General features: G+C 58.0%; 58 protein-coding genes (1 of these 58 running past the window's edge). 9 read left to right on the top strand and 49 right to left on the bottom strand.

The features are described 5' to 3' along the window. The 6 genes from H8S59_RS04810 to ccmA form a co-directional block, all read right to left on the bottom strand. Nucleotides 1–1,503: the 5' portion of a heme lyase CcmF/NrfE family subunit gene (locus H8S59_RS04810; protein WP_187520662.1), read on the bottom strand. Its footprint begins 468 nt before the window's first position; 1,503 of the gene's 1,971 nt are visible here — the first part of the coding sequence; its start codon is at nt 1,501–1,503; its stop codon lies beyond the left edge, outside the window. Between the two features lie 2 nt (nt 1,504–1,505). Then, nucleotides 1,506–1,970, bottom strand: coding sequence for a cytochrome c maturation protein CcmE (gene ccmE, locus H8S59_RS04805; RefSeq protein WP_187520661.1), 465 nt, complete (start codon nt 1,968–1,970; stop codon nt 1,506–1,508). After that, the gene (ccmD, locus tag H8S59_RS04800; protein WP_027898026.1) at nt 1,967–2,143 is read right to left on the bottom strand and encodes a heme exporter protein CcmD; all 177 of its coding nucleotides are present in this window, start codon (nt 2,141–2,143) and stop codon (nt 1,967–1,969) included. The genes ccmE and ccmD overlap by 4 nt, the downstream gene beginning before the upstream one ends. Beyond that, nucleotides 2,140–2,937, bottom strand: a complete 798-nt coding sequence (locus H8S59_RS04795; RefSeq protein ID WP_187520668.1) for a heme ABC transporter permease — start codon at nt 2,935–2,937, stop codon at nt 2,140–2,142. Before H8S59_RS04795 ends, ccmD begins: the two co-directional genes overlap by 4 nt. A gap of 84 nt (nt 2,938–3,021) precedes the next feature. Further along, a complete protein-coding gene (gene ccmB, locus H8S59_RS04790; protein ID WP_095099780.1) occupies nt 3,022–3,693 on the bottom strand; it encodes a heme exporter protein CcmB in 672 nt (223 codons plus the stop codon). Continuing rightward, nucleotides 3,690–4,331: a cytochrome c biogenesis heme-transporting ATPase CcmA gene (ccmA, locus tag H8S59_RS04785; RefSeq protein WP_187520660.1), complete on the bottom strand. Its 642-nt coding sequence runs from the start codon at nt 4,329–4,331 to the stop codon at nt 3,690–3,692. The genes ccmB and ccmA overlap by 4 nt, the downstream gene beginning before the upstream one ends. A 192-nt stretch (nt 4,332–4,523) precedes the next feature. On the opposite strand from ccmA, the gene fliK reads away from it, so the two are divergent. Both fliK and H8S59_RS04775 read left to right on the top strand, forming a co-directional pair. Next, nucleotides 4,524–6,173, top strand: coding sequence for a flagellar hook-length control protein FliK (gene fliK / locus H8S59_RS04780; protein WP_187520659.1), 1,650 nt, complete (start codon nt 4,524–4,526; stop codon nt 6,171–6,173). Next, a complete protein-coding gene (locus H8S59_RS04775) occupies nt 6,173–6,496 on the top strand; it encodes an EscU/YscU/HrcU family type III secretion system export apparatus switch protein (protein WP_095099724.1) in 324 nt (107 codons plus the stop codon). The genes fliK and H8S59_RS04775 overlap by 1 nt, the downstream gene beginning before the upstream one ends. Before the next feature lie 791 nt (nt 6,497–7,287). Here H8S59_RS04775 and H8S59_RS04770 read toward each other — a convergent pair. From H8S59_RS04770 to H8S59_RS04560, 43 genes are all read right to left on the bottom strand, one after another. Further along, on the bottom strand, nt 7,288–7,686 hold the full coding sequence (locus H8S59_RS04770) for a DUF2802 domain-containing protein (protein WP_095099726.1): 399 nt from the start codon (nt 7,684–7,686) through the stop codon (nt 7,288–7,290). Then, a complete protein-coding gene (locus tag H8S59_RS04765; RefSeq protein ID WP_087266835.1) occupies nt 7,687–8,166 on the bottom strand; it encodes a chemotaxis protein CheW in 480 nt (159 codons plus the stop codon). 57 nt (nt 8,167–8,223) lie between these two features. After that, nucleotides 8,224–9,120, bottom strand: a complete 897-nt coding sequence (locus H8S59_RS04760; protein ID WP_187520658.1) for a CheW domain-containing protein — start codon at nt 9,118–9,120, stop codon at nt 8,224–8,226. 114 nt (nt 9,121–9,234) lie between these two features. Beyond that, nucleotides 9,235–10,023: a ParA family protein gene (locus H8S59_RS04755; RefSeq protein WP_095099731.1), complete on the bottom strand. Its 789-nt coding sequence runs from the start codon at nt 10,021–10,023 to the stop codon at nt 9,235–9,237. Nucleotides 10,024–10,068: 45 nt separating this feature from the next. Further along, a complete protein-coding gene (motD, locus tag H8S59_RS04750) occupies nt 10,069–10,956 on the bottom strand; it encodes a flagellar motor protein MotD (protein ID WP_187520657.1) in 888 nt (295 codons plus the stop codon). Nucleotides 10,957–10,962: 6 nt separating this feature from the next. Continuing rightward, nucleotides 10,963–11,703, bottom strand: a complete 741-nt coding sequence (locus H8S59_RS04745) for a flagellar motor protein (RefSeq protein ID WP_187520656.1) — start codon at nt 11,701–11,703, stop codon at nt 10,963–10,965. Further along, nucleotides 11,703–12,896 (bottom strand): protein-glutamate methylesterase/protein-glutamine glutaminase, encoded by a 1,194-nt coding sequence (locus H8S59_RS04740; RefSeq protein ID WP_187520655.1) that lies wholly within the window; start codon nt 12,894–12,896, stop codon nt 11,703–11,705. Before H8S59_RS04740 ends, H8S59_RS04745 begins: the two co-directional genes overlap by 1 nt. Before the next feature lie 239 nt (nt 12,897–13,135). Next, on the bottom strand, nt 13,136–15,412 hold the full coding sequence (locus H8S59_RS04735) for a chemotaxis protein CheA (RefSeq protein ID WP_187520654.1): 2,277 nt from the start codon (nt 15,410–15,412) through the stop codon (nt 13,136–13,138). Between the two features lie 38 nt (nt 15,413–15,450). Further along, on the bottom strand, nt 15,451–16,239 hold the full coding sequence (locus H8S59_RS04730; RefSeq protein WP_187520653.1) for a protein phosphatase CheZ: 789 nt from the start codon (nt 16,237–16,239) through the stop codon (nt 15,451–15,453). 19 nt (nt 16,240–16,258) lie between these two features. Beyond that, nucleotides 16,259–16,633, bottom strand: coding sequence for a chemotaxis response regulator CheY (locus H8S59_RS04725; protein ID WP_176469940.1), 375 nt, complete (start codon nt 16,631–16,633; stop codon nt 16,259–16,261). A gap of 289 nt (nt 16,634–16,922) precedes the next feature. Beyond that, nucleotides 16,923–17,663 carry an RNA polymerase sigma factor FliA gene (gene fliA, locus H8S59_RS04720; RefSeq protein WP_095099748.1) on the bottom strand — a complete coding sequence of 247 codons (741 nt, stop codon included), beginning with the start codon at nt 17,661–17,663 and terminating at the stop codon, nt 16,923–16,925. Further along, entirely contained in the window at nt 17,660–18,493 is an 834-nt protein-coding gene (gene fleN, locus H8S59_RS04715) for a flagellar synthesis regulator FleN (RefSeq protein WP_095099750.1), read from the bottom strand. The genes fliA and fleN overlap by 4 nt, the downstream gene beginning before the upstream one ends. A gap of 115 nt (nt 18,494–18,608) precedes the next feature. Next, entirely contained in the window at nt 18,609–19,937 is a 1,329-nt protein-coding gene (gene flhF / locus H8S59_RS04710; protein WP_187520652.1) for a flagellar biosynthesis GTPase FlhF, read from the bottom strand. 11 nt (nt 19,938–19,948) lie between these two features. Then, complete coding sequence (gene flhA / locus H8S59_RS04705) at nt 19,949–22,078, bottom strand: flagellar biosynthesis protein FlhA (RefSeq protein WP_095099756.1); 2,130 nt, start codon at nt 22,076–22,078, stop codon at nt 19,949–19,951. Nucleotides 22,079–23,022: 944 nt separating this feature from the next. Beyond that, a complete protein-coding gene (flhB, locus tag H8S59_RS04700; protein ID WP_187520651.1) occupies nt 23,023–24,159 on the bottom strand; it encodes a flagellar biosynthesis protein FlhB in 1,137 nt (378 codons plus the stop codon). A gap of 1 nt (nt 24,160) precedes the next feature. Further along, a complete protein-coding gene (fliR, locus tag H8S59_RS04695) occupies nt 24,161–24,946 on the bottom strand; it encodes a flagellar biosynthetic protein FliR (protein WP_187520650.1) in 786 nt (261 codons plus the stop codon). Between the two features lie 4 nt (nt 24,947–24,950). Continuing rightward, nucleotides 24,951–25,220: a flagellar biosynthesis protein FliQ gene (fliQ, locus tag H8S59_RS04690; protein WP_095094500.1), complete on the bottom strand. Its 270-nt coding sequence runs from the start codon at nt 25,218–25,220 to the stop codon at nt 24,951–24,953. Nucleotides 25,221–25,245: 25 nt separating this feature from the next. Then, a complete protein-coding gene (fliP, locus tag H8S59_RS04685) occupies nt 25,246–25,992 on the bottom strand; it encodes a flagellar type III secretion system pore protein FliP (protein WP_095094502.1) in 747 nt (248 codons plus the stop codon). After that, nucleotides 25,992–26,438, bottom strand: a complete 447-nt coding sequence (fliO, locus tag H8S59_RS04680) for a flagellar biosynthetic protein FliO (RefSeq protein ID WP_095095124.1) — start codon at nt 26,436–26,438, stop codon at nt 25,992–25,994. Before fliO ends, fliP begins: the two co-directional genes overlap by 1 nt. Before the next feature lie 5 nt (nt 26,439–26,443). Then, entirely contained in the window at nt 26,444–26,911 is a 468-nt protein-coding gene (fliN, locus tag H8S59_RS04675; RefSeq protein ID WP_027897999.1) for a flagellar motor switch protein FliN, read from the bottom strand. Nucleotides 26,912–26,966: 55 nt separating this feature from the next. Further along, on the bottom strand, nt 26,967–27,935 hold the full coding sequence (gene fliM, locus H8S59_RS04670) for a flagellar motor switch protein FliM (protein WP_095094504.1): 969 nt from the start codon (nt 27,933–27,935) through the stop codon (nt 26,967–26,969). A gap of 9 nt (nt 27,936–27,944) precedes the next feature. Next, on the bottom strand, nt 27,945–28,448 hold the full coding sequence (gene fliL, locus H8S59_RS04665; protein WP_187520649.1) for a flagellar basal body-associated protein FliL: 504 nt from the start codon (nt 28,446–28,448) through the stop codon (nt 27,945–27,947). Nucleotides 28,449–28,713: 265 nt separating this feature from the next. Next, nucleotides 28,714–30,096 carry a flagellar hook-length control protein FliK gene (locus tag H8S59_RS04660; protein ID WP_187520648.1) on the bottom strand — a complete coding sequence of 461 codons (1,383 nt, stop codon included), beginning with the start codon at nt 30,094–30,096 and terminating at the stop codon, nt 28,714–28,716. Nucleotides 30,097–30,565: 469 nt separating this feature from the next. Then, entirely contained in the window at nt 30,566–30,880 is a 315-nt protein-coding gene (locus H8S59_RS04655) for an Hpt domain-containing protein (protein WP_095095127.1), read from the bottom strand. A gap of 82 nt (nt 30,881–30,962) precedes the next feature. Beyond that, nucleotides 30,963–32,669, bottom strand: a complete 1,707-nt coding sequence (locus H8S59_RS04650; RefSeq protein ID WP_095094510.1) for an ATP-binding SpoIIE family protein phosphatase — start codon at nt 32,667–32,669, stop codon at nt 30,963–30,965. 4 nt (nt 32,670–32,673) lie between these two features. Then, on the bottom strand, nt 32,674–32,976 hold the full coding sequence (locus H8S59_RS04645; protein ID WP_187520647.1) for an STAS domain-containing protein: 303 nt from the start codon (nt 32,974–32,976) through the stop codon (nt 32,674–32,676). A gap of 296 nt (nt 32,977–33,272) precedes the next feature. Further along, nucleotides 33,273–33,722, bottom strand: a complete 450-nt coding sequence (gene fliJ / locus H8S59_RS04640; protein ID WP_027900997.1) for a flagellar export protein FliJ — start codon at nt 33,720–33,722, stop codon at nt 33,273–33,275. Nucleotides 33,723–33,728: 6 nt separating this feature from the next. After that, a complete protein-coding gene (gene fliI / locus H8S59_RS04635) occupies nt 33,729–35,087 on the bottom strand; it encodes a flagellar protein export ATPase FliI (RefSeq protein ID WP_027900998.1) in 1,359 nt (452 codons plus the stop codon). Beyond that, nucleotides 35,077–35,892 (bottom strand): flagellar assembly protein FliH, encoded by an 816-nt coding sequence (fliH, locus tag H8S59_RS04630; protein WP_187520646.1) that lies wholly within the window; start codon nt 35,890–35,892, stop codon nt 35,077–35,079. Before fliH ends, fliI begins: the two co-directional genes overlap by 11 nt. 125 nt (nt 35,893–36,017) lie before the next feature. Beyond that, entirely contained in the window at nt 36,018–37,034 is a 1,017-nt protein-coding gene (gene fliG, locus H8S59_RS04625) for a flagellar motor switch protein FliG (RefSeq protein ID WP_087273204.1), read from the bottom strand. After that, complete coding sequence (gene fliF, locus H8S59_RS04620; protein WP_095094518.1) at nt 37,027–38,817, bottom strand: flagellar basal-body MS-ring/collar protein FliF; 1,791 nt, start codon at nt 38,815–38,817, stop codon at nt 37,027–37,029. Before fliF ends, fliG begins: the two co-directional genes overlap by 8 nt. Before the next feature lie 14 nt (nt 38,818–38,831). Beyond that, the gene (fliE, locus tag H8S59_RS04615) at nt 38,832–39,158 is read right to left on the bottom strand and encodes a flagellar hook-basal body complex protein FliE (RefSeq protein WP_027901002.1); all 327 of its coding nucleotides are present in this window, start codon (nt 39,156–39,158) and stop codon (nt 38,832–38,834) included. 252 nt (nt 39,159–39,410) lie between these two features. Next, nucleotides 39,411–40,823, bottom strand: a complete 1,413-nt coding sequence (locus H8S59_RS04610; RefSeq protein WP_187520645.1) for a sigma-54-dependent transcriptional regulator — start codon at nt 40,821–40,823, stop codon at nt 39,411–39,413. Next, nucleotides 40,823–42,040: a sensor histidine kinase gene (locus H8S59_RS04605; RefSeq protein ID WP_187520644.1), complete on the bottom strand. Its 1,218-nt coding sequence runs from the start codon at nt 42,038–42,040 to the stop codon at nt 40,823–40,825. Before H8S59_RS04605 ends, H8S59_RS04610 begins: the two co-directional genes overlap by 1 nt. A 125-nt stretch (nt 42,041–42,165) precedes the next feature. Beyond that, nucleotides 42,166–43,644, bottom strand: coding sequence for a transcriptional regulator FleQ (gene fleQ / locus H8S59_RS04600; protein WP_095094523.1), 1,479 nt, complete (start codon nt 43,642–43,644; stop codon nt 42,166–42,168). Nucleotides 43,645–43,806: 162 nt separating this feature from the next. Then, nucleotides 43,807–44,106, bottom strand: a complete 300-nt coding sequence (gene fliT, locus H8S59_RS04595; protein ID WP_027901006.1) for a flagellar protein FliT — start codon at nt 44,104–44,106, stop codon at nt 43,807–43,809. A gap of 34 nt (nt 44,107–44,140) precedes the next feature. Beyond that, nucleotides 44,141–44,524: a flagellar export chaperone FliS gene (gene fliS, locus H8S59_RS04590; RefSeq protein WP_027901007.1), complete on the bottom strand. Its 384-nt coding sequence runs from the start codon at nt 44,522–44,524 to the stop codon at nt 44,141–44,143. Nucleotides 44,525–44,654: 130 nt separating this feature from the next. Further along, nucleotides 44,655–46,073, bottom strand: a complete 1,419-nt coding sequence (fliD, locus tag H8S59_RS04585) for a flagellar filament capping protein FliD (RefSeq protein WP_187520643.1) — start codon at nt 46,071–46,073, stop codon at nt 44,655–44,657. A gap of 78 nt (nt 46,074–46,151) precedes the next feature. Beyond that, nucleotides 46,152–46,541: a flagellar protein FlaG gene (locus H8S59_RS04580; protein ID WP_187520642.1), complete on the bottom strand. Its 390-nt coding sequence runs from the start codon at nt 46,539–46,541 to the stop codon at nt 46,152–46,154. A 74-nt stretch (nt 46,542–46,615) separates the two neighbouring features. Then, on the bottom strand, nt 46,616–47,467 hold the full coding sequence (locus tag H8S59_RS04575) for a flagellin domain-containing protein (RefSeq protein ID WP_099267361.1): 852 nt from the start codon (nt 47,465–47,467) through the stop codon (nt 46,616–46,618). A gap of 245 nt (nt 47,468–47,712) precedes the next feature. Beyond that, nucleotides 47,713–47,970, bottom strand: a complete 258-nt coding sequence (locus H8S59_RS04570; RefSeq protein ID WP_187520641.1) for a hypothetical protein — start codon at nt 47,968–47,970, stop codon at nt 47,713–47,715. Continuing rightward, nucleotides 47,967–49,259, bottom strand: a complete 1,293-nt coding sequence (locus H8S59_RS04565; RefSeq protein ID WP_187520640.1) for a motility associated factor glycosyltransferase family protein — start codon at nt 49,257–49,259, stop codon at nt 47,967–47,969. The genes H8S59_RS04570 and H8S59_RS04565 overlap by 4 nt, the downstream gene beginning before the upstream one ends. A gap of 81 nt (nt 49,260–49,340) precedes the next feature. Then, the gene (locus H8S59_RS04560) at nt 49,341–50,267 is read right to left on the bottom strand and encodes a ketoacyl-ACP synthase III (RefSeq protein WP_095094535.1); all 927 of its coding nucleotides are present in this window, start codon (nt 50,265–50,267) and stop codon (nt 49,341–49,343) included. Nucleotides 50,268–51,463: 1,196 nt separating this feature from the next. On the opposite strand from H8S59_RS04560, the gene nac reads away from it, so the two are divergent. The 7 genes from nac (at nt 51,464) to H8S59_RS04525 (ending at nt 57,146) form a co-directional block, all read left to right on the top strand. Then, complete coding sequence (gene nac / locus H8S59_RS04555) at nt 51,464–52,378, top strand: nitrogen assimilation transcriptional regulator NAC (RefSeq protein WP_095099152.1); 915 nt, start codon at nt 51,464–51,466, stop codon at nt 52,376–52,378. 105 nt (nt 52,379–52,483) lie between these two features. Next, nucleotides 52,484–52,933, top strand: coding sequence for an acetyl-CoA carboxylase biotin carboxyl carrier protein (locus H8S59_RS04550; protein WP_187520639.1), 450 nt, complete (start codon nt 52,484–52,486; stop codon nt 52,931–52,933). Between the two features lie 27 nt (nt 52,934–52,960). Further along, complete coding sequence (gene accC, locus H8S59_RS04545; RefSeq protein WP_187520638.1) at nt 52,961–54,313, top strand: acetyl-CoA carboxylase biotin carboxylase subunit; 1,353 nt, start codon at nt 52,961–52,963, stop codon at nt 54,311–54,313. After that, entirely contained in the window at nt 54,310–54,981 is a 672-nt protein-coding gene (gene pxpB / locus H8S59_RS04540) for a 5-oxoprolinase subunit PxpB (protein ID WP_095099143.1), read from the top strand. The genes accC and pxpB overlap by 4 nt, the downstream gene beginning before the upstream one ends. Continuing rightward, complete coding sequence (locus H8S59_RS04535) at nt 54,978–55,949, top strand: 5-oxoprolinase subunit C family protein (protein ID WP_187520637.1); 972 nt, start codon at nt 54,978–54,980, stop codon at nt 55,947–55,949. The genes pxpB and H8S59_RS04535 overlap by 4 nt, the downstream gene beginning before the upstream one ends. Before the next feature lie 10 nt (nt 55,950–55,959). After that, entirely contained in the window at nt 55,960–56,376 is a 417-nt protein-coding gene (locus tag H8S59_RS04530) for an acetyl-CoA carboxylase biotin carboxyl carrier protein (RefSeq protein ID WP_187520636.1), read from the top strand. A 2-nt stretch (nt 56,377–56,378) separates the two neighbouring features. Further along, the gene (locus H8S59_RS04525) at nt 56,379–57,146 is read left to right on the top strand and encodes a LamB/YcsF family protein (RefSeq protein WP_187520635.1); all 768 of its coding nucleotides are present in this window, start codon (nt 56,379–56,381) and stop codon (nt 57,144–57,146) included. Nucleotides 57,147–57,224 lie beyond the last annotated feature (78 nt).

Raw genomic sequence — 57,224 nt, 5'->3', positions numbered from 1 at the left:
CACCGCGATGCCGATATGAGCAAGCTGCATCCCCCAGTAACTGCGAGTCATGCTCCGCGAGCCTTTGATCAAGCCTTTGTGGCGGGTCTTGTCCAACAGGTCCCGGACACCCGCCAGCAACACCCAGGCGGCCAGCATGAAAGTTGCCATGACGGCCCAGTGGAAATCATCCATGGCGAAACCGGCGATGACCGCCAGCACGGCGCTGCCGATCAGCACCGGCGCGAGCATGCTTGCCAGCCATTTGACCGGAGTGTCTTTCCAGCGCACCAGCACACCAATGGCCATGACCGCCATGAGCAAGCCCATCAATGGCACGAACAACGCGTTGAAGTATGGCGGGCCTACAGACATTTTCGCGCCACTCATGGCGTCGAGAACCAGTGGATACAGCGTACCAAGCAGAATCATCGAGGCCGCCACCACCAACACCAGGTTATTGCCCAGCAGCAGGGTTTCACGGGACCACAGACCGAAACCAACGTGGCTTTTGACCACTGGCGCGCGGAAGGCAAACAGGGTCAGCGAACCGCCGACCACGAACAGCAGGAAAATCAGGATGAACACGCCGCGTTCCGGGTCGGATGCGAAGGCATGCACCGAGGTCAGAACGCCGGAGCGAACCAGGAATGTCCCCAGCAGGCTGAGGGAAAAAGCAGCGATGGCGAGCAGTACGGTCCAGCTTTTGAACACGCCACGTTTTTCGGTCACTGCCAGGGAGTGAATCAGCGCAGTGCCAACCAGCCATGGCATGAACGAGGCATTTTCCACCGGGTCCCAGAACCACCAGCCGCCCCAGCCAAGCTCGTAATAAGCCCACCATGAGCCCAGGGTGATACCGATCCCCAGGAATGCCCAGGCGACGATGGTCCATGGACGTGACCAGCGCGCCCATGCAGCATCAAGCCGCCCGCCCAGCAACGCGGCAATGGCAAACGCGAACGCCACCGAGAAACCGACATAACCCATGTAGAGCATCGGCGGATGGACGATCAGGCCGATATCCTGCAGCAGCGGGTTCAGGTCGCGGCCGTTGGTGGGCACCTGCGGCAGAATTCGGGAAAACGGGTTGGATGTCAGGATCAGGAACAGCATGAAGCCGACGCTGATCATGCCCATGACTGCCAGTACACGGGCCAGCATCACTTGCGGCAACTGACGGGAAAATACCGAAACGGCAAAAGTCCAGGCACCAAGAATCAGCGCCCAGAGCAGCAACGAGCCTTCGTGTGCGCCCCATACCGCGCTGAACTTGTAGTACCAGGGCAAGGCGCTGTTGGAGTTTTCAGCGACATAAGCCACGGAAAAGTCGTCGGTCATGAACGCATAGGTCAGACAACCGAAGGCGAAGACCAGAAAGCTGAATTGTCCCCAGGCAGCAGGTTGTGCGAGGCCCATCCACATCCGGTCGCCACGCCAGGCGCCAATCAAAGGCACGCTGGCCTGCACGACGGCGAAGCAAAGCGCCAGAATCATGGCCAGATGGCCGAGTTCAGGAATCATGATCAGCCCTGCTTCGATGGTGTTGAGGAAATCGGGGCGGGTTGACCGCTTTCCTTGAGCGCCTTGGTGACTTCCGGCGGCATGTACTTTTCATCGTGCTTGGCCAGCACTTCATCGGCCACGACCACGCCGTCTGCGGTGAGCTTGCCAAGCGCAACAATGCCCTGCCCTTCACGGAACAGGTCCGGCAGGATGCCGCGGTAGGTGATGGTCACGGCCTTGTTGAAATCGGTGACGACGAACTTCACGTCCAGCGAGTCCGGCGAGCGCTGCAACGAGCCTTTTTCCACCATGCCGCCCGCACGAATCCGAGTGTCCAGCGGCGCTTCGCCATTGGCGATCTGGGTCGGGGTGTAGAACAGGTTGATGTTTTCTTCCAAGGCACTCAAGGCCAGAGTGACGGCGATGCTGACACCGGCGAGGATCGCCACGATGATCAACAGGCGCTTTTTACGCAGCGGATTCACTTCTGTTTCTCCCAGCGCAGGCGACGCGCCTCTTGTTGCAGGTAACGCCGACGGGCGAGCAACGGCAACGCCACATTGATCGCCAGCACCACGAAACAGATGCCATAGGCCGACCAGACGAACAGACCATGATGCCCCATGGCCAGAAATTCGCCGAATGAATCAAATTTCATTGTGCATCCCCCTTCACTGGCGGCTGCCCCAGGGATTTGAGCACTTCAGCCTTGACCCAACTGGCACGGGCCTCACGCTTGAGCACCTCGAGGCGCATGCGCAGCAAAACGATCGTGCCGAAGAAGCAATAGAAGCCCAGCACCGTAAACAGCAATGGCAGCCACATTTCCGCAGGCATCGCCGGCTTTTCCGTCAGGCTGAACGTCACGCCTTGATGAAGGGTGCTCCACCACTCCACCGAGTACTTGATGATCGGAATATTGATCACACCGACAATGGCCAGCACTGCGCAGGCCTTGGCGGCGCTGTCACGGTTGCTGATGGCGTTGCTGAGGACGATCAGGCCCAGATACAGGAACAGCAAAATCAGCATTGAGGTCAGACGCGCGTCCCAGACCCACCACGAGCCCCAGGTGGGCTTGCCCCAGATAGCGCCGCTGATCAGCGCCAGTGCCGTCATCCAGGCACCAATGGGCGCAGCACTTTGCAGCGCGACGTCGGCAAGTTTCATTTTCCACACCAGCCCGACCACGCCGCAGACCGCCAGCATCACATAGCAGGACTGCGCGAGCATGGCGGCCGGAACATGGATATAGATGATGCGAAAGCTGTTGCCCTGCTGGTAATCCGGTGGCGCAAAAGCCAACCCCCAGACGACGCCGATACCGATCAGCAATACCGCGGCGATACTCAACCAGGGCAGCAGGCGTCCGCTGATACTGTAAAACCATTTAGGTGAGCCGAGCTTGTGGAACCAGGCCCAGCTCAACCCGCGTTTGGCGTTGTCTTTCATCACGCTGCCTTTCATCAAACTGCCTTCTCACGGTGTCGCTCGGGTTTGCTGCTGACTAAACGAGTCATTCAGGCAGAACCTCATTTATTCGCCGACGCTGATCTTCAGGCCAGCCGCTATTGCAAAGGGTGTCAGGGTGACCGCAAGCGCGGTCAGGCTGGCGAGCCAGAGCAGGTAACCCGTCGCGGGCATACCTTGCAATGCCGCCTGCAGCGCGCCACTGCCCAGAATCAGAACCGGGATATACAACGGCAGAATCAACAGGGCCAGTAACAAACCGCCGCGCTTCAAACCCACCGTCAATGCTGCGCCGACCGCACCGAGCAGGCTTAATACCGGCGTCCCCAGCAGCAATGACAGCAACAACACCGGCAGGCACTGCGTGGGCAAACCCAGCATCAGTGCCAGCAGCGGCGCCAACAATACCAGTGCCAGCCCGGAAAAGGTCCAGTGAGCCAGCACTTTGGCCAGCACCAGCATGGCCAGAGAGTGCGAGGAAAGCACCCATTGCTCCAGAGAGCCGTCTTCGAAATCGCTACGGAACAGGCCGTCCAGCGAGAGCAGCACCGATAACAAGGCCGCCACCCAGACTAATCCCGGCGACAAGGTTTGCAACAGTTGCGTCTCCGGGCCGACCGCCAACGGGAACAGTGCAATGACAATCGCAAAGAACACCAGTGGATTGGCCAGTTCGGCGGGACGCCTGAACAACAAGCGTGCCTCGCGTGCGATCAGCAGGGTAAACACATGACTCATACGGCCCATTGCCCCAGATCAATGTCGCGATAACCGGCCGGTGTGCGGCTCAAAGTGTGGTGAGTGGTCAACACAATCATGCCGCCCCGCTCGCAATGCCCGGCCAGATGTTCTTCCAGTTGCGCGACGCCCTGCTTGTCCAGCGCGGTGAAAGGCTCGTCGAGGATCCAGATCGGCGGGCTATCCAGATACAAACGCGCCAGGGCGACCCGCCTCTGCTGCCCGGCCGACAACGTGTGGCACGGGACGTCTTCAAAACCCCGAAGCCCGACGGCCTCCAGTGCCTGCCAGATGGCCGCCGATTCAACCGGACGATGCAGCGCACTCAGCCAGGCAAGATTTTCCACAGGGCTCAACAAATCCTTGATGCCCGCAGCATGGCCGATCCAGAGCAGGTTGCGGGCCAATTCGATCCGCTGTTCGCTCAACGGCAAACCATTGACCAGTACCTGACCGGCAGTCGGCTGCATAAGCCCGGAAAGCAGGCGCAAGAGACTGGTCTTGCCACTGCCGTTAGGGCCGCTGATCTGCAACAGGTCGCCAGCGTGTACGTGCACGTCGAGGTGCTCGAAAAGCATTCGCCAGTCGCGCTCACACGCCAGGTCAATGGCTTGCAGAAAGGGTGCAGAAGGAGTCATCAGAGGTCCCGGTGCCGCATAGTCGCTTCAGAACACAGCGCGGAAAATGCGGTCTGAGGAAATGGCTGTTCAAGTCAGCTTTGAAACGGCCGTTATATTGGCAACTTCATTTGTATCAGTGGCTGCTACAGCGGGCCGCATTATACATGGCATGTCCGCCACAAGAGGGCATTTTCAACAGGTCGCGATTCCATGACAGGTGACATCACCAGCCTTCAACCGACTACCGCCGCTGCCGCTCTGGGCCGCGCAGGCCTCTCCCCGGCGCAAGTGCTTCAACTCCTCCAGCCGATGGAAAACCTTATAAAGCCGGGCGAGACTGTCTCTGCCGAGGTGATCACCCTCAAGCAACTGCAACAGAATTTCCAGTTACTGATCAAGCTGGCGCTGAGTAATGGTCTACAGACCAGCGTCAGTGTAACCAGTCCCCTGCCCCTCACGCCCGGCACTACACTTTCAATCTCGCAAGCGTCTGCCAATGCACTGACCATGACCTTGCAGCAGGTCAACACTGCGTTGAACAACCTGCAGACCAGCATCGACACCGAACAGTTACCGCAGGGCACATTGCTGCAGGCCCGGGTGCTGACCACGCAGGTTGTGGCCGATGCCGTGAATCAGTTGACCGGCTTGGGGACGGCGCAGCCCGGCACACCATCCGCCGCGCAGCCAGCGCTTTATAAATCCATTGTGATCCTGCTCAATACAGCCCTGGCGGGGACCAGCCTGAGCATCGAAAGCCCTCAGCCGCTACGACCCGGCTCATTGCTGAGCGCTCAGGTGCAGGGCAGCCAGTCGCTCAATTTCGTGCCGCTGCCCAGCAACCTTGATCAATTGGCGGTGACCCAGCAACTCACCACTCAGCAAAACCGCCAGGGTTCCCTGGACGTGTTGATCAACGCGCTGCGCAATCTTCAACCGCCGCCTGCATCTTCTGGCTCTGCAACACCCGCACCCTCAACACCGTTGCAAGCGAGCATTCAGCAGTTGCTGGCGGATTTGCCGGACATGGAGCAAATGACCAATCCCCGCGTCGTCGCCCAGGCGATCAACGCCAGCGGTCTGTTCATGGAAAGCAAGCTGCTTTCGGGAATGAACCCGATGGCGATGCCGGACATGAAGGCCAACCTGATGCAGCTCATCGCTCAGTTGCTGCCGGGGCTGCCTGCCAACACCAGCTATGACGCTGCCGCTGCTTCCAACATGCTGGCGAGGACCATGCCCGGTGTATTGCGTAGCGCACTGGGCACCATGGGGCTGGTCGCGCCGCCGCCATTGCCAGTCCATTTCCCGCTGCCCTCGCGAGCGATCAAGGGTGGCAAAGAGGATGATCTGGAGATTCTGCTCAAACTCGCTGCCGCCGCCGTTTCACGCGTGCAGAGCCATCAACTGGGCAGCCTGGAACAGACCCGGACCAACGCTGACGGTAATCAACTGACCACCTGGCAGCTGGAAATCCCGATGCGCAACGGTCAGGACATCGTCCCGATGCAGGTCAAGATACAGCGCGAAGACATGCCGGAAAAAGACAGCAACCAGGAAAAGGACGACAGCGAGCCGAAGGACGTCCGGGAGAAACTCTGGAAGATCGACCTGGCCTTTGACCTGACGCCCCTCGGCGCACTTCAGGTTCAGGCGCAACTGCTTCGTGGCAAGTTGTCGAGCCAGCTCTGGGCCGAGCGCGCCGACAGTGCTGCTTTAATCAGCAAGGAGCTCGGGTATTTGCGCGAGCGGTTGATCGCCTCCGGCCTTGAGGTGGGCGAACTGGCCTGCAGTCAGGGCGTACCGCATCAGGGCCCCCGCACCACCCTTCAACAACGCTGGATCGACGAGAACGCCTGATGAGCCAACCCGATCAAAATCCGCGTCAGGCGATCGCGCTGACTTACGACGGCACGCACACTCCGACCTTGAGCGCCAAAGGTGACGATCAGTTGGCCGAAGCCATTCTGGCCATTGCTCGTGAGTATGAAGTGCCCATTTATGAGAATGCCGAGCTGGTCAAGTTACTGGCGCGTATGGAGCTGGGGGATAGCATTCCAGAGCCGCTGTATCGGACCATTGCGGAGATCATTGCCTTTGCCTGGCATTTGAAAGGCAAATTTCCGGTGGGTCAGGATCCGGATGCGCCGCCGGTGGAGCGGGATATTACGCCGAAGTGGTGAAGCTACTTTGCGTACATATCCGTTGCTGGGTTATGGCGGATATTGGTTGCGCCCTTACGGCGCGTCACTTTCGAAAATCCGGAAGCCGGCCCAGACAAAAGTAACCAAAGCGCTCTTGCCCCACCACTGGGTGCCTCGCTGTCGCTCGGCACACCCGTAATCCGACATTGCTGCGTGGGGCCGCCGCCACCGGCCATCCATGGCCTGAGGCGGCTAAACCGGCATCCCTGCCGCCCCCTCCTTTAACAAGAGCCCCCACGCAGCAATATCGAATTCCGGCCGGCGTGGTTTAACGGGGCGCTTAAGATCAAAAGCAGATCAAAAGCAAAGCGATATAGCGGTAACACCCCGGTAGGAGCGAACTTGTTCGCGAGACGCCACCACAGCCAACGAATAAATCGTCTGACACCCCGCTTCGCAGCCTTCGGCAGCTCCTACAGAATGTCGGCAAACCCAAGAAAAACAGGTCGGCTGTCAGGCCGCCGCGCTTTTGATTTTGATCTGAGGCGCCCCGTTAAACCACGCTGGCCGAACGCAGATTCTGAACCGTCGGCAACCCGGCAGGACGCCGGGTTAGCCGCATTGGGCCATGGATGGCCCGTTGCGGCGGCCCACGGTTCAGGATCTGCGGGCGGGTATGCCGAGCCTAGGCGAGGGACCGAGTGGTGGGGCAAGAGCCTTTTGGTTACTTTTGGGCTGTTCAAAAGTGACGCGCTGTAAAAGCGCAACCAATATCAGCCATCAACGCAGAAACGGATATGCCCCCCCACAAGATGGAGGAGCGTCCAATATCACCCCTGATTATGACTATGCAACTTGCTCATCAACTGAGCCTCTGCCTGAGTCAAACCACAAGCCTGAGTGAGTTCATCGACACTGGCGCCCATGCCAACCAGGCGTGCGGCCTGGGCGAAAGAAAGGGTTGATGGGTCACGCTGCTCCAATGCGGTGAGTTTGTCGGGCAAAGGCCCGACAGTCGCCCGCAGCTCATGCAGGGCCTCACCCATCTTGACGGTGCCGCTCTGGAAATGGTCCACCCGCCTGGCCAGCTCCCGAAAGCGCTGATCACGCAAAACGTCCAGCTCTTCCCTTTTCAGTTCGAGCTGGCGCTGGCGCTTGGTGTAAGTGATGAACCAACCCAGGGTCACTACCCAGAGAACCCCCAGGAAAATGACAGCTACCTCAATCAATCAGATGTTCTCCAGCTCGGACCACTCTTCTTCGGACATCATCTTGTCCAGCTCAACAAGGATCAGCAGTTCGCCGTTCTTGTTGCAGACGCCCTGAATGAACTTGGCGGATTCGTCGTTACCCACGTTCGGTGCAGTTTCCACCTCAGACTGGCGCAGATAAACCACTTCAGCAACGCTGTCGACCAGAATACCGACCACTTGCTTGTCAGCTTCGATGATCACGATACGGGTGTTGTCGCTGACTTCAACCGGTGCCAGGCCAAAACGCTGACGGGTGTCGATCACGGTCACGACGTTACCGCGCAGGTTGATGATGCCCAGCACGTAGCTTGGGGCGCCCGGTACGGGAGCGATTTCGGTGTAGCGCAGCACTTCCTGAACCTGCATCACGTTGATGCCGTAAGACTCATTATCCAGGCGGAAAGTAACCCACTGCAGAATAGGATCTTCGGAACCTTGTGCGGACGACTTCTTCATAACCCCAACCCCTCGCGTGTGTGCTGTGCAGGAAGCGTGCTGTACGCCCCCTCTTGATTATTTGGTTTTGTGCATCTGCTTGACCGCGCCACTGGCTATCAACTCGGCCAACTCTGAAACATCCAGCAAGGCGCACATGTGCTCTATCACTGTGCCCGCCAACCAGGGACGCTGCCCTCGCTGGGTACGCCATTTGATCTCCTTTGGATCAAGGCGTAGCGAACGGCTGACCTGATGCACCGCCAGCCCCCACTCATAGCCTTGAACCGAAATTACATACTGCAGGCCCTGACGAAAATCATCGCGATAGCGATCCGGCATGATCCAGCGCGCGGTATCCAGGACTTTCAGGTTGCCGCCCTGGCTCGGCAGGATTCCGAGGAACCACTCCGGCTGACCAAACAGCGGCGTCAAATCATGACCGGCCAAGGGATAAATCGACCCCAGGCAAACCAGCGGTACCGCCAACGTCAAGCCGGCGACATCAAACAACAGGCATTCGAACGGCTCCTCTGCCCAGGCTGGTCGACCGTCGCTGGCAGGCGGCGGTGTCGGTGTGCCCTGGGCGGTTGCGAGATGTACTTCGGCAACCGGCTCGATCAAATCAACGGTTGGTTCCGGAACCACTTCTGCGATTTCCGGAACCACTTCAACCCGCGCCACCACTGGCGCCGCAACGGGCACCACCACAGGTGCAGCAACGGCAACCGGTACAGCAACAGGTGCCGGTGCGGCAACGGCGACGGCTATCGGTGTCGCCAGCGCCTGCATGCGCTTGTCATGCTCCTGCTCTTCACGCACAGCCGCTTCGAAATCATCCTCAGCCGAGAACTGCGGTTCGGCTGGCAATACTTCGGGCAAATCTTCAGTGGCGTCCTGAAGCAGCGCATCCAGATAAGACTGCAGCGCCAACTGCGGTCGTGTTGCTATCTCTACAGGCCGGTTCAGGTTCATACAGGTGCCACACAATGATTGACGCGTTTACCGCTTGATAGAGTTATCGGCCAATGTAAGCCCCGACTTGAATGGTTCTGTGTGCCCGCTGCAAATAAAGACAACATGCTCATGTCAGGCCACCTGCGCCATGAGCTGTTCGGACAGCAAATGCTTGAGTAGCGCGCGATAAGCCAGCACTGCGCGACTTTTGTTATCGAATTGCGAAGGCGTCACGCCCTTGCGGCTGGCGTCGCGTAAACGGGTGTCCACCGGCACATAGGCTTTCCAGACGTGCTCGGGGAAACTGTCGCGCAAGAATTTCAGGGTGCCCATGGATGCCTGGGTACGTCGGTCGAACAAGGTCGGCACGATGGTGTACGGCAATGGGACCTTGCGCGAACGGTTAATCATCGCCAGCGTGTTGACCATGCGCTCCAGGCCTTTGACGGCGAGAAACTCGGTCTGCACCGGAATCACCAACTGCTGGCTGGCCGCCAATGCATTGACCATCAGTACGCCCAGCAACGGCGGGCTGTCGATCAACGCGTAGTCGAATTCCTGCCAAAGCTGCGCCAGGCTTTTGGCGATCACCAGACCCAGGCCATTCTGCCCGGGTGTCTGGCGCTCGAGCGTCGCCAGCGCAGTGCTCGACGGCAGCAACGAAATACGCTGGTCGCTGGTGGGTAACAGCAACTGACCTGGCAAGCCGTCTGGAATACTGCCCTTGTTCAAAAACAGGTCATAGACACTGTGTTCAAGGGTGTCCGGGTCGTGACCGAAATAACTGGTCATCGAGCCATGGGGATCCAGATCGACCACGACCACGCGCTTGCCCGCCTCGGCCAACAGCCCGGCTAACGCGATGGTAGAGGTGGTTTTTCCAACACCACCTTTTTGATTGGCAACTGCCCAGACTCTCATGTGTGCTCTTCCTCCCGCCATGGCGGTGGCCATACCGAGAAACGACTATCGTACGGGTGACGAAGAATTGACGGTATTGCTGCGCACCGCCGGGTTGACAGGCGCAGGTGCAGTTTGTGTGCCAGCACGACGCAACGCAGCATCCGGTTGCGCATTGGCCGAGCCGGAAGCGGTCAGGCTACGGCGCACATCCAGATTGCGGGAGATCACCAGCACTACCCGGCGATTGCGGCCACGCCCTTCAGCTGTAGCATTCGTGGCCACAGGCTGGAACTCGCCGTACCCGACGGAAGCCATACGGGCGGGGTTCAGCCCTTCCATGGCCAGCATGCGCACGATGCTCGAAGAGCGCGCCGAAGAAAGCTCCCAGTTGGTCGGGAACTGGGAGGTGCTGATCGGCTGGTCATCCGTGAAGCCTTCGACGTGAATCGGGTTGTCGAACGGCTTCAGGATCTTCGCGACCTTTTCAATGATCGTGAACGCCTTGTCACTGGGAATGGCGTCACCGCTGCCAAACAGCATGCCGGAACTGAGCTCGATTTCGATCCACAGTTCGTTGCCACGCACTGTCATTTGATTGGATTTGATCAGGTCGCCGAAACCAGCGCGCACGTCATCGGCGATTTCCTTGAGAGGATCAGTCTCGCTCTGGCCGATACCCGCGTCCACTTGCTCGCTGTCCTTGACCAGCGGCTCAGCCGGCTTGATCGACACCGGGCGCTGCTCGCCAATGGGGATCGGCTTCATGCTGCGCTCGGAGTCGTTGAACACGCCCACCAACGCTTCGGAAAGGATTTTGTACTTGCCTTCGTTGACCGAAGAAATCGAGTACATCACAACGAAAAAGGCAAACAGCAGCGTGATGAAGTCCGCATAGGACACCAGCCAGCGCTCGTGATTTTCGTGCTCTTCGGGTCGACGACGTCGAGCCATGGCGTATTACTCCATGAAGCCTTGCAGCTTGAGTTCGATGGAGCGCGGGTTTTCACCCTCGGCAATGGACAGCAGACCTTCGAGAAGCATTTCGCGATAGCGCGACTGACGCAGGGCGATGCTCTTGAGTTTGTTGGCAACCGGCAACAGGATCAGGTTGGCCGAGGCAACACCATAAATAGTGGCCACGAACGCCACGGCAATACCGCTGCCCAACTGACTCGGATCAGCGAGATTGCCCATGACGTGAATCAGGCCCATCACCGCGCCGATGATACCGATGGTGGGCGCATAGCCGCCCATGCTTTCAAAGACTTTGGCAGCCTGGATATCGCGGTGCTCCTGGGTCATGAAATCCACTTCCAGGATGCTGCGAATCGCTTGTGGTTCAGCGCCATCAACCAACAGCTGCAAGCCTTTGCGGGCATAGCTGTCAGGTTCGGCATCTGCCACCGATTCCAGACCCAGCAAGCCTTCCTTGCGGGCAGTCATGCTCCAGTTGATAACCCGGTCAATCCCCCCGGCCAGGTCGATGCGCGGCGGGAACAGAATCCAGACACCAATCTGAATGGCACGCTTGAAAGCGCTCATGGGCGCCTGCAGCATCGACGCCGCCAGCGTACCGCCAATCACGATCAAGGCCGCCGGACCATTGAGCAAGGCGGACAGATGCCCACCTTCAAGATAGTTACCGCCAACGATTGCAATGAACGCGAGGATGATACCGATCAGACTCAAAACATCCATCAGACGCACGCCTCCACGAGGTGCCGACCGATGTCGTCCAGACTGTAAATCGCGTCGGCCAGATCAGCTTTGACGATCGCCATTGGCATGCCGTAGATCACGCAGCTCGCCTCATCCTGAGCCCAGACGTGGCTACCGCCCTGCTTGAGCAGACGCGCACCTTCGCGGCCGTCGGCGCCCATGCCGGTCAGCACGACCGCCAGGACCTTGTCACCGTAGGATTTGGCCGCCGACCCGAACGTAATGTCCACGCACGGTTTGTAATTCAGACGCTCGTCACCCGGCAGGATTTTCACCGCGCCACGGCCATCGATCATCATTTGCTTGCCGCCTGGAGCCAATAGCGCGAGGCCTGGACGCAGGATGTCGCCATCCTCCGCTTCCTTGACGCTGATCTTGCACAGCTTGTCCAAACGCTCGGCGAAGGCTTTGGTGAACGCCGCCGGCATGTGCTGGATGAGCACGATAGGCGCAGGAAAACTGGCAGGCAATTGGGTCAGCACACGCTGCAAGGCAACCGGGCCACCCGTCGAGGTGCCGATAGCGACCAGCTTGTAGTTCTTGCGTTTCGGTGTCCCTGACAACGGCGGGTGCGAGCTGCCTGCCGCCGAAGCTGGAGCTGGCGCAGGTGCCGCACGCGGGGTTATTGGCCGCGCGGGAGCCGGCGTCGGACTGGCAGTTCTGCTGGTGGCCGGAGCCGCCGTCGGGGCATGAACCGGGTTGTGAGTCGACGCATGAGTCGGGGATGAGACCGGAGCGGATACGGGCGCAGCAGAACCGCTCAAGCCGCGGCGATTACTGCGCGAAATGCTGTGGACTTTTTCGCACAGCAGTTGCTTGACCTTCTGCGGGTTACGCGAGATGTCTTCGAAATTCTTGGGCAGGAAATCCACCGCACCGGCGTCCAGTGCATCCAGCGTAACGCGGGCACCTTCGTGGGTCAGCGAGGAGAACATCAGCACCGGGGTTGGACTGCGCTGCATGATCTGGCGAACGGCGGTAATGCCATCCATCATGGGCATTTCGTAGTCCATGGTAATCACGTCAGGTTTGAGCGACAGCACCAGATCAATGGCTTCCTTGCCGTTGCTCGCGGTACCGACAACCTTGATATTTGGATCTGAAGAAAGAATTTCCGTGACGCGGCGGCGGAAGAAACCGGAGTCATCTACCACCAATACCTTGACTACCATAAACACTCCATTACAGGTTGCACGGAAACCACTGCGCTGTGCGACATGCCTTTGAAGCGAGGTCCGGACGATGACAGCTAATCGACCGAACATATCCCAAAGGGCCACGAGACGCATGCGCTCTACTCCAAGCTACGCAAGCGACTCGACGTTGTTATTATTGCCTTCGCATGCATTCGCAGCGTTTCGACACAACCTGACCAGGCGCCACAGGCAGTTACCTGCCAGTGGCACCAGAATCAAATACGCCGTGCGGCGTACCGCTTGAGCATACTCGGCACATCGAGAATCAAGGCAATGCGACCGTCACCAGTGATGGTGGCGCCCGACATGCCAGGCGTTCCCTGCAACATTTTGCCCAGTGGCTTGATGACCACTTCTTCCTGACCCACCAGTTGATCGACAACGAAGCCGATCCGCTGAGTGCCCACCGAAAGAATCACCACATGCCCTTCGTGCTGCTCTTCGTGGACGGCCGAACTGACCAGCCAACGCTTGAGGTAGAACAGCGGCAGCGCCTTGTCACGCACAATCACGACTTCCTGACCATCGACGACATTGGTCGTCGACAGGTCCAGGTGGAAGATCTCGTTGACGTTGACCAGCGGGAAGGCAAAGGCCTGGTTGCCCAGCATGACCATCAGGGTTGGCATGATCGCCAGGGTCAACGGCACCTTGATGACGATCTTCGAGCCTTGGCCCTTGGTCGAGTAGATGTTAATCGTACCGTTGAGCTGGGCAATCTTGGTTTTCACCACGTCCATGCCCACGCCACGGCCCGATACGTCGGAGATCTCGGTTTTGGTCGAGAAACCCGGTGCGAAGATCAGGTTGTAGCAGTCGGTATCGCTCAGACGATCAGCCGCATCCTTGTCCATCACGCCACGCTTGACCGCAATCGCGCGCAGAACGTTAGGGTCCATGCCCTTGCCGTCATCGGAAATCGACAACAGGATGTGATCGCCTTCCTGCTCGGCAGAGAGAATGACGCGACCGCCACGGGGTTTGCCCGATGCTTCGCGCTCTTCCGGCGTTTCGACACCGTGGTCAACCGCGTTACGCACCAAGTGGACCAATGGATCGGCAAGCGCCTCGACGAGGTTCTTGTCCAGGTCGGTCTCTTCACCCACCAGTTCAAGGTTGATCTCTTTCTTGAGCTGACGAGCCAGGTCGCGTACGAGTCGCGGGAAGCGACCGAAGACTTTCTTGATCGGCTGCATCCGGGTCTTCATCACCGCGGTCTGCAAGTCGGCCGTTACCACATCCAGGTTGGAAACCGCCTTGGACATGGCTTCGTCGCCGCTGTTGAGACCCAGGCGAACCAGACGGTTACGCACCAGCACCAGTTCGCCGACCATGTTCATGATCTCGTCCAGGCGCGCGGTATCGACCCGCACGGTGGTTTCCGCTTCTGAAGCGACCGGCTTTTCAGCAGGTGGCGCAGCCGGTTTGGCAGGCGCAGGCGCAGCCGCCTTGGCGGGCGCTGGTGCGGCAGCCGGTTTGGCTGCAGCCGCCGGAGCAGGCTTGGCGGCGGGTGCCGCTGGTTTGGCAGGTGCAGCAACGGCGGCCGCAGGCGCAGCAACCGCGGCGGCTGTTGCGGCTATTTCTGGCTCGAATTTGCCCTTGCCGTGCAGCTCATCGAGCAAGGCTTCAAATTCGTTATCGGTGATTTCGTTATCTTTGCCAGCCGATGCAGCCCCGGCAGCAGCAGGCGCTGGCGCAACGGCAGGAGCCGCTGTGGAAGCGACCGCGGTGGCATCGAACGAACCCTTGCCGTGCAATTGATCGAGCAATGCTTCGAATTCATCGTCGGTGATATCACCGCTTTCAGCCTTGCCAGCCGGTGCAGGCGCTACCGCAGCGGCAGCAGGTGCCACGTCGGGAGCAAACTGACCTTTGCCATGCAACTGGTCGAGCAGCGATTCGAATTCCGAGTCGGTGATTTCGTCAGTTGCGGCTACGCCCGTTGCAGCCGGTGCAGCAGCAACAGGTGCTTGCTCCTTGGCTGCATTGAGCGAATCAAGCAGGTTTTCGAATTCGGTATCGGTGATCTCGTCGGAAGGCGCTTCGGCGACAGCTTCGACAGGTGCCTCCTCCACGACGTCAGCAGGCGCTTCGTCAGCCGATGCCGGCTCCGCCAGACGCGCCAGGGCAGCCAGCAATTCCGGTGTTGCCGGAGTCACTTCACTGCGCTCACGCACTTGGCTGAACATCGCATTGACCGCATCCAGCGCTTCAAGGACCACGTCCATCAGTTCCGAATCTACGCGACGCTCACCCTTGCGCAGGATGTCGAAGACGTTCTCGGCGATGTGGCAGCACTCCACCAGCTCATGGAGCTGGAGGAAGCCGGCGCCCCCTTTTACAGTGTGAAAACCGCGAAAAATTGCATTGAGCAGATCTGCGTCATCCGGTCGGCTTTCCAGCTCGACCAACTGTTCAGACAACTGCTCGAGAATTTCGCCGGCCTCTACCAGAAAATCCTGAAGGATCTCTTCATCGGCGCCGAAGCTCATTGGGGTGCTCCCTAAAATTAACCGTCAACAGACCAGACTTAGAAGCCCAGGCTCGATAGCAGATCGTCTACATCGTCCTGTCCGGACACAACGTCTTCCCGTTTATCGGCATGAATCTGCGGACCTTCACCCTGTTTGATATGTTTTTCTGGATCTTTTTCTGCGCGGATGGATTCGTCGTCATGTTCGATGCCCGCAAAGCGGTCTACATGACTGGCCATGAGCACCAATTTGAGCAGATTGCTCTCGACTTCAGTGACCAATTGCGTGACGCGCTTGATCACCTGACCGGTCAGGTCCTGGAAGTCCTGAGCCAGCAGAATGTCGTTGAGGTGGGAGGAAACCTGATGGGTATCCTTTTCGGTGCGCGTCAAGAAACCATCGACGCGTCGCGCCAGCTCACGAAACTCTTCAGCACTGACCTCACGGCGCATGAAACGCCCCCAGTCCGCACTCAAGGCCTTGGCCTCGTCGTTCAGACTGTGCATCAGCGGGGTGCTTTCCTCGACCAGGTCCATGGTGCGGTTAGCCGCATTTTCCGTGAGCCTGACGACATACGACAGGCGTTCGGTGGCGTCCGTGATCTGGGACACCTCTTCGGCTTGCGGCATGTTCGGGTCAATCTGGAAGTTGACGATCGCGCTGTGCAACTCGCGGGTCAGCTTGCCGATTTCCTGATACAGGCCACGATCCCGAGCCTGGTTAAGCTCATGGATAAGTTGCACGGCGTCGCCGAAACGGCCTTTTTCAAGGCTCGCCACCAGCTCGGTTGCGTGTTTTTTCAGGGTCGATTCAAACTCGCCCATTGACGTTTCGTTGTTCTCCATAAAGCCCTCGCGGCATACATCAGCTATTGACGCGCTCAAAGATCTTGTCGATCTTTTCTTTCAGCGCCTGAGCCGTGAATGGCTTGACGACATAACCGTTGACGCCGGCCTGAGCCGCTTCAATGATTTGGTCGCGCTTGGCTTCTGCGGTCACCATCAACACCGGGAGGTGCTTGAGGCGCTCATCGGCACGCACTTTACGCAGCAGGTCGATACCAGTCATGCCAGGCATGTTCCAGTCCGTTACCAGAAAGTCAAAGGAACCGCTTTCCAGCATTGGCAACGCGGTAAGCCCGTCATCGGCTTCGGACGTGTTGGTAAAGCCCAGATCACGCAGCAGGTTTTTAATGATCCGCCGCATCGTTGAGAAGTCATCAACGATGAGGATTTTCATGTTCTTGTCCAATTCGACCTCCAAGCAGTCTTTGACGCGTTCAGCACCTGAACGCGCTGTTCAATCAATACCGGCACAGCTCACATCGGCTGCACGAAAACGACGGGCTTGGCAAATCAACAACTATGGAAACCGCACAGCAAATCCACGGACTGCATGAAAGCTATTGCTTTTAACAGTCCGTGGTACGAATGCCTGTATGGCCCCAGCCTTGTCCACTGTCCCACGTAACGCTTTGCACAGCCTGCTCACACGCAACACGTAATCACCAAGGATTACGTACCACTTGTCAACGCGCTCGCCACTCTCCCAAACGCCCTCGTAAACGAGCTGCGCACTGGCTGTGTAACTGGCTGACTCGAGATTCGCTGACCCCCAGGACCTCACCGATTTCCTTGAGGTTCAGCTCCTCGTCATAGTACAGCGCCAAAACCAGACGTTCACGCTCCGGCAAGTTGGCAATTGCATCTGCCAACGCAGCCTGGAAGCGTTCATCTTCCAGGTCGCGCGACGGCTCAAGCGAACCGCTTGCGCCATCCTCATGCAGTCCTTCATGTTCGCCGTCCTGCAAAAGGTCGTCGAAACTGAAGAGGCGACTGCCCAAGGTATCGTTCAAAATCCCGTAGTAATCATCGAGACTCAATTGGAGTTCGGCCGCAACCTCGTGATCTTTAGCGTCACGGCCTGTTTTTGCTTCAATTGAGCGAATTGCGTCACTGACCATGCGCGTATTGCGGTGAACCGAGCGAGGTGCCCAGTCGCCCTTGCGCACTTCATCGAGCATCGCACCACGGATACGAATCCCGGCGTACGTCTCGAAACTGGCACCCTTGGTGCAATCGTACTTGGTGGAAACTTCCAGCAAGCCGATCATCCCCGCCTGAATCAAGTCTTCGACCTGAACACTGGCAGGCAAGCGCGCCAGTAAATGGTAGGCAATGCGCTTGACCAGCGGAGCATACCGCTCGATCAAATCATATTGCGAGTTTCGGGACGCTTTGCTGTACATCTGATAGCCGCTCGCGGTCATTGAACAGGCCCTGCAGTTGTCTGGTAAACCAGTCGCTCAACGAAGAACTCAAGATGTCCACGTGGGTTGGCAGGCAGCGGCCAGGTATCGACCTTCTGCGCAATGGCCTTGAACGCCAGCGAACATTTAGAGCGTGGGAAAGCTTCGTATACGGCACGTTGTTTCTGTACGGCCTTACGCACACATTCGTCGTAAGGCACTGCGCCGACATACTGCAAAGCGACGTCCAGGAAGCGGTCAGTCACCTTGGTCAACTTGGCGAACAGGTTGCGCCCTTCCTGAGGACTCTGGGCCATATTGGCCAGGACCCGGAAACGGTTCATGCCGTAATCGCGATTGAGCAACTTGATCAGAGCGTAGGCGTCCGTGATGGAAGTGGGCTCATCGCACACCACCAGCAAGACCTCCTGAGCGGCCCGGACAAAGCTGACCACCGACTCGCCAATACCGGCGGCTGTGTCGATGACCAGCACGTCGAGATTGTCGCCAATGTCGCTGAATGCCTGAATCAGACCGGCGTGCTGCGCCGGGCTCAGATGAACCATGCTCTGGGTGCCGGAGGCAGCAGGCACGATTCGAATCCCGCCCGGGCCTTGCAACAACACGTCGCGAAGCTCACAACGACCCTCGATCACATCGGCGAGGGTACGTTTTGGCGTCAGCCCCAGAAGGACGTCGACATTCGCCAGGCCAAGGTCGGCGTCCAGCAGCATGACGCGCCGGCCGAGCTCGGCCAAGGCCAGTGAAAGGTTCACTGACACGTTAGTCTTACCGACGCCACCCTTGCCGCCGGTCACCGCGATCACCTGTACGGGATGCATGCTGCCCATGTTAATTGTTTACCTTGTCTTGCGTAGACCGAAGCCAGATTGCGGGCGACACGCTCAATGAAGAGCAATGCCAGGCAGACCACCGATGCAGGTAACTCTGAATAGTTCGCTTCACTTAACCGACCCGTTTGTTGGGGTTGTGGTAAAGGTCGGCGAACATATCCGCCATGGCCTCTTCGCTTGGCTCTTCTTGCATCTGCACATTGACCGCGCGCGTCACCAATTGGTGCCTGCGCGGAATGTGGAGATCATCAGGAATTCTAGGCCCATCAGTCAGATAGGCCACAGGCAACTCATGACTGATGGCAAGGCTGAGCACTTCCCCCAGGCTGGCAGTTTCGTCCAGCTTGGTCAGGATGCAGCCGGCCAGACCACAGCGTTTGTAGCTGTGATACGCAGCCGTCAGCACTTGTTTCTGGCTGGTGGTTGCCAGTACCAGATAATTACGTGATTTGATCCCGCGCCCCGCCAGACTCTCCAGCTGCATACGCAGAGCCGGATCACTGGCTTGCAGGCCCGCGGTATCAATCAGCACAACACGCTTGCGCAGCAGTGGGTCCAGCGCTTGCGCCAGTGACTGGCCTGGATCGACGTGAGTCACCGGCACGTTGAGGATGCGGCCCAATGTCTTGAGCTGCTCCTGAGCGCCGATACGGAAACTGTCCATGCTGACCAGGGCGATATTCTGAGCGCCGTACTTGAGTACGTAACGCGCTGCCAGCTTGGCCAGCGTGGTGGTCTTGCCCATGCCAGCCGGGCCGACCATGGCAATCACACCGCCTTCTTCAAGCGGCTCGACGTCAGGCACTTCGATCATCCGTGCCAGGTGGGCCAGCAACATGCGCCAGGCCTGACGTGGCTCGTCGATATCAGGGATCATTTCCAGCAGGTCGCGGGACAACGGGCCAGACAAGCCGACACGTTGCAGACGACGCCACAGGTTGGCCTGGGCCGGACGACTGCCCTGCAACTGATTCCACGCCAGGGAGCCAAGCTGGACTTCCAGCAGCTCACGCAGGCCATTCAATTCAAAACGCATCGAGTCGTAACCGCGCTGACCACCCGCTGGCGCAGCCGTAGCAGCCTGCGGCTGTACGGAGGGACGCGGCGGCTCTTCCAGCGTCGGCTCGATGTGGGTATCGGCAGCGCTCAATGGCAAACCGGCAAACAACTGGCGATTGGTCGCGCCATCGCTGTCGCTACGGTTGTTCAGTTCTGCCTGGGCCGAGACAATGCGCGACTGGGTTTTGCGCAACTCGTCCTCAAGCTCAATGTTAGGTACACGAGGAGCGAGCGCGGACAATTTGTAATCCAGAGCGGCAGTCAGCTCGACGCCACCGGCAATGCGCCGGTTACCGATGATGGCCGCTTCAGCGCCCAGCTCATCACGAACCAGTTTCATGGCTTGACGCATATCGGCGGCGAAAAATCGCTTAACTTGCATGTCTCACTACCTCAGCCGTTAGGCCCGACAGTCGCTACGATGGTTACTTGCTTGTTGTCAGGAATTTCCTGATACGCCAACACGTGCATATTTGGTACAGCCAACCGTCCAAACCGCGACAGCATGGCCCGAACCGGGCCTGCCACCAGCAGAATCACTGGTAAGCCTTGCATCTCTTGACGCTGGGCGGCGTCGATCAGCGAACGCTGAAGTTTTTCCGCCATGCTTGGTTCAAGGAGAACGCCTTCTTCCTGACCCTGACCAGCCTTCTGCAGACTATTGAGCAATATCTGTTCCAACCTTGGCTCCAGCGTGATAACTGGTAGCTCCGGCTCAATGCCTACAATGCTTTGGACGATTGCGCGGCTCAAGCCGACCCGGACTGCAGCCACCAGAGCGGCGGTATCTTGACTCCGTTGAGCGTTGTTGGCGATGGCTTCGGCAATGGTGCGGATGTCCCGCACAGGAACCTGCTCGGACAACAATGCCTGCAACACCTTGAGCAAGGCAGACAACGACAGAATGCCTGGAACCAGCTCTTCAGCCAGCTTGGGCGAGCCTTTGGCCAGCAATTGCATCAATTGCTGCACTTCCTCATGGCCTATCAGCTCATGGGAATGCTTGTAGAGAATCTGGTTAAGGTGCGTGGCGACAACCGTACTGGCGTCCACCACGGTATAACCCAGCGACTGAGCCTGACTGCGCTGGCTGATTTCGATCCAGACGGCTTCCAGACCAAACGCCGGGTCCTTGGCGGTAATACCATTAAGCGTACCGAACACCTGACCCGGGTTGATTGCCAGCTCGCGGTCCGGATAAATCTCCGCCTCGGCCAGCGTCACCCCCATAAGCGTCAAACGATAGGCGCTAGGCGCCAGATCCAAGTTGTCGCGAATGTGTACGGTCGGCATCAGGAAGCCAAGCTCTTGAGAGAGCTTCTTGCGCACGCCCTTGATCCGCGCCAGCAGTTGACCACCCTGATTACGGTCTACCAGCGGAATGAGGCGATAGCCCACTTCCAGGCCGATCATGTCGATGGGAGTCACATCATCCCAGCCCAGTTCTTTGGAATCCTGAATACGCGTCGGCGAAGGCAGCATTTCCTGCTGACGCTTGACCTCTTCCAAAGCGACGACCTTGACCTGATTCTCTTTCTTCCACAGCAGGTAGCCGATGCCGCAAGCGACGAGACCCAGACTGATGAAGGAGAAGTGTGGCATGCCAGGCACGAGGCCCATCACGATCATGATCGCGCCGGACACACCCAACGCTTTCCAGGAAGTGAACATCTGACGGTTGATCATCTTGCCCATTTCTTCCGAACCGGAAGCACGGGTCACCATGATCGCTGCGGCGGTGGACAAAAGCAGTGATGGCAATTGCGCCACCAAACCGTCACCGATGGTCAGCAAGGTGTATATCTTGCCGGCTTCGGAGAAGGTCATGTTGTGTTGCAGCATACCCACGAGCATGCCGCCAATCAGGTTGATGAAGAGAATCAACAAGCCGGCAATGGCGTCACCACGAACGAACTTGCTGGCACCGTCCATGGAACCGTAGAACTCGGCTTCCTGAGCGACTTCAAGACGGCGACGCTTGGCTTCAGGCTGGTCGATCAGACCGGCGTTCAGGTCGGCGTCGATTGCCATTTGCTTACCGGGCATGGCGTCCAGGGTGAAACGCGCGCTCACCTCGGAGATCCGTCCGGCACCTTTGGTGATAACCACGAAGTTGATGATCATCAGGATGGCGAACACTACGATACCCACAACGTAGTTACCGCCGATGACCACTTCACCAAACGCTTGAATCACTTTACCGGCAGCGGCGTGACCGTCCTGACCGTGAAGCATGACCACGCGGGTCGAAGCCACGTTGAGCGCCAGCCTCAATAAGGTGGCGACCAGCAGGATGGTCGGGAATACCGAGAAGTCGAGTGGACGCAGTGCGTAGACGCAGACCAGCAGAACCACGATGGACAGTGCGATGTTGAACGTGAAGAACACGTCCAGCAGGAACGGCGGGATGGGCAACATCATCATTGCCATCATGACCAACAGCAGCAACGGAACGCCCAGCTGGCCGCGGCCGAGGCCTGCCAGATTGCTGCGTGCGCTACTGATTAACTGAGAGCGTTCCACCGATTATTTACCTGCGCGCTAAATCAAAACTTTGACGCCGATGGCGACCTGATATGACCTATTGCAAGAAGCTTTCCAACTGTGGAATCGGTGATGAAATAGCGGGCGGGGTCTGTAAGAAAGTGTGAGATGGGGGGGGGTGGTCATTTAGTGATTTGTGTACATATCCGTTACTGGGTAACGGCGGCTTTATGGTTCCGCCCTTACGGCGGGTCACTTTCGAAAAAGCGCGAAAGTAACCAAAGCGCTCATGCCCCACCACTTGGTGCCTCGCCTAGGCTCGGCATGCCCGTAATCCGACCTTGCTGCGTGGGGCCGCCGCCACCGGCCATCCATGGCCTGAGGCGGCTAAACCGGCATCCCTGCCGTTTTGCCCCACGCAGCAAGGTCGGATTTCGGCCGGCGTGGTTTAACGGGGCGCTTAAGATCAAAATCAAAATCAAAAGCAGAACAGATCAAAAGCAGAGCGAGAACGGTGGTATCGCCTCGGACCGGTAGGAGCGAACTTGTTCGCGAGACGTCCCGACAGCCAACCCATTCTTCGCCTGACACACCGCATCGCAGCCTTCGGCAGCTCCTACAGAATGTCGGCAAACCCAAGAAATCAGGTCGGCTGTCAGGCCGCCGCGCTTTTGATCTTGATCTGGGGCGCCCCGTTAAATCACGCTGGCCGAACGCAGATTCTGAAGCGTGGGCAACCCGGCAGGACGCCGGGTTAGCCGCATTGGGCCATGGATGGCCCGTTGCGGCGGCCCACGGTTCAGGATCTGCGGGCGGGTACACCGAGCGACAGCGAGGTGCCGAGGGATGGGGCAAGAGCGCTTTGGTTACTTTCGCGCTTTTCGAAAGTGACGCGCTGTAAAAGCGCAACCAATATCAGCCATGAACACGGTAACGGATATGTACACAAAACCAGCAGCGATAGACCCAGAGGCCTGCAAAAATCAAGAATCCCGCTGCAAATCCGGCGGAATGGTGATATCACCCAGCGGATCCGGACGTTTGCCCTGCCCCGCATGGTACTGACGAATCTGATACACATACGCGAGGACCTGAGCCACCGCCAGGTACAAACCGGCCGGGATTTCCTGATCAAGATCCGTACTGTAGTAAATCGAACGCGCAAGCCCCGGCGACTCCAGAATCAGAATCTGGTTGTGCGCACCAATCTCCCGAATCTTCAACGCCACAAAGTCCACACCCTTGGCCACCAGCATCGGCGCCCCACCCTGTTCAGGGTCATATTTAAGGGCTACAGCAAAGTGCGTCGGGTTAGTGATGATCACATCGGCCTGGGGGACCGACTCCATCATGCGGCGCTGCGATGCTTCGCGCTGCAACTGGCGAATGCGCTGCTTGACCTCTGGGCTGCCTTCGGAGTTCTTATACTCGTCGCGCACTTCCTGCTTGGTCATCAACAGTTTCTTGTGCGCTTCCCACAGCTGGAATGGCACATCCACCGCAGCGATGAAAATCAGCCCGCAGGCCATCCATACGGTACTCCATCCCACAACCTGCAAGCTGTGAATGATCGCTTGCTCCAACGGCTCATGAGCAATGGAAACCAGCGCAGCCTTCTCCATGTTCAACACCAGCAGCGCGACGATCAGCACGATCACGAACTTGGCGAAGGACTTGAGCAGCTCAATCAGCGCATTGGGAGAGAACATGCGCTTGAGGCCCGCCAACGGGTTCATGCGGCTGAATTTGGGAGCCATTGACTTGGTGGCGAACAACCAACCCCCCAGGGAAATCGGGCCAATAATCGCCGCAGCAAGCATGACCAGAAAAAAAGGCATCATGACAACCAGAGCGAGCTTGCCGGTCGAAAGCAGCATCTTGCCCATGGATCCCTGATCCATGAGCACTTCACGGGTGATGGTGAAGTTCGACGTCATCATGTAGGACATCGCCTCGGCAATGTCCGGACCTTCAACCAGAAGCCCGATCGCGCCTGCCATCATGATTGCCAGGGTGTTCAGCTCCTTGGAGCGGGCAATCTGGCCTTCCTTGCGGGCATCACTTCGCTTTTTATCCGTGGGGTCTTCTGTTTTGTCCTGACCATTCTCGTTCTCGGCCATGTCAGCGAGCCCTCACCATGTCACGGAAGCTCTGCAACGCTTCAGTTGCCAGCGGTTGGTATTGATTGAGAATGTCCGCCAGGCTGATCCACAGGATGACAAAGCCCAGGACCAGCGTCAGCGGAAAACCGATGGAGAAAATGTTCAGTTGCGGCGCTGCCCGGGTCATGACGCCAAAAGCGATGTTGACGACCAGCAAGGCGGTAATCGTCGGCAATACCAGCTTCAGACCGGCGGCCATGACCCAGCCCAGGCCATTGGCGAGCGCCCAGAAGTTGGATACGAGCAAGCCACCACCTACTGGCAAGGTCGTAAAGCTCTCGATCAGGGTTTCTATCACCACAAGGTGGCCGTTCATGCCGAGGAACACCAGCGTGACCAGCATGGTGAAGAATTGCCCAATCACCGCCGATGACACGCCGTTGGTAGGGTCGACCATGGACGCAAAGCCCATACCCATCTGCGTAGAGATGATCTGGCCGGCAACGACAAAAGAATGGAAGAACAACTGAAGGCACAGCCCCAGGCCTGCGCCGATAATGATCTGCTCACCGATCAGCAGCAAAGCCGTCAGGTCAAGCGCATTGACCTCGGGCATGGGCGGCAGTACCGGCGCAACTACAACGGTGATGGCCAGGGCGAAATAAAGACGCACACGGCCAGGCACCAGTGTTGTCCCGATAATCGGCATGGTCATCAACAGCGCGGTGATCCGGAACATTGGCAGCATGAAGCTCGCTACCCAAGTGCCGATCTGCCCATTGGTCAGGGCAAGAATCGGTTCCACGAGGTCAGCCGATCACGGTGGGGATGCTGGTATACAACGCGAGGATGTATTCCATGAACATCTTGAGCAACCAGGGCCCGGCCACAATCAGGGTAATGAGCATCACGATGAGGCGCGGCAGAAAGCTCAACGTCTGTTCGTTGATCTGAGTGGCCGCCTGAAACATGGCGACCAGCAGACCACAGAGCAGACTGGGCACGACCAGAATCGCCACCAGCAATGTGGTAAACCACAGTGCCTCGCGGAACAGGTCGACAGCTACTTCTGGCGTCATTGCGCGGACTCCTGATCAGGACGGTTCATACACCACCGAAACTGCTGGCCAGGGTGCCGACGATCAACGCCCAGCCATCCACCAGCACGAAAAGCATGATTTTGAACGGCAGGGAAATAATCAATGGCGAGAGCATCATCATACCCATGGCCATCAGCACGCTGGCGACCACCAGGTCGATGATCAGAAACGGAATGAAGATCATGAAGCCGATCTGAAATGCCGTCTTGAGTTCGGAAATGACAAAGGCCGGCACCAGAATCGTCAGCGGAGCCTGGTCCGGAGAAGCGATGTCCGTGCGCTTGGAAAGCCGCATGAACAATTCAAGATCGCTGGTGCGGGTCTGCGCCAGCATGAAATCCTTGATGGGTACTTGCGCCTTGGCGACTGCGTCCTGTGCTGTCAGGGTTTCTGCCAGATAGGGCTGCAAGGCGTCCTGATTTACCCGGTCAAACACCGGGGCCATGATGAACATGGTCAGGAACAGCGCCATGCCGGTGAGGATCTGGTTCGAAGGCGTCTGCTGCAAGCCCAGGGCCTGACGCAGAATCGAGAAGACAATGATGATCCGCGTGAAACTGGTCATCAGCATGACAAACGCAGGGATAAAGCTCAGCGCCGTCATGATCAGCAGAATTTGCAGGCTGACCGAGTATTCCTGCTGACCGTCCGCACCGTTGGCCAACGTAATTGCCGGGATCGACAACGGATCGGCACCAAACGCCACAGGCGCTGCCAGCACCAGCAAAAGTGTCAACAGAATACGCAGCATTACTTCTTATCCTTCTGAACCTTATTGCCCATCAAGTCCATCAAACGCTGCGCAAACTCGGAATTCACCGGCTGAGTCTCCGGCACCCGCACTGGCTCGTTCAGCACATGCAGGGGCGTGATTCGTCCCGGCGTGACGCCGAGCAGTATCTGTTCGTTGCCGACCTGCACCAGTACCAGGCGATCACGCGGACCAATGGCCCGCGAGCCGACCAGTTCGATCACCTGAGCATTACCCGGCACCCCGCGCTGAACCCGGCGCATCAGCCAGGCCAACGCAAAGATGAGACCAATGACCAGCAGAAGGCCGAACAGCAACTGCAATATCTGCCCACCCATGCCGGAGGACACGGCGGCAGTCGCCTGGGGCGCCGCCGCCTGAACGGCGGGCTCAGCCGCCAGAGCACTCAACGGCATGGCGAGCAACGCTGCGACAACTCTGATCATCTTCACTAGCGCAGCTTCTTGATACGTTCGCTCGGACTGATCACGTCAGTCAGGCGGATGCCGAACTTCTCGTTGACCACAACCACTTCGCCATGGGCGATCAACGTACCGTTGACCAGCACATCCAGCGGCTCACCCGCCAGACGATCCAGTTCGATAACCGACCCCTGGTTGAGCTGCAGCAGGTTACGAATGCTGATGTCAGTACTTCCTACTTCCATGGAGATGGACACCGGAATATCCAGAATCACGTCAAGGTTCGGGCCATCGAGCGTTACCTGAGCATTGCTCTTGGGCACGCTGCCGAACTCTTCCATTGCCATACGACTGGAAGCCGCCGAATTACCGGCGTCTGCAGCAAGCAGCGCATCGATATCGCTCTGACCGTCATCACCTGTTTCTTCCAGTGCTGCCGCCCACTCATCGGCCAACGCCTGATCTTCAGCAGACGTCATATCGTTTTCATCAGCCATCGGTTGTCCTCGGTGAACATTGATTCAGTGACACAAAAATTTCGGCGAGAAAAACTCAACGCCGCTCTATCGGCTCGATGACTTGCAGCGCCAGATTGCCTTGATGCGATCCCAGCTTGACCTTGAAGGAAGGCACGCCATTGGCGCGCATCACCATCTCGTCAGGCATATCAACCGGAATAATGTCGCCCGGCTGCATGTGCAGAATGTCGCGTAGCAATAACTGCCGCCGAACAACCGTCGCGCTCATGGGCACTGCTACATCCAGAACATCCTGCTTGAGTGCATTGATCCAGCGCTCATCCTGGTCATCCAGATCGGACTGGAAGCCCGCGTCCAGCATTTCCCGAATGGGTTCGATCATCGAGTAAGGCAAGGTGACATGCAGGTCGCCGCCACCTCCGTCCAGTTCGATGTGGAAAGTCGATACGACAACCGCTTCGCTTGGCCCCACGATGTTGGCCATCGCCGGGTTCACTTCAGAGTTGATGTACTCGAAGTTCACTTCCATGATGGCCTGCCAGGCTTCTTTCATATCGATGAAAGCCTGGTCCAGCACCATGCGTACCACTCGCAATTCGGTCGGCGTAAATTCACGCCCTTCAATTTTGGCGTGACGACCGTCACCGCCAAAGAAGTTATCCACCAGCTTGAACACCAGTTTGGCGTCAAGGATGAACAGCCCGGTACCACGCAACGGTTTGAGCTTGACCAGATTGAGACTGGTCGGCACATACAGCGAGTGAACGTACTCGCCGAACTTCATCACCTGCACGCCACCTACGGCCACGTCGGCAGAGCGACGCAGCAGGTTGAACATGCTGATCCGGGTATAACGGGCGAATCGCTCATTGATCATTTCCAGAGTCGGCATCCGACCCCGGACGATCCGATCCTGACTGGTCAGGTCATAACTTTTGATGCTGCCGGGTTCAGCAGCGTTTTCGGTTGCAACCAGACCATCGTCCACGCCGTGCAACAGCGCGTCGATCTCATCCTGGGACAGCAGGTCTTGCACGGCCATGTCGTGTTCCTACTGCAATACGAAGTTAGTGAAAAGCAGTTGCTCGATCACGGTTTTGCCCAATTCTTTCTGGGCGACTTCCTGAACGCTGGCGGTCGCTTTCTGACGCAGCATTTCCTGACCGATAGGGGATGCCAGAGATTCGAAGGGGATGCCGGCAAACAGCATGACCAGGTTATTGCGAATGACCGGCATGTGCACCTTCAATGCGTCAAGATCAGGCTGATTGCGCGCCAGCATGGTGATGCTGACCTGCATGTAGCGCTGACGACCATTGGAGTTGAAATTGACCACGAACGCCGGCGTCAGCGCTTCGAAAATGGCCGGGTGTTTGGCATTGGGATCAGCCGCTGCGACAGCCGCCGGGTCCACTTTAGGCTCGGAGCTGTGCATGAAAAACCAGGTCGCGCCGACTGAAAGGCCGACGGCCAGCAATAAAGCCACTACCACAATGATGATGAGCTTGAGTTTGCCTTTTGAGCCAGGTTCTTTAACTTCGTCGCTCTTCGCCATGCCAATAATCCGTCACTATTCGGGGGGTTCGCTAATGCGTGACAGAGGGAGAGCAAGTGTTATGCCAGAGTTGCGAGAGGGAGGTCAGGACGGGGGGTTAGCACGGTGGATTTTTATGTGGAGCCCACTGGTTGATGTGCGACGTGGGACCGGCTTTAGCCGGGAAGAGGCCGGGACAGATGCTGAATCTCTATCTGCCGAAATAACCCCTTCCCGGCTAAAGCCGGTCCCACGACACTCGTGATCGCATCGTTCCTACACAGACTCAAGCGTAGTAATCAATCTCGCTGGTACCCACAACTCGCTGAACCGGCTGACTGATCGCAACGCCAGTATCTGCGTCGATACCGTCCGAACCGTCGACGCCATTGACGCCCGAACCGCCATTACCCGTGCCCCGGGCATTGTTGGCCTGTTCTTGCTGCTGGGCCTGGTTCTGCTGATTGCGAGACTGGTCGGAAACGTTCACGTCCACCTGCCCCATCCCCTGCTGGGTAAAGGAATCTCGCAGGCGGGACATCTGGCTTTCCAGCGCTTCACGAACCCCCACATGAGCACTCATGAAGGTCACTTGAGTCTGCTGGTCCGGTGCCATATTGATACGAATATCGAGGCGACCCAATTCAGCAGGCTCCAACTGGATGTCAGCCGACTTCAGGTTCTGACTCGACAGATACATGACGCGCTCCACCACGCCTTCACTCCAGCCACTCTGGTGCATCGCCAACGGCTGATTCATCAGGGGTACTGCCGGAGCTGCTGCGCGAGGCTGCTGCGCCGCCTGACTCAGGGCCGCAAGACGATCAGCGAAGTTATCCACCCGCGTATCGCCAGCAGCGGCTTTGACATCCTTGAGACCGCCATCGAGCAACCCGTCGAATGATTTATCGCTGCTCTCGGTGCTGGGCTCGTCCGAAACAGATGAACGCTCATCCAGCGCTGCCAGGTTATTGGCGAGCTGGGATGGATCCGTTGCGGCGTTATCGACCTTGGCGTTCTTGCCTGCCTGAGCCGTTGCGTGAGCATTTTGCGCCTGCTGAGCCTGTTGCGCCTTGGCTGCCGCATTCTCAAGAGCAAACTGCAGGGCGGGCATGTCCTCAAGCGGATCAGCGTTCGGGTCGAAAGATACCTCAGCCGGGTCAGCCGCTTGTACGTTCGGCAAGGCGGTTGAGGCGGCAGCGACATCAACTTTCGGCTTGTCGGTGTCCAGCTGGGTCGTGGCCTGACTGGCAATGGCCTGCAAAGCAGGATCAAGTGCCGGATCAAGGGTCGGTTCCGGGGTCACAATCTGCGCCACTGCCGGATCAACCTGTTCTTCAGCCTTGCCGTCGCTGTCGCTGGCAACGGGCTCGGCAGGCAAGGTATTGCCGCTATCGGCAACCGTCGTCGAATCCGAAGCGGCAGCATCGTCCTTGTCGGATGCGGCCTTATCTGCAACCTGTTTGTCTTTATCGGCGGCAGGTCTGGCCTTGACCGGAGCGTCGTTGCTCGCAGCCGATTTAGCCTGAGCCTGCTTGGCATACACGTCAGAGAAGCTGGAGTTGTCGTCCTTGCCACTGTCAGCCGGCCTGGCTGAGTTGTTGGCAGAACTGGCCTTCTGCGCCGCCACTGGAGTGGCTTGAAGAAGAGCATTGGGGGCGAGTGGCATGTCGATCTCCGCGAAAACAGCTGAATACTCAGAACAGAGCAAGATACGGGCCAACGACGATCAAGAGCAGCCCCGGTGTACATGGTGCCGCGCTCTCGCAGCTGACGCGCATCTGTAGGAGCGCGCTTGGTCTGGGCCGCATCCGGACGATAGCGTCAGCAAAGCCGATAGATTTATCGACTGCCAGACCGAGTCGCGGGGCAAGCGCGCGCTCATTAAACATAAAATAACTACCTGATATCCCGGTGGTTTCTGTTGGAGCGAGGCTTGCCCGCGAAGAACGATAACGCAGTAGGGCTGATGTACCGCGTCGTCTTATTCGCGGGCAAGTCGGATTGCCGCCCACTCGCCCCAACAGATCCGTGTTTGCTGCGCGACAGCGCGGAGTCTGGACGACGGGGAGTCTCCTACAGGTAAATAACATTCCAAATCTGGTAGGCGCATTTGTTTGATAGAAGCGCGAGTCGACTCAGGGGTGTGCGATAAAAAACTGTCGTTCCGCGTCGAATAACCGACGCACAGTCGAGTATTCGTGATCGAGCGCGGTCAATAGGTCGTCAAGACCGGCACTTTCCTCCCGACGGCTGCGCTCTTCGAGCTCGCGGCACAGGTCGGCAAGGCGCAGGGCACCCATATTGCTGCTGCTGCCTTTAAAGCTGTGGGCCATGAGGCTCAGCTCCTGCAGATCGAACGCGCCCACGCCCATAAGCTGACGCAAACGGGAGATGCGATATTCAGAGTCTTTGAGGAACACATCGAGAAGGGTTGGATACTCGTCTTCCATGACTTCCTGCAACGTCGTCAATACGCTGTAATCCAGATGAATGACCGACACCTTGTTCACTCCTTTGATCAAGAACCCGGGGTTATGCCTTTGCCCCCCAGCAGAATTCCACGCGTGCGATCCGTCCGTCCTCAGACCACGAAGCCTCTTCACTCAACTCTCGCACCAGCGCAAGACCGCGACCGTACAGCTCATTGAGTGTCGGCGGCAATGCAAGAATTGTATCAATGTTGAAACCATGACCACTGTCCTCCACCTGCACACTCAAACGGCCGCCCTCATCCAGGGGGATTACCTGAAAATGTATGCGAATGAAGCCGCTCTCCAGCGCGGCAAGCCGCTCTGCCCGCTGCTGATAATAGCGGGTGAATCCTGACGCGTTACTTTTCAGCGAGGAATCCAGCCCCAGAACGCCATGCTCCAGCGCATTGCTGTAAAGCTCGGTCAGCACGCTGTAGAGCGCGCCGCTCTGATGACGCAAACCATGCACCTCCAGCAACAACTGCAACAGATAAGGCAGTGGATTGAAACGCCTGAGGGTTGAAGCCCTGAACTCGAACGTCGATGACCAGTCCAGCGGCGTGGAGGTGCCGCTGTCCGAGTAAGTCACGGTTCGCGGTCCCAGCTCTGCCTGCTCGACAGCCGTGATCTCCACCATGCTGACGTCATCCCGGGACCGCCCGCCGAACTCGTTCAACGCATGCTGGATCTCCGTGATCAGCAATTGCGGATCGCGATTGGCGTCCAGCACTTCGTGTAGCCGTGCCGGACCAAACAACTGGTCCTTGCTGTCCGCCGTGTCGATCACCCCATCTGATAGCAAAAAAACCCTGTCACCCAAAGCGAAGGGATGAACCTCGGTCCGGTCATCAAACGAGCCCGAATCCAGCACGCCGAGGGGCAGATGTCGGGAAACCAGCGCAGTGCGCTCCCCTGTCGCGGCACTCAGCAAATAACCGTCAGGCAAGCCGCCATTCCAGACCTGAAACTGGCGCTGATTGAAGTTGATGCAGACCATTGTCGCGCAGCAGAACATGTCCACCGGCAGGATGCGCTTGAGCTTGGCGTTCATTTCACGAAGGGTTTCAGCCAGGCCGAACCCCTTCGCAGTCATGCCGTAGAACACTTCGGCCAGTGGCATGGCACCCACCGCCGCTGGCAAACCGTGCCCGGTGAAGTCACCCAACAGCATGTGCATGTGACCAGCGGGTGTATAGGCCGCGAGCAGCAAGTCGCCATTGAACAGCGCATAAGGCGATTGCAGATAGCGAATATTGGCTGCGTCCAGGCAGCCGGAATGCGCCACCTGATCAAACACTTCCTTGGCCACTCGTTGCTCGTTGAGCAAGTAGTCATGGTGCCGGGCAATCAGATCACGCTGCCTGAGAACGGTCTCCTGCAGCAGCCGCAAGCGGTTCATGGCATTGATTTTGGCTGTCAGAACCGTCTGGTTGTAGGGTTTCGCAATGAAGTCATCTCCCCCGGCATCCAGACAGCGTGCCAGGGCCTCGCCTTCGGTCAGCGAGGTCAGGAAGATAATCGGAACCAGCGCCTCACCGGCCAGTTCCTTGATTCGCCGGGCAGCCTCGAAGCCGTCCATCACCGGCATCATGGCGTCCATCAATATCAGTTGCGGCCGGTCCGTCTCAAACAACGCGATCGCATCGGCACCATTGCCGGCACACAACACACGATGCCCTTGCCGGGCCACGATAGTAGACAGCAAGAGGCGGTCACTGGCGTTGTCGTCAGCGATCAGGATGCACAAGGATTCGCTGGACGGTTGCAAGGTTTCAACCTATCTGGAAAAGCTTTGAGAAATTGGAGATGGTCAGGATGGTGATGACATCAGGGCAACAGTTGATCAGACGAATCCGGGAACGCTCGCCCCCGGCATGATCCCGCAGCAACAAGAGCATGCCCAGCGCCGAACTGTCCAGGTAAGTGGTACCACTCAGGTCGACGACATAACGCAGCTCGCTGCCGGACCTTTCATAGGCTTCACGAAAATCCTGATGGGAAGCGAAATCAAAACGCCCAGTGATCGAGATGGTCAGTTGCTGACCGTCGGGAGAAAGCTCAGAAGTGACCGGCATGTAGAATTCCTGAGAGACGTACGTCACGTAATCAAGGTTTAGCACTGGCTGGTGATATCCGCAATTTCCTGTGTGGGAGACTCTATGTTTGCCCTCGATCTGACGTGGGACCGGCTTTAGCCGGGAAGAGGCCGTTACAGCCACTGAAAAATGAATCGTCAGAAATACCGCTTTCCCGGCTAAAGCCGGTCCCACGTCAGCCTGCAGACAAACAAAGATTTTCCCAAAGGAAAAATGATTAGAGTTCAATAAGTCGCGATGTACACGATCAGCGTCGACTATTAAAAATCTGGTTGTTAAAACGGCGCATGCCTGGGCAAGCGTTGCGACAACTCATCCAGCAGTTTCTGTTCACGCTTGTCTTCCAGTTGGCGGGCTTCGTCGATGTAGCGCTGGACCAATTTGCGTAAGCCTTCAACCCGGGCATAAGCCTGTTGCCAACTGACGCGCGCTTTTTCGACGTTGTCCTGATGCCAGGCCAGACTCCTGCGCTGCTGATCGACAGCGGTATCCAGTTGAGTAAGGAAGCGCTGATAACCCAGCAACCACTGTCCGGAAACCCCATGGGCGCCCTTGTCGATCCATTGTTGCTGGTAATCCAGGCGAAACTGCTCCAGGTCGTTGAGCTTGCCTTCGGCGATGCGCACCTGTCCCTGAAAATGCCCCAGGCGCTGGACGGCCGCGCGCTCTGCGCTTTCGGCCATATCCACCACGGGCGCCAGACGCGCTGCACGACTTACGGCCATGACTTATCAGCCACCCGCAGCCGGGCTGAAGACCGCAGCCAGCTGGGCACTGCTGTTCTCCATGCTCTCGTTTTCATTGAGCCCCTGGCGCAGAAAGCGCACCAGGGTTGGCTGCAGGTGAATCGCCAGGTCGGTTTCACGATCACCACCGGGAACATAAGCACCGACGCTGATCAGATCGCGGCTCTGCTGGTAACGTGACCACAACTGTTTGAAATGCTGCGCCTGATTCATGTGATCGGGGGTGACCACCGCGGGCATGACACGACTGATGGACGCTTCGATATCGATGGCCGGGTAATGCCCTTCCTCGGCCAGACGACGAGACAATACGATGTGGCCGTCGAGTACGCCTCGCGCCGAGTCTGCAATCGGATCCTGCTGGTCATCACCTTCGGACAGAACCGTGTAGAACGCGGTGATCGAGCCACCGCCCGCTTCGGCGTTACCGGCGCGCTCCACCAGCTTGGGCAATTTGGCGAAGACCGAAGGCGGATAGCCCTTGGTTGCAGGAGGCTCACCAATAGCCAGAGCGATTTCCCGTTGCGCCTGGGCGAAACGGGTCAGGGAATCCATGAGCAACAGGACGTTTTTACCCTTGTCGCGAAAATACTCGGCGATTCGCGTGCAATACATGGCTGCCCGCAAACGCATCAATGGCGCGTCGTCCGCCGGGGATGCGACCACCACCGAACGCTTGAGGCCTTCTTCACCAAGGCTGTGCTCGATGAATTCCTTGACCTCACGGCCCCGCTCACCGATCAGGCCGACAATAATAATATCGGCCTCGGTGAAGCGGGTCATCATGCCGAGCAGGACGCTCTTGCCGACCCCCGTACCGGCGAACAGCCCTAAACGCTGGCCGCGGCCGACCGTCAATAATCCGTTGATACTGCGAATGCCCACGTCGAGGGGCTGGCTAATCGGGTTACGCTTGAGCGGGTTGATCGTCGGGCCGTCCATGGGCACCCAATCCTCGGCTCTCACGGCACCTTTGCCATCCAGAGCGCGACCGGCGCCATCAAGCACGCGGCCAAGCATTGCCATCCCCATAGGCAACCGGCCGGTATCCGCCAACGGCACGACACGAGCTCCCGGCGCGAGACCGGACACGCTACCAACGGGCATCAGGAAGATCTTGCTGCCGGAAAAGCCCATGACTTCGGCTTCAACTTCCACCGGATGATGACTGTCGTCGTTGATCACCATGCAGCGACTGCCCATGGCGGCACGCAGGCCCTCGGCTTCAAGCGTCAGGCCGACCATGCGCAGCAAACGCCCTTCCACCACCGGCTGCACAGGCATCTCGATGGTTTCTGCATAAGAACCCAGGCGTTTGCCGAAGCTGGTGCGATCAAGGCGCATCGGATTTCTCGATATCAGGGTTGGCAGACGCTGTGGCGACTGGAGCGTTGTCCAGATCCAGACTGAAGTCGGGGGCCGCCGGATGCAGCGACTGCTCGTGCATCTGGTCATACATTTTGCCGATGGCCAGGGTCAGGCGTGTCTCGATACTGGCGTCGATCCGGCTGTGCTCGGTTTCAATCCGGCAACCACCGGCCTGTAAGGTGTCATCTTCAACGATGCGCCAGTTTTCTTCATGACGCTCGCGCAAGGCTTTGACCAGATCAAAGTCCTGTGGATTGATAAAGATCCGCACATTATTGGCACCCATTGGCAACAGCTTCAGCGCATCGCGCAAGACAATGCCAATCTGCCGGGAGTCGGTGGTCAGCTCCCGCTGAATAACCTTGCGAGCGATGTGCTCCACCAGATAAATGACCGATTGCTCGATCTGCTTGTCCTGGCTGGCGATCGGATCAAACAGCTGGGTCATGAGCAAGTCGAGGCTGGCAAGCTTGCCCTTCAGGGCCACCTCGGCTTCCTGACGAACCTTGAGTTGGGTGCTGTGGAAGCCTTCCTTCTCGCCGGTGGCAAAGCCTTCGTTGTAGGCCTCCTGACGGATGCTTTCCAACTCTTCGAGCGTCAGCGGCTGGACTTCCTCCAGAGGGACTTCTTCGATGGTGTCGACCGATTCTTCGACGACCGGTTCAGGCTCGGGTTCAGGCTCTTTGTAGGGGTCGAAACTGGGCAGCGACCAGACGTCAAAACCGCCGACGTCCTTGGCGCGGATGAGCTCGCTGACCGGTTCTTTGTTGGAGCTGGACATTGATAGTGCCTTAGAGTCTGTGTTGTTTCAGCGCAGGCCGCGTTGCCAGACGAATGTCGCCAGGCAAGGCGGTGGACACCGGGGACTATATCCCCGGTCAGCTTTTCCGACAAAACGTCAACAGACTAGATCATTTCCTCGCCACCTTTGCCGCCGAGAACGATTTCCCCGGCCTCGGCCATACGGCGAGCAATTGTGAGGATTTCTTTCTGTGCGGTTTCCACGTCGCTGACGCGGACCGGGCCCTTCGCTTCCAGATCGTCGCGCAGCAGTTCGGCGGCACGCTTGGACATGTTCTTGAAAATCTTTTCCTTGATCGCCTCGTCGGAGCCTTTGAGGGCGAGGACCAGAACGTCCGAAGACACCTCGCGCAACAGCGCCTGGATGCCGCGGTCGTCCACGTCCGACAGGTTGTTGAATACAAACATCAGGTCTTCGATCTGCGTCGACAGATCTTCGTCGACTTCGCGGATCGAGTCCATGAGCGCGCCTTCGATGGAGCTGTCGAGGAAGTTCATGATATCCGCAGCACGCTTGATACCACCCAGGGTCGTACGCGACGTGTTGGCGTTACCCGAGAACTGTTTCTCGAGAATCTGGTTCAGTTCTTTAAGGGCAGCTGGCTGCACGGTGTTGAGTGAAGACACCCGCAGAATAATGTCCAGCCGCACCTTGTGATCGAAATGCCCGAGCACTTCACCCGCCTGATCGGCATCCAGATACGCCACAACAATGGCTTGAATCTGCGGGTGCTCGAAACGGATCACGTCAGCCACAGCGCGTGGCTCCATCCATTTCAGGCTGTCCAGACCGCTGGTATTGCCACCCAGCAGGATGCGGTCGATAAGGCCGTTGGCTTTGTCTTCGCCCAGTGCCTGGGTGAGCATTTTACGGATGTAGCCGTCAGAGCCGACGCCAAGGCTGGTCTGATCGCCGACGATCTCGACGAACTCGGTCATCACCTCTTCGACCTGTTCGCGATGCACGTTACGCATCTGCGCCATGGCCACGCCGACCCGCTGAACTTCCTTGGGCCCCATGTGGCGCAAGACTTGCGCGGCATCGGTTTCACCCAGGGAAAGCAGCAGTACGGCAGCTTTCTCGACTTTACTCAGTTTGGCTACGACGGCTCGATCATTCATCAGTGTTAATCCACTCTTTCACGACCTGGGCCACACGACCCGGATCTTCAGCCACCAAACTCTTGATTGCGTTCAGCTGTGCGTCATAACCCTCGGTCGGGCTAGGCAGCAAAATACTTTGCGGGCCACCCAGGCTGACGCGGTCGTTGGACAGCTCGTCAGAACCCCCACCGCCCATGCCACCCATACCGCCCATGCCATCATCAAAACCGGCGAGTTGTTTGCTCTTGCCAGTGGTGATGTTGTTCAACACCGGACGCAGTACGCCGAACACCAGCACCAGAATGAAGATGACGCCCATCGCCTGTTTGACGATGTCCCAGAACCACTGCTGCGAGTAGAACGGAATATCCGGGATAACTTCGCTCTGCTCAGCCGAGAACGGCACGTTGACGACGCTGACGCTGTCACCACGGCTGGCATCAAACCCGACGGCGTTCTGCACCAGGCGGGTGAAGCGGTTCAAGTCTTCTGCACTCCACGGTGTGCGCGTTGCTTCACCATTGGCCGGGTTGATCTTGAGCTGGTCGTCGACCACTACGGCAACCGACAGACGATTCAAACGGCCCTGCTGTTGCTTGGTGTGACTGATGGAGCGGTCCAGCTCAAAGTTCTTGGTCGACTGCACGCGCTTGTCAGCCGGGTATGGCGCCAACGCTGGCTGACCGGTGGCCGGGTCCATGATTTGTTGGCCGTTGGCATCCAGCAACGGCTGGCCCGGAGCAATGGCGGCAGCAGCACCGGCTGCACCGGCGCCCGGCGTTTGCGGCGCGGTTGCAGGACCTGGCGGTTGATTGCTCAATGCACCCGGAACGCCTGATGCCCCTGAACTGCTGGAACGCTGCTCATTGACCGACTGCTCGCTGCGCAAGGCAGGTTGATCAGGGTTGAAGCTTTCTGCCGTTGACTCGACAGCGCTGAAGTCGACATCGGCCGACACTTCAGCCTTGTAGCGATCAGTGCCCAGCACCGGACGCAGGATATTCTGCACGCGTTGAGTCAGCATGCCCTCCATGCGACGGGCGTAGTCAAACTGCTTGCCCGCCATGGTCAGTTCGGAGTTCTCCGCCTGATCAGAGAGAAGATTGCCCTTCTGATCGACGACAGTGACCTGCGACTTGGTCAATTCGGGAACGCTGGTCGCCACCAGATTAACGATGGCCATGACCTGGCTTGGCTCAAGGCTGCGGCCTGGGTACAGCTCAACCAGAATCGATGCACTTGGCTTGCGATCGTCACGGACGAACACCGAGCTTTTCGGGATCGCCAGATGCACACGGGCACCCTTGATGTTATTCAGGGAGGAGATGGTCCGCGCCAGCTCACCTTCAAGGCCACGACGATAGCGCGTCGCTTCCATGAACTGGCTGGTTCCCAGTCCTTGATCCTTGTCCAGAATTTCAAAACCGACGTTGGCGTCAGTCTGGGCAATGCCTGCGGATGCAAGCTGAATGCGCGCACGTTGCACGTCATCGGCTTTCACCAGCAGCGCGCCGGAATTAGGCTCTACGGTGTAGGCAATATTGGCCGTGGTCAGGGTATCCATGACCTGCTTGGCGTCCATGCCGGCCATGCTGCCGTACAACGGACGATAATCAGGTTGCTGCGACCAGAGCACTACGGCAAAGCCGATGGCCACACTGGCAGCCAGGCCGACCATAAGGCCAACCTGACGCAACATGGTCATCTCGGAGAGGTTTTCCAGGAAGGCCAGACCGAACAACGGTTTGCCTGCAGGAGCGCCTGTCTTGGCCGGAACGCTATCGGCGAGTGTTTCTGCCATGACTCAATACGTCCTTAAACCGGCATCTGCATGATGTCTTGGTAAGCCTGAACCAGCTTGTTTCGCACCTGGGTCAAGGCTTGAAAAGACACACTGGCCTTCTGGGAGGAGATCATCACGTCAGTGAGATCCACGCCGCTCTTGCCGATCTCAAAGGCGCTGGACAGCTGGCTGGAGGCCTGCTGAACATCATTGACCTTGTTGACGGCCTGGCCAAGCATGTCGGCGAAGCTGCTGGAGCCGATTTGCGGCGTAGCTGCAGCCTTGGGCGCAGCCATGGCATCCATCTGCATGGAGCGCATGTCCAACATCAAGCGATTAAATTCAACACCTTGGCTCATGGACGTTTCTCTCATAAGGGCCGCAAATTTTTGACACCGAGTCAGCGGTCAATAATGTCAAAGCAACAAGAGTGCCAGCTGCATAGCAGCATATAGCCATCAAACTGCATTAAATCTGTCGGGGAGTTGTGCCAAACCCTGCTCTGGATAGGCCTCTAGCCGATCCAGAACGGATTGAAATTTTTGAATCCACATCCATCTGCGACAAATGACCGCAGGCTTAAATACCGTATCGGCAATCTGCGGAAAACCTCAGGTCGCGAACAGATAACCTTCCACGTCCATCCCCGCGTCGCGCATCTGTGCCAGCTTGTAGCGCAACGTACGAGGGCTGATACCGAGGCGTTCCGCTGCTTCTTTGCGACGACCTCGCTCAGCGCGCAACGTATCGATGATCATCTGAAATTCACGACGCCGCAGGTCATCCCCCAGCGCGCCAGCCGAATCGCTGCCCGCCAGGTCCATCGGTGCCGATACGGCAGGTGCCAACGAACCGCCAGTAGTCCCGCTTAAAGACGGCGCTGGCGCGTAAGACACAGGGCCGGTCAAGCAGAAGTCTTCAGCCTGAATCACACCGCCCTGCTGCAGAATCAACGCCCGCTGCACGGCGTTATCAAGCTCCCGGACATTCCCCGGCCAGGCATAGCTCACCAGACAGGCTTGCGCCTGCGCCGACAGCCTGACGGCGGCGTGCTTCATTTTATTGGCATGCTTGACCAGCAGACGCTCGGCGAGCGGCAGAATATCGGCAGTCCTTTGACGCAACGGTTGCCAGGCCAGAGGAAAAACCGAAAGCCGGTAGTACAAGTCTTCCCGGAAGCGCCCCGCCGCCACTTCGCCCGCCAGGTCGCGGTTGGTGGTAGCGACCACGCGAATATCCAGAGTGATGGTCTTCTTGCCGCCGACCCGCTCAACTTCACGCTCCTGAAGGACCCGAAGCAGCTTGGCCTGCAAACCCAAAGGCATTTCGGAGATTTCATCCAGCAATATAGTGCCGCCATCGGCCTGCTCGAACTTGCCCGCCTGAGCCGCGATAGCGCCGGTAAAAGAGCCCTTCTCGTGACCAAACAGCGTGGCTTCGAGCATGTTGTCGGGAATGGCAGCGCAGTTGATGGCAATGAACGGCTTGTCCGCGCGGGGCGAATGCTGATGGATAAAGCGCGCCAGCACTTCCTTACCGGTCCCGGATTCTCCGGAAATCAATACTGTGGAATCGCTTTTCGCCACACGGCTGGCCAGATTGAGCAACTGCGCGCTGGCAGGTTCGACGGCGATAGGCCCATCGTTGCCTGCCGGCCCCAGACGCCCCAGGGCATGTCGCTCTACCAGCCCCAGCAACGCCTTGGGTTCGAACGGCTTGACCAGATAATCAGCCGCACCATGACGCATGGCATCCACTGCGCGCTCCACTGCGCCATGGGCCGTCATCAACAGCACCGGCAATTGCGGGTGGCGCTCGCGCAGCAAGCCGAGCAACTGGTGCCCGTCCATGCCCGGCATGTTGACGTCGCTGATCACCAGCCCGAATGACTCATCGGCCGCCGCCAGCAACGCGTCTTCCGCGCAGGCGACGGCGTGATAATCATGCCCCGCCAAATCGAGGGTATCGCCCAGCGCTTCCCGCAATGAACGGTCGTCCTCGACCAGCAGTACCTTGATCGCCATCAGCAGATTTCCTTTGCAGCGGACACCGGAACCAGTGGCAGCGTGACAATCGCACAGGTGCCACGCCCTATCCGGGATCGGTACTGCACGCCGCCTTGATGAGCACGGGTCACCGCTGTCACCACCGCCAGCCCCAGCCCCGTCCCCGTGGTCTTGGTGGTAAAGAACGGCTCACCGATTCGAGCCAGTGCGGCGGCATCGATGCCACTGCCGTTATCGCTCACACAAATCCGCAAAACATCAGCACGGGCATAAGCGTGGATTTTCAGGCGCGTGCGTCCGGCACTGGCCTGCACGGCATTCTCGACCAAATTGAGCAAAGCACCGACCAGCGTGTCGCGATTACACAGCAGTTGCCCGGCGACATCGTCACACTGCCACCGCACGGAAAGATCGTCGGTCTGGGTGTGCGCCGCAGCCTGCAGTGCCGTGAACAGCTCGTGGGGCGTAATGCGATCGGTCAACGGCAGCTCGCCACGGGCAAAGACCAGCATGTCGCGAACCTGATGTTCCAGTTCATGCAAGCGCTCCTTGAGCCGCCCGGCGAAACGCTGCTGGGTTTCCACCGGCAACTGCTGCTCTGTCAAATGACTGGCATAGATCAGCGCAGCAGAGAGCGGCGTACGAATCTGGTGAGCCAGCGAGGCAACCATGCGACCCAAAGAGGACAGACGCTCATGGCGCGCCAGTTGCCCTTGCAGGCGGCGGGTTTCAGTCAGGTCGTTAAGCAAGACCAACTGACCAGGCTCGGCATCCAGTGAACGCGTGGAAATCGACAGACGACGTCCATCCTTGAGAGAGATTTCATGACCATCGTCTTCGCGTGGCGCAAAGCAACGGCTGATAACGTGCCGCCAGAGCTCACCCACCAGAGGTTGCCCAAGCAGGTCCACCGCGGCCGGATTCGCTTCGCGCACGACCCCCATGGCGTCGATCACGATCACGCCGCCAGGCAAAAGATCCAGAAGGTTCTGCAGCCGGAATGCAAGCCGCTCCTTTTCTGCCAGCTCCTGCATACGCTGGGCACTGACCACCGCCAGCTCGCCTTTGAGTTCGGTCACCCGCGCTTCCAGCAAGCTGTAGGAGTCCGTCAGCTGCGACGACATCTGGTTAAACAGCTGGAACGCCTGTTCAAGCCCCTGACGACTTTCCAGTTCGAGGGACAGCGGCACTTGGAGTGCAGGATCAGACGACAGCAGCTGAACGGCCTGGGACATAGGTAATCTCTCGCGTGGCGAACCGTCAGTAAAAACGGTATGTTCCAAGAGACTTAGCAATCCTCGTGCCGAAAAAAAAGCCCCTGATAATTCAGGGGCTTGGCTTTATTTCAACGCAGCACGCGTCAATCATCTGCCTGTTCATCGCCGTCGCGACGCGTCATGCCGTACTTGCGCATCTTCTCGACGAGGGTTGTACGACGGATCCGCAGACGCTCGGCGGCGCGAGCCACAATGCCGTTGGCATCGTCCAGCGCCTGCTGAATCAGGCCCTGCTCAAGACCACCCAGGTAATCCTTCAGATCCAGACCTTCCGGAGGCAGAACCGCGCTGTTGGCGAAGTTTGGCGTATGGCCATTGATCGCAACGCGCTCTTCGAGATCGCTGCGGATACCTTCAACCATCTGCTCGTCTTCGTCATCAACGTAACGGAATTTCTTCGGCAGCTCCGCTACACCAATCACGCCGTACGGGTGCATGATTGCCATGCGCTCAACCAGGTTGGCAAGCTCCCGCACGTTGCCCGGCCAGCCATGGCGACACAGCGACATGATCGCTGCCGAGTTGAAACGAATCGAGCCACGCTTCTCGTGCTCCATGCGCGAGATCAGTTCGTTCATCAATAGCGGAATATCTTCAACCCGCTCACGCAGCGGTGCCATCTCGATCGGGAACACGTTCAGACGGTAGTAAAGGTCTTCGCGGAAGCTGCCGATCTCGATCATGGTTTCGAGGTTTTTGTGCGTGGCGGCAATGATGCGAACGTCGACGCTTTGCGTCTTGTTGCTGCCAACCCGCTCAAACGTGCGCTCCTGAAGAACCCGCAGCAATTTGACTTGCATGGGCAACGGCATGTCGCCGATTTCATCAAGGAACAGCGTACCGCCGTTGGCCAGCTCGAAGCGCCCGGCACGACTGGTAATGGCGCCGGTAAAGGCACCCTTCTCGTGGCCGAACAGTTCGCTTTCCAGCAACTCTGCAGGGATCGCCCCGCAGTTGACCGGCACGAACGGCGCGTCACGACGCTTGGAATGGTAATGCAGGTTGCGGGCAACCACTTCCTTGCCCGTACCGGATTCGCCGAGGATCAGCACGGTGGCGTCAGTATCGGCAACCTGCTGCATCATCTGGCGTACGTGCTGGATCGCGCGACTGGTGCCTACCAGGCTACGGAACAGATTGGGTTCGCGATGACGACCGCGCTCACGCGCCTGATCGTACATCTCGCGGTAAACCTGGGCCCTGTGCAGCGAATCAAGCAACTTGCTGTAGCTCGGCGGCATCTCGAGACTCGAGAGCACGCGGCGGCGCAAATCTTCAGGAAGTTCGACAGGAGAAGAATTTTCTCCCAAAAGCAAAACAGGAAGGAACTCATCCCATGCTGCGACTGTCTTAAGCAGTCCTTGAAGACTGCCCGGGGCATTGACACTGCCGACAAGCACGCAAAGCACTTCGCGAGTGGACGTCAGAGAGCCGACAACCTGCTGCCAGTCCTGGCTTGAGCAGGAAAGATTTTCTTCGCCAAGAAAATTCAGAATTACCGCCAAATCACGGCGGCGCTGGCTGTCGTCATCGATCAGGAGAATCTTGATTTCACGCCACATGCAATAGCAACTTCCCTAGTCAACTCAATGCCCATACATGGGGCAGCTTGGTATCCCGGCCAGTGCTTATACCGAGAACCAGAAAATAGTAAACATCGCTAGTTAAGTCAAAATACCGTAAACAGTCAAATTTATGGCGTAAAGCTTTTTTTGACCAACCGGTCACGAATCAAATAGATGGTAAACCTTTGCTGCATTTTTGGCTTGGTTGATTTGCGTCATTTCATCGACGATAGCCTGACGCTCACCGGTAGCAGTGTCGATCAGCTGACGATAGACCGTCAATAACTCTTCAAGATTGCTGCGCAACTCAGGGCCATCAGGCGCATCTTCGCGGATAACGTCTTCGACACAGGCACGACAGGCCAGATCCAGCTTGACGATCGTTTCCCAGTCACGCTCGGCCAACGCGCCAACCAGCGCTTCGCGAGTTTCTTCGATACGCTTGAGTGCAGCACTCATGTCTATATCCTCAGTACAAGCCTGTTATTTGATCTTAGTGGCCCGCGATTGCGTCCCAGCCTTCTTTGACTGTGCCCAGCAAACCGCCAACTTCATCGAGAATTTTCGGGTCGCTTTTTATATTAGCTTCAGCGAGGCGTTTCATCATATAGACGTACAGGTTATCAACGCGAGTCAGCGTATCGGCAGAATTTTCCATATCCAGGCCTTCACGCAAACCGCCGACGATCTCGATGGCCTTGCCGATCAACACACCTTTGGAGGCAATGTCCTTGCGTCCGATAGCGCCCTTGGCCTGAGCAATACGATCCAGCCCGGCCTCCATCAGCATTTGCACCAGACGGTGAGGGGTAGCCTCCGAAGCCTGTGCATGGGAGTTCACTTTCTGATACTGCCGAAGGGCTAACATCGGGTTCATGATGTACCTCGTCAAAGATTTAAAACTTCGTATGAACAGCTTATCGACGTATCGGCGACAAACTTTAGGCCAGAAGCCAAAAACCCGGCATGCGTATGGACGCAGCCGGGCCTTTGTGAACCAACAAGCCTCAGGAAGCGGAGGTCCGGGCGTTCAGCGCATCGAAGAACGAGGTGATGCTGGACAACGTTGATTTCATTTGCCCAACAGCCAGGTCCATGGCGTTATATTTGGCAGTCAACGTCGCGGTCAGGGTCTCAACCCGTAGATCCAGCGCGGCCTTCTGAGCGAGCAGGTCAGCCTTGGTCTTGTTCAACTGAGTGGTACGGACGTCCATGACGCCGCCCGTCGAAGTGTACGGGTCCAGCGCCTTGCTCATACGCTTCAACAAGCCGTCGCTGCCATCCTCCTTGGTACCCGCGAACAGCTGCTGCACATCGCCGCCAAGCCCCTTGGCCATGGCCGCAGTGTACTTGCCAGTATCAAACGCCAGCTTGCCGCCCACTTGATCGGTTTGAATACCCAACTGCGAAAGGGTCGACAGCTTGCCACCCGAAGACGTGTCGTTCAGCACCGAACGCATGGTAGCCAACAAATCACGCGCCAGTGAATCACCGCCCAGCGCCGCAACGCCAGTCAAATCACCATTGGAGTCAGTCGTGGCCTTGGTCAGCGAGTTGATGGTACTGACCACGGTGTTATATGCATCAACGAAGGCCTGTAAAGAGGTCTTCAAACCGTCGGAGTTGGCACCCACAGTTACTACTGTCGGCGTCTTGGTTTCAGCAACCGCCGTGAAGCTCAAGCCCGAGACAGCGGTGTCGTAAGTGTTGGTGGAGCTTTTGATCGACAGACCACCAACCTTGATCTCGCCATCGATTGGCGCCTCGCCGATTCGACCAGCACTGGTTGCATCGGAAGCATCCAGCGCACCCGAACCGATGGTCAGGCCACTAATGCTGCTGCTCGTGGTGATGTCCGAACCGGCACCGGTTTTGGTCGAACCGAACACCAGGCGCGAGCCTGTAGCGTCAGTGATGATGTTGGCACTGACCCCACTGGTGGAGGTTTTGGCGTTAATCAGGTCTCGAACCGATTGCAGCGTCGAGCCTTCTGGAATGTTGAACTGCGTATCAACGCTATTTTGAGTGATGGTCAGGGAACCACTCGGAATAGCACTGGCAGCCGCCGTGTCAAAGGATGCCGAAGCCACGCTTGAACTGGTGGCCAGTTTCACGACCTCGACTGCGTAAGTACCCGCAACCGCAGTGTTTTTAGCAGTTACAGTCAATACGGTAGGCGCCGACGACGTTGCAGAAAAGCCGTTGAAAGCAGGCGTGTCTGTCTTTCCGAGATTAGTCAGCGCAGTCTGGAAGGCATCAAGCGCAGAGTTCAGCGTGCTGATCCCTGACAACTTGGTAGTGTTCAGCGTCGTCTGCTTGGCTATCTGGTTTGTTTTGGCGGCCTTGTCGGAGTTGACCAATGAAGTAACAAGGTCACCAATGGCCAGACCCGACCCCAAGCCTGAAGATGTAATTGTACCTGCCATGAATTTCTCCTTCAGATTTCAGCGGTCTTTTGCCTTTGCAACAAAGCAAAAGAACCCATCACATCGCTCACACCAGCATCAAACTCTGGCGTCGAACAATAAGCTGTGTGCGTTATGCAGGCTGTCGGCGATTTTCAGTGCCTCCGCTGACGGCAACTGTCGCACGACTTCCCCGGTGTCACCCGCTATCACTTTTACGATAATTTCGCCCGACGATTCGTCGATCGAAAACTCGAGATTGCGTTTTACCGACTGCACAAACTTTTCGATTTCCTGTACTGCCGACTCAAGCCTCTGAGACCTTTCGGTTTCCGAAACCTTGAGCGCCTCTTTACTTTCGGAAGAATCCGAAACCACGGCAGGTGTCGGCACAACCGCGGCCTGAGGAACCTCAGCCGGTTTTTCAGCAACAACAGGCGTCGGTTTAACGGCCTGGTAAGACAAGCTCAATTTAACGCTCATGTCCATATCCATCACCTCCTCAAAGTAAAAAAGCGGAGGAGTACGAACCGCATACTCCCCCGCCAAGTCTTACACCGATATTACTGAAGCAGTTTCAGTACAGCGGATGGCAGCTGGTTGGCCTGAGCCAGAACAGCTTGCGAAGCTTGTTGCAGAGTTTGTTGCTTGGTCAGGTTAGCAGTCTCTTCTGCGAAGTCGGTATCCTGAACGCGACCCAGTGCAGCGGTGGCGTTTTCGTTTACGTTCTGCAGGTTGGAGATGGTGCTGGTCAGACGGTTTTGCGAAGCACCGAGGTTCGAACGGGTTTCGTTGATGACCGACAGAGCGGCATCGATTGCGCAGATCGAGGAGTCGATAGCGTTGGCAGCGTCAGAAGCCGAAGCACCAGTCAGAGCCAGAGTGCCGCTGTCTACGGACAGAGCCACTGCGCCGAAGCCTGTGCTCAGAACCAGGTCGATGTGGTTAGCGTCGCCAGTGTTGGAACCGACTTGCAGAGTCATGGTGCCAGCACTGCCGTCGAGCAGGTTTTTGCCGTTCAGGTTGGTGCTGCTTGCGATACGAGTCAGTTCGTCAGACAGCTGAGCGAATTCGGCGTTGGTCGCTTTCTGCTCGGAAGTACCGTTGGTACCGTTACGTGCCTGGATTGCCAGTTCACGCATACGCTGCAGAAGGTTGGTGGATTCTTGCAGAGCGCCTTCAGCGGTCTGAGCCATCGAGATGCCGTCGTTGGCGTTCTTGATTGCTACGGTCTGGCCACGAACCTGGCTGGTGATACGGGTTGCGATCTGCAGGCCGGCTGCGTCGTCTTTGGCGCTGTTGATTTTCAGGCCAGAAGACAAGCGAGTCATGGAAGTGGACAGAGCGTCGGAGGCGCGACCCAGGTTCTTCTGAACAGCAAGGGAAGCAACGTTAGTGTTTACGCTTAAAGCCATGATGAAATCCTCATTGGTTGGGTGCTGCGGCTTCCGGCCCTGGCGACAGCCGGGTTGGCACAGAGAACCTTCGTAATAGTTATCGTCGTCTACCCTGTTTGCTTTAGGTGTATTTGAAAAAAAATTCCAGCACTTGAGCAATTTTCTTCAAAAACAACGACTTAACGAAAAAACACATTAACCAAGAGGTCTTGCAACTTTAGATAAAACCAGAGTGCCGTCAAAAAACCGCCTTAATCTGGCCTTTAGCCTCTAAGCAATTCTGCTAGTTCGTACTCCATATAGTCGGCCAGTCCAAGCCAATCCTGAGCCTGTTGACACGCCAGCATGGTCGTCAGCAACTGCACCCATTGTTGCTGGACATCTGGCGAGCGCTCACCGAGATGGCCGCCAGCACTTTCGAAGACATCGATCATATCCAGCCCCGCCTCGACGCTACGCCCCAGACGAAACAGACCGGCGCATGCCGTGCAGTGCGCGATACATTGCTCGAGCGTCGTCATTGCACGAACTCCTCATTGAACGCTGTGCCGGCGATCAACGCCCCTGCCCGGCTGCTATTGAAGAACTGCACGTTAGGGTGCTGGTGGATATAGCGCTCCAGCTCGCCGAGATAGCGGCGAAAATTGAGCTGGGTCCTGACTCGCTGACCATACCCGTCAAGCACCCATTGCCGCGCATGATCTATAGAAGGACCGAGTGTTCCATCAGCCCACCCGGCATGGGTCTTGTTCATCGGGTAAGCGAAATCGGTACCAAACAGCGTCACCCGTGACGCCCCCATCTGCACCGCCAGATCCACCGCGGGATGAATCACGCTGCCGCCGCCGAACAACTCGCCACGGCTAACGTGCTTGCGCAACTCATCATGGATCGAGCCTGCCGAATAACTGGCGTAGCGCGGCCCTTCCCAGGCCTGGATCACCAGAGGGTCACTCAACGGCTTATAGACCAGCACGATTTCTGCCGAGTCAGCCGGTGGCAGGTGTGCAGTCGTGATCTTCTGATCAATGCTCACCACAAAGTCCGGCCTTATGCCGTGGGCAAGCAGCGGTTTGTAGGCGGTGTCGACACAGATAAACAGTGGACGTTGCTCGCCCGCACGAATGCTCAGCAGCCTTTCAAAGTGCTGCTCAAGGCTGGGCCCGGTACCTATCACGTACATTTCCCGGCCAACGTGCTGGCCGAACAGCTCGGTCACGTCCCGATCGGACCTGACCAGCTCTAGGTTCGCCAGCAAACGCTCAACGATGTGCGGCGCTTGCGGATCGAACTCAAGATTATTGAAATGCAGATGGACTTCGCTCACCAGTCGATCCCGAATCCGCGCATTGACCTCGTCCGCCAACTCAAGCTCGGCAGGCAACGCGAAGAACGGCAACTGAATCTCGTGGTCATCAGCGGCATACCCCAGCTCGACCCTTGGATCGCTGAGCCAGGACGTCTGATCCGCTAGCCTGAGCACCAGCGAGAACAACGCACAGTTGAGGATATGCACCTGCAGGCACTGCAAGTCGGGGCGCTCCAGCAATACCTGCTGCAGGTCGCCAAGCCCGGTGCCATATAAATGCAGCAGTGATGCGCCAGCCGGAAGGCTGGCGGCCTGCAACCGCGCCTCGGCGTTTCGGTCGTGGCGACTGGTCAGTTGTATGCCCGCAACACTCAGAGTCGCCTCGAGCCCATTAACCAGTTCGACCTGAAGCGCCTCGTGATCTTCATCCAGCAACCTGGCAAACACCTGCGGCCAGCGATCCTGAAGCACCGCGGCATTTAACTGGAAGCTGTCAGTCATAAGACCTCACCCAAACTCCGGACAAAAAAATAGCGCTCAAGAGTAACCGTCTTGAACGCTATTTTTTACTGCAATATTCGATCAAGGCCGATAAATGATCGCCGAGCCCCAGGACAAGCCAACGCCAAAACCGCTCAGCGCAACGCGTTTCCAGCTGGCGTCCAGTACATGTTTCTCAAGCAGCAATGGAATACTTGAGGAAATGGTGTTGCCCGTTTCCAGCATGTCTTTGATGAATTTTTCCGGCTCGCCTTCAAAGCGTCGCGCTACGGCATCGACAATCGCCGCACTGCCCTGGTGAATGCAGAACGCATCGATGTCGCTCTGATCCAGCCCGGACTCCTGCAACAACTCATGCAGGTGTGCTGGCACCTTGAGCAGTGCGAAGTTGAAAACCTGGCGGCCATTCATGAAAAACACGCCATTGCTGACTTTCAAGTGAGCGGCGCCTGAGCCATCCGTACCGAATTTGGCCTTGCCCAGCTGCCAGGGCGCGCCCTCCCCCATCCAGGTTGCAGTGGCGGCATCGCCAAACAGCATGGTGGTATTACGATCTTCCGGGTCGACGATCTTCGAATACGGATCGGCGGTGATCAGCAGACCGTTTTTCAGGCCTGCTGCTTCCATGAAACCTTTGAGTGCATAAATGCCGTAAACATAGCCGGAGCAGCCAAGGGAGATGTCGAACGCGGCCACATTCGTTGGCAGGCCCAGTTTGTCCTGAACGATAGCGGCAGTGTGTGGCAAGCCTTCCTCGTCACCGTTCTGCGTGACAACGATCAGCGCATCGATGGACTCGCGCTTGAGGTCCGGATTATTGGCGAACAGGGCGTTGACCGCCTCGACGCACAGATCGGAGGTTTCCTGTGCATCGTCCTTGCGCGGTAGAAAAGCGGAGCCGATCTTGCCAAGGATGAATTCGTCATCCTTGCCGAATTTCGCACCCTGGGCGTAGTTGTCGACGCCAGCCAGAGGTACGTAACTCGCTATGCTTTTTATGCCAATCATCATGGCTTCCCAATATAAATAGCTGAATATCACCGTTTGCCCGATGACTCGACATCGAAAACAGACGGCTTTTGACCCATGAAAAAAGAGCTGCGAAGGAGTTTGACCGGTCCCGGATTACCGTGAAATCAGCCTGACGCCATCATCGCCCGCGAGCACGATACAGTGAAGATGCGCGTTATGACTCATAGGTCACTAAGTTTTATACCCTTTTAGCGCATGGCATGACACTGTTGAGGGCTGTCATCGTGCAGGGATTCACTAAAAAACTTCAAAATGTCATGGGGGTGTGGGTGGGTTTCTTCATATCTTTCGTGTTGCTACTCTTGTGTACATATCCGTTATCGCGGTCAGGGCTGATATTGGTTGCGCTTTTACAGCGCGTTACTTTTGAAAGGAGCCGGAAGCCGGCCCAGCCAAAAGTAACCAAAAGGCTCTTGCCCCACCACTTGGCACCTCGCTGTCGCTCGGTGTACCCGCCCGCAGATCCTGAACCGTGGGCCGCCGCAACGGGCCATCCATGGCCCGGTGCGGCTAACCCGGCGTCCTGCCACTCTTCAACTCAAGAGCGCCCCACGCTTCAGAATCTGCGTTCGGCTTGCGTGGTTTAACGGGGCGCCTCAGATCAAAATCAACAGCGCGGCGGCCTGACAGCCGTCCTGATTGCGTGAACATACCGGCTTTCTGTAGGAGCTGCCGAAGGCTGCGAAGCGGTGTGTCAGACGAGACCTTTGTTGGCTTTGCTGACGTCTCGCGAACAAGTTCGCTCCTACCGCTCCGCGGTGAAACCGCTGTATTCGCTTTGCTTTTGATCTGCTTTTGATTTTAGGCGCCCCGTTAAACCACGCCGGCCGGAATTCGATATTGCTGCGTGGGGTAAACCGGCAGGGATGCCGGTTTAGCCGCCTCAGGCCATGGATGGCCGGTGGCGGCGGCCCCACGCAGTAATGTCGGATTACGGGCATGCCGAGCGACAGCGAGGCACCCAGTGGTCGGGCAAGAGCGTTTTGCTTACTTTTGCGCTTTCAAAAGTGAGGCGCCGTAAGGGCGCAACCAATACCAGCCGCTACCCCAACAACGGATATGTACACAAATAAAGAAGTTATGCAGATACCTATGCCTTCGAGGCCCGTCGCATTCGATGGCCTGGCTTTTGCTAACACCCAACAGATGTCAGCCCACCATGAGCCCTCCTTTTGAACCTCCGTCGCCTGAAGTACTTCGTAAAGATCGTCGACATCGGCAGCCTGACCCAAGCCGCCGACGTCCTGCATATCGCCCAACCGGCACTCAGCCAACAGCTCGCCACGCTTGAGGCTGAACTGCATCAGCAACTGCTGATCCGCACCAAACGCGGTGTGACGCCGACGGAAGCGGGCAAGGTCTTGTACGGCCATGCGCAACACATCCTGCGCCAGTGTGAACAGGCAATCAGCGACGTCAACGACACCGGTCACGCGCTGTCCGGCCAGGTGTCGGTAGGCCTCGCGCCGGGCACCGCAGCGTCCACTTTATCGCTGCCGTTGCTGCGTCGGGTGCGCGAGCGTTATCCGGGGATTCTGCTGTACCTCAACGAAAACTTCGGCACCACCCTCAGCGAGCTGATCATGAATGGCCGCATGGACATGGCCGTCCTGTATGGCGGTCGCGAAGTGCATGGCCTGAGTTTCGTGCCATTGCTGCGGGAGAATCTTTACCTGGTCAGTGCTGAAGAGCACCTGGACGGACGTGATGAAATTGGCCTGACCGAGCTGGCCCCCATGGAAATGCTCCTCCCCCGCCCTTACAACATCATGCGCAAGCTGGTAGACGAAGCCTTTGTCAGCATTGGCCAGAGCGCAAACGTCGTCGCCGAAGTGGAGTCGTCGGCGACCCTGACCTCGGCGGTGGCTGAACGCTTTGGTTCGACCATCCTTCCCGAATCAGCCGCCAAGGTGCTGGTCGCCGCCACCGGGGCGCGCATGTTGCGCATCGTCGAGCCGGATATTCAGGCACCGCTGGCGTTGTGTCTCTCGGGCCATTTGCCTTTGTCAGTGCCGGCGCAGGCGGTCAAGGCGATCCTGCTGGAGCTGGTCGCAGAGATGCGTACCCAAACCGTTTCAGCGTCATAAGCGCCTCTTATCACCCCACAGCCAAACCGTCTTGGCGGTCCTGCGCAGCCCTCGTTAGATTGAACTTCATTCAATACGGCAAGCTGCAAAGGTAAAGGCAAGGGTATGGATCAAGAACGCATCAAGGCACTGATCGAGTTGCTGGCCGAGTCCGACCTGATCGAACTGAGCCTCACGGAAGGCGATAGCATGCTGCGCCTGTTCAAGGATGCCACCGGTTGCAACACCGTGCAGGGCACACCTGCAAACACAGCGCCCACCAAGGCAGCGCCAAAAGCAGCCGTCCAGGTCACCCGCCCTGCTTCGGAGAAAAACAAAACCGGTGGTGAGGTAAAAGCCAGCCTGTACGGCGTGCTGCACCTGACCCCGGCAGCCGGTGAAGCGCCTTTCGTGAAAGTCGGCGACACCGTCGAAGCAGGGCAAACCCTGGCGATTCTTGAAGCGATGAAGATGTTCCACCCGCTCAAAGCGCCTCACGCTGGCATTGTCGAAGCGATCCTGGCCAGCGGCGGCACGGAGGTTGAATCCGGCCAGCCATTGTTTCGCCTGGTTTGATCCCCCCGTATTTTTTAGGTGCTCACAATGTTCAATAAAGTGCTGATCGCCAACCGTGGCGAAATTGCCCTGCGTATCCAGCGCGCCTGTCGGGGCCTGGGGCTGAAAACCGTAGTCGTATACTCCGAGGCTGACCGCCACGCGCAATACGTCACTCAGGCTGACGAAGCCTTGTGCATTGGCCCCGCAGCGCCGACCCACAGTTACCTGAATCAGGCCGCCCTGCTGTTTGCCGCGCAGGTCAGCGGCGCTCAGGCGATACATCCCGGCTACGGTTTCCTGTCAGAAAACGCTGACTTTGCCGAACGCATCGAAGCAGCGGGTCTGACATTTATCGGCCCCAGCGCAGAGTGCATCCGCACCATGGGTGACAAGGTCGCCGCCAAGCGGGCGATGCGCGAAGCCGGTGTACCCTGTGTTCCGGGGCCGGACTCAAGCATGTCCAGCGACCCGCAAGCGATCCTCGCGGTGGCGCGTGAAATCGGTTACCCGGTAATCGTCAAAGCCGCTGGCGGCGGCGGTGGTCGTGGAATGCGTGTGGTCCAGCAGGAGGCAGATCTGCTCGATGCCATCGCTTTGACCCGGGAAGAAGCCCGTCTGGCCTTCGGTAATCCCGAGCTGTATATCGAAAAGTTTCTCGGCCACCCGCGCCATGTGGAAATCCAGGTGCTGTGCGATGCCTATGGCAATGCGGTGTGGCTGGGTAGCCGCGACTGCTCGTTGCAGCGTCGCCATCAGAAGGTGCTCGAAGAAGCCCCGGCTCCCGGCATCGATCCACAGCTGATCGCACATGTAGGCGAACGCTGTGTGAAGGCCTGTCAGCAGATCGGGTATCGCGGCGTGGGCACCTTTGAATTTCTCTACGAAGACGGCCAGTTCTTCTTCATCGAAATGAATACCCGCTTGCAGGTCGAGCACCCGGTCACCGAGATGACCACCGGCATCGACATCGTTCAGCAGCAAGTACGCATGGCCCGCGGAGAACTTCTGGAATTGCGCCAGGAGGATATCGTCACTAATGGCCACTCGCTGGAATGCCGGATCAACGCCGAAGACCCGCTCAGTTTCATGCCAACACCGGGGCAGATTACACGTTGGGAAGTGCCCGGTGGTTTTGGTGTGCGAGTCGACTCCCATGTCACCACGGGCTATCGCGTGCCGCCCTATTACGACTCGATGGTCGCCAAGGTCATCAGCCACGGCGCAACCCGGGAAGAAGCCCTGGCGCGCATGCGTCTGGCGCTCAGCGAGCTATACGTCGAAGGCATCTCCACCAATATTCCTTTGCACCGGGAAATCCTCGACGACCCGGCGTTCTGCGCCGGTGGCGTCGACATTCATCATCTTGAGCACTGGTTAAAGCAACGGAGCCCGCAATGAGCATCGCTCTCCCGGACACGCGTCCGACCATCAGCTTGTTGGGCACCACCGCCCTGCTCTTCGAAGCGCCGGGCAGCCTTGATCTCGCTCCGCAACAACGCATCTGGGCCATGGCCCGGGTGACGGAACAATGGCCGGAAATCCGTGAATCGGTGCCGGGCATGAACAACCTGATGCTGACTTTCAACGTCCCGCCGCGCCACTTGAGCGCCTTGACCGAACGCCTGCTGCAAGCTTGGGAAGCCAGCGAGCCGCTGCCGCTTGAGGGTCGAATCATTGAATTGCCAGTGGTGTATGGCGGCGAGTTCGGTCCGCACATGGCTGACGTGATCGAACACACCGGGCTGGATATTGAAACCATCGCGCACCTGCACAGTGAACCGCTGTACCCGGTGTATGCCTTGGGGAGCCACCCCGGTTACTGCTATCTGGGCGGCATGGATCCGCGCATTGCCACGCCACGGCGCAAAGTGCCGGTGCTGAGTATTGGCGCAGGCGCGGTGTCCATCGGTGGCGTGCAGACCGGCGTTTCTGCCTCCGCAGGCCCGAGCGGCTGGAACACCATTGGCCGCACCGAAATGGTGTTTTTCGACCCCGCTCAATCCCCGCCGGCGCTATTGCAGCCGGGCGATCTGTTGCGCTTCCGCATCGAGAGGATCATTCGATGATCGAGATTTTATCCGCCACCGCACTGGCCACCGTTCAGGACCTGGGCCGCATTGGCAGTCTGGGCTACGGCGTGGGCACCTCAGGTGCCATGGACACTCTGGCGGTGGCGACCGGCAATATTTTGCTGGGCAATGCCGAAAACGCAGCCGCCATCGAGATTCCGGTATTCCCCTTCGAAGTGCGCCTGCTTGAAGACTGCGCCTTTGCCGTGACGGGGGCCGCCTGTCCTTCAAGTCTGGATGGTGTTGGCTTTCCCCCTAACTGGGTGATGCAGGGCTGGAAAGGCCAGACGCTGACAATTAATCAACCAGTTGCTGGCTGCCGTGCTTACTTGTGCCTGGCGGGTGGCATAGACGTTCCGATGGTGCTGGGTTCGCGCAGCACTCAACTGCGGGGCGAATTCGGCGGCTTTCAGGGCCGGGCCCTGCAGCAAGGTGATCAACTGGCTGCCGCTGCGCCGGGACTGCTCCCCCGTTCTGTGGACTTTGGCGTGCTGAGCCCGACTCATGCGCTGCCACTCAGCATAGACGGCGTTGTCGCCATGCGTGTGCTGCCTGCTGCGGAATATCAGGCGTTCAAGGCTGATTCCCGGGCCTCGTTCTGGAGCGATGACTGGAAGATCACCTCACAGAGCAACCGTTACGGTTTCCGTCTGGAAGGCACGCCAATCCTGCCCGAGCAGGCCATGGAAGTCCGCTCCCACGGCATCGTGCCCGGTGTGATTCAGGTGCCTCACGGTGGCCAGCCGATCATTCAGATGCGCGATGCCCAGCCCAGCGGCGGTTACCCGAAATTCGGCACTGTGATCGAGGATGATCTGTGGCGTCTGGGTCAGGCCGCCATTGGCAGCCGGATTCGTTTCATCGAATGCAGTTATGACCAGGCGCTGGATGCTCTTGAGCAAAATCAGGCTTATCTGGCCGAAGTGCGACGCCTTGTGGCCCTGCAGAATCTGGCCCGGCGCTGAGGAGCGAAGCATGAACATTGAACAGATTCGCCAATTGGTAGCTGACCTGACAGCCGCCGGTTTGTCCGGCGCAGAAATCGACAAACCAGGGTTCAAGCTGAGTTTGAAGCGTGGTGTCGTGAGCCAGCCAGCGGCAATTGCAGAGGAATTCGAGGTCGGACCTGAGCTGAACGCACTCCAGATCAAGGCAACCGGTGTGGGCCGCTTGCTGAGCGCGCATCCTGACGACGGCATCGTGCTCGCGCCAGAGGGCGGGGACATTCAGGCAGGTCAACGGGTCGCGTTTCTGGCCGTGGGCAACCTGCTTCTCCCCGTGCACAGCCCTCATAGCGGTCAGGTTTCCAGCGTTCTGGTAGCCAATGACACAACAGTCAGCTATGGCCAGCCGTTGATCAACCTTTCACCCTATGACGCCGAAGCGGTGTAACCATGAAGATTGATTTGAATGCCGACATGGGCGAAGGCTTCGGTGCCTGGCGCATGGGCGAAGACGAAGCACTGATGGAGATCATTTCCTCGGCCAACGTCGCCTGTGGCTTCCATGCCGGTGACCCGTTGATCATGAATAACACTGCACTGATGGCCAAAGCCAAAGGCATCGATCTGGGGGCCCACGTCGGCTTCCCCGACCTGGTGGGTTTTGGCCGTCGGCAGATGAATATCGAGATCAAAGAGCTGTGCACCTACGTGACGTATCAACTGGGCTCCCTGGCCGCCATCGCCCGGGTTGCCGGGCATCACATGACGCACATGAGCTTTCATGGCGCGCTGGGCAACATGGTCGCTGCCGATGCTGACCTGGCGGCGCAGTTGATTCGTACGGTGGCGGCGTTCGATCCCGAGATCATCGTCAGCTCGTCCAGCAGCCGCGCCATTGAAACGGCTGCCAGTCGGTGCAATTTGCGGGTCGCCACAACCTTTCTGGCCGACCGCGCTTATGACGACGATTGCCTGTTGGTACCGCGCAAGATCGCCAACTCGGTGATCAAAGACCCCGTCGCTGTGCTGCAGCGGGTTCGCCAATTGCTCGAAGACGGCACCGTGACCAGCATCAGCGGCAAGGTGATCGAGGTCAGCGCATGCTCGATATTGCTCCACGGCGATACCCCCGGCGCAGTCGAACTGGCGCGTACCGTGCGCAATGAGATCGAGTCGGCAGGCGGACAGATCGTGCCGATCAGCCGGTTGATGGCGTGAGTGCGAGATAATCAGTGCTCCCGCTAAATGGCGCATACCCCTTGGAAGATTCTTTGCTCACCCGCAACTGACGTGGGA

This window comes from Pseudomonas folii (assembly GCF_014357575.1).
In the GTDB taxonomy this organism is placed as follows: domain Bacteria; phylum Pseudomonadota; class Gammaproteobacteria; order Pseudomonadales; family Pseudomonadaceae; genus Aquipseudomonas; species Aquipseudomonas folii.
The sequence above is the reverse complement of the archived record's forward strand: the minus strand, read 5'-3'. Positions and strand labels throughout refer to the sequence as shown.

Excerpts from the sequence above, each read along its gene's own strand:
- fliF (WP_095094518.1), bottom strand. The coding sequence starts at position 38,817 with ATGGCAGAAACACTCGCCGATAGCGTTCCGGCCAAGACAGGCGCTCCT.
- fliO (WP_095095124.1), bottom strand. The coding sequence starts at position 26,438 with ATGATCAGAGTTGTCGCAGCGTTGCTCGCCATGCCGTTGAGTGCTCTG.
- flhB (WP_187520651.1), bottom strand. The coding sequence starts at position 24,159 with ATGGCCGAGAACGAGAATGGTCAGGACAAAACAGAAGACCCCACGGAT.
- H8S59_RS04610 (WP_187520645.1), bottom strand. The coding sequence starts at position 40,823 with ATGGCGATCAAGGTACTGCTGGTCGAGGACGACCGTTCATTGCGGGAA.
- fliD (WP_187520643.1), bottom strand. The coding sequence starts at position 46,073 with ATGGCAGGTACAATTACATCTTCAGGCTTGGGGTCGGGTCTGGCCATT.
- fliN (WP_027897999.1), bottom strand. The coding sequence starts at position 26,911 with ATGGCTGATGAAAACGATATGACGTCTGCTGAAGATCAGGCGTTGGCC.
- fliG (WP_087273204.1), bottom strand. The coding sequence starts at position 37,034 with ATGAATGATCGAGCCGTCGTAGCCAAACTGAGTAAAGTCGAGAAAGCT.
- H8S59_RS04760 (WP_187520658.1), bottom strand. The coding sequence starts at position 9,120 with ATGAACCTGAACCGGCCTGTAGAGATAGCAACACGACCGCAGTTGGCG.
- H8S59_RS04575 (WP_099267361.1), bottom strand. The coding sequence starts at position 47,467 with ATGGCTTTAAGCGTAAACACTAACGTTGCTTCCCTTGCTGTTCAGAAG.
- fliT (WP_027901006.1), bottom strand. The coding sequence starts at position 44,106 with ATGAGTGCTGCACTCAAGCGTATCGAAGAAACTCGCGAAGCGCTGGTT.
- H8S59_RS04550 (WP_187520639.1), top strand. The coding sequence starts at position 52,484 with ATGGATCAAGAACGCATCAAGGCACTGATCGAGTTGCTGGCCGAGTCC.
- H8S59_RS04725 (WP_176469940.1), bottom strand. The coding sequence starts at position 16,633 with ATGAAAATCCTCATCGTTGATGACTTCTCAACGATGCGGCGGATCATT.
- H8S59_RS04735 (WP_187520654.1), bottom strand. The coding sequence starts at position 15,412 with ATGAGCTTCGGCGCCGATGAAGAGATCCTTCAGGATTTTCTGGTAGAG.
- H8S59_RS04755 (WP_095099731.1), bottom strand. The coding sequence starts at position 10,023 with ATGAGAGTCTGGGCAGTTGCCAATCAAAAAGGTGGTGTTGGAAAAACC.
- pxpB (WP_095099143.1), top strand. The coding sequence starts at position 54,310 with ATGAGCATCGCTCTCCCGGACACGCGTCCGACCATCAGCTTGTTGGGC.
- fliH (WP_187520646.1), bottom strand. The coding sequence starts at position 35,892 with ATGTCCAGCTCCAACAAAGAACCGGTCAGCGAGCTCATCCGCGCCAAG.
- fliJ (WP_027900997.1), bottom strand. The coding sequence starts at position 33,722 with ATGGCCGTAAGTCGTGCAGCGCGTCTGGCGCCCGTGGTGGATATGGCC.
- H8S59_RS04525 (WP_187520635.1), top strand. The coding sequence starts at position 56,379 with ATGAAGATTGATTTGAATGCCGACATGGGCGAAGGCTTCGGTGCCTGG.
- H8S59_RS04560 (WP_095094535.1), bottom strand. The coding sequence starts at position 50,267 with ATGATTGGCATAAAAAGCATAGCGAGTTACGTACCTCTGGCTGGCGTC.
- H8S59_RS04660 (WP_187520648.1), bottom strand. The coding sequence starts at position 30,096 with ATGCCACTCGCCCCCAATGCTCTTCTTCAAGCCACTCCAGTGGCGGCG.
- H8S59_RS04580 (WP_187520642.1), bottom strand. The coding sequence starts at position 46,541 with ATGGACATGAGCGTTAAATTGAGCTTGTCTTACCAGGCCGTTAAACCG.
- fliE (WP_027901002.1), bottom strand. The coding sequence starts at position 39,158 with ATGAGCCAAGGTGTTGAATTTAATCGCTTGATGTTGGACATGCGCTCC.
- fleQ (WP_095094523.1), bottom strand. The coding sequence starts at position 43,644 with ATGTGGCGTGAAATCAAGATTCTCCTGATCGATGACGACAGCCAGCGC.
- fliI (WP_027900998.1), bottom strand. The coding sequence starts at position 35,087 with ATGCGCCTTGATCGCACCAGCTTCGGCAAACGCCTGGGTTCTTATGCA.
- H8S59_RS04795 (WP_187520668.1), bottom strand. The coding sequence starts at position 2,937 with ATGAAAGACAACGCCAAACGCGGGTTGAGCTGGGCCTGGTTCCACAAG.
- motD (WP_187520657.1), bottom strand. The coding sequence starts at position 10,956 with ATGGCTCGACGTCGTCGACCCGAAGAGCACGAAAATCACGAGCGCTGG.
- H8S59_RS04730 (WP_187520653.1), bottom strand. The coding sequence starts at position 16,239 with ATGGAGAACAACGAAACGTCAATGGGCGAGTTTGAATCGACCCTGAAA.
- fliK (WP_187520659.1), top strand. The coding sequence starts at position 4,524 with ATGACAGGTGACATCACCAGCCTTCAACCGACTACCGCCGCTGCCGCT.
- H8S59_RS04605 (WP_187520644.1), bottom strand. The coding sequence starts at position 42,040 with ATGTCCCAGGCCGTTCAGCTGCTGTCGTCTGATCCTGCACTCCAAGTG.
- ccmA (WP_187520660.1), bottom strand. The coding sequence starts at position 4,331 with ATGACTCCTTCTGCACCCTTTCTGCAAGCCATTGACCTGGCGTGTGAG.
- fliQ (WP_095094500.1), bottom strand. The coding sequence starts at position 25,220 with ATGACGCCAGAAGTAGCTGTCGACCTGTTCCGCGAGGCACTGTGGTTT.
- fliS (WP_027901007.1), bottom strand. The coding sequence starts at position 44,524 with ATGAACCCGATGTTAGCCCTTCGGCAGTATCAGAAAGTGAACTCCCAT.
- fliA (WP_095099748.1), bottom strand. The coding sequence starts at position 17,663 with ATGACCGCGAGCGGCTATCAGATGTACAGCAAAGCGTCCCGAAACTCG.
- fliP (WP_095094502.1), bottom strand. The coding sequence starts at position 25,992 with ATGCTGCGTATTCTGTTGACACTTTTGCTGGTGCTGGCAGCGCCTGTG.
- ccmD (WP_027898026.1), bottom strand. The coding sequence starts at position 2,143 with ATGAAATTTGATTCATTCGGCGAATTTCTGGCCATGGGGCATCATGGT.
- ccmB (WP_095099780.1), bottom strand. The coding sequence starts at position 3,693 with ATGAGTCATGTGTTTACCCTGCTGATCGCACGCGAGGCACGCTTGTTG.
- H8S59_RS04645 (WP_187520647.1), bottom strand. The coding sequence starts at position 32,976 with ATGCCGGTCACTTCTGAGCTTTCTCCCGACGGTCAGCAACTGACCATC.
- H8S59_RS04530 (WP_187520636.1), top strand. The coding sequence starts at position 55,960 with ATGAACATTGAACAGATTCGCCAATTGGTAGCTGACCTGACAGCCGCC.
- H8S59_RS04765 (WP_087266835.1), bottom strand. The coding sequence starts at position 8,166 with ATGAAGAAGTCGTCCGCACAAGGTTCCGAAGATCCTATTCTGCAGTGG.
- H8S59_RS04535 (WP_187520637.1), top strand. The coding sequence starts at position 54,978 with ATGATCGAGATTTTATCCGCCACCGCACTGGCCACCGTTCAGGACCTG.
- fleN (WP_095099750.1), bottom strand. The coding sequence starts at position 18,493 with ATGGGCAGCATGCATCCCGTACAGGTGATCGCGGTGACCGGCGGCAAG.
- H8S59_RS04745 (WP_187520656.1), bottom strand. The coding sequence starts at position 11,703 with ATGGATGTTTTGAGTCTGATCGGTATCATCCTCGCGTTCATTGCAATC.
- accC (WP_187520638.1), top strand. The coding sequence starts at position 52,961 with ATGTTCAATAAAGTGCTGATCGCCAACCGTGGCGAAATTGCCCTGCGT.
- H8S59_RS04565 (WP_187520640.1), bottom strand. The coding sequence starts at position 49,259 with ATGACTGACAGCTTCCAGTTAAATGCCGCGGTGCTTCAGGATCGCTGG.
- fliM (WP_095094504.1), bottom strand. The coding sequence starts at position 27,935 with ATGGCCGTGCAAGACCTGCTGTCCCAGGATGAGATCGACGCGCTGTTG.
- H8S59_RS04740 (WP_187520655.1), bottom strand. The coding sequence starts at position 12,896 with ATGGTAGTCAAGGTATTGGTGGTAGATGACTCCGGTTTCTTCCGCCGC.
- fliL (WP_187520649.1), bottom strand. The coding sequence starts at position 28,448 with ATGGCGAAGAGCGACGAAGTTAAAGAACCTGGCTCAAAAGGCAAACTC.
- flhF (WP_187520652.1), bottom strand. The coding sequence starts at position 19,937 with ATGCAAGTTAAGCGATTTTTCGCCGCCGATATGCGTCAAGCCATGAAA.
- H8S59_RS04570 (WP_187520641.1), bottom strand. The coding sequence starts at position 47,970 with ATGACGACGCTCGAGCAATGTATCGCGCACTGCACGGCATGCGCCGGT.
- H8S59_RS04655 (WP_095095127.1), bottom strand. The coding sequence starts at position 30,880 with ATGGAAGACGAGTATCCAACCCTTCTCGATGTGTTCCTCAAAGACTCT.
- H8S59_RS04775 (WP_095099724.1), top strand. The coding sequence starts at position 6,173 with ATGAGCCAACCCGATCAAAATCCGCGTCAGGCGATCGCGCTGACTTAC.